At 50.9% G+C, this 57671-nt stretch carries 46 protein-coding genes (1 of these 46 running past the window's edge); 41 read left to right on the top strand and 5 right to left on the bottom strand.

Annotated elements, in window-relative coordinates:
* Positions 1-321 precede the first annotated feature (321 nt).
* Positions 322-3405: an efflux RND transporter permease subunit gene (locus tag ACQKE4_RS07775; RefSeq protein ID WP_427387685.1), complete on the bottom strand. Its 3084-nt coding sequence runs from the start codon at positions 3403-3405 to the stop codon at positions 322-324.
* A 5-nt stretch (positions 3406-3410) separates the two neighbouring features.
* Positions 3411-4547, bottom strand: a complete 1137-nt coding sequence (locus ACQKE4_RS07780; RefSeq protein WP_427387686.1) for an efflux RND transporter periplasmic adaptor subunit — start codon at positions 4545-4547, stop codon at positions 3411-3413.
* Between the two features lie 242 nt (positions 4548-4789).
* Here ACQKE4_RS07780 and ACQKE4_RS07785 point away from each other — a divergent pair, with 242 nt between their 5' ends.
* The 5 genes from ACQKE4_RS07785 to ACQKE4_RS07805 all read left to right on the top strand — a co-directional run bounded on the left by ACQKE4_RS07785 (position 4790) and on the right by ACQKE4_RS07805 (position 7557).
* The gene (locus ACQKE4_RS07785; RefSeq protein WP_427387775.1) at positions 4790-5764 is read left to right on the top strand and encodes a malate dehydrogenase; all 975 of its coding nucleotides are present in this window, start codon (positions 4790-4792) and stop codon (positions 5762-5764) included.
* A gap of 101 nt (positions 5765-5865) precedes the next feature.
* A complete protein-coding gene (locus tag ACQKE4_RS07790; protein WP_427387688.1) occupies positions 5866-6153 on the top strand; it encodes a DUF4160 domain-containing protein in 288 nt (95 codons plus the stop codon).
* On the top strand, positions 6134-6373 hold the full coding sequence (locus ACQKE4_RS07795) for a DUF2442 domain-containing protein (RefSeq protein WP_427387689.1): 240 nt from the start codon (positions 6134-6136) through the stop codon (positions 6371-6373). The genes ACQKE4_RS07790 and ACQKE4_RS07795 overlap by 20 nt, the downstream gene beginning before the upstream one ends.
* 592 nt (positions 6374-6965) lie before the next feature.
* On the top strand, positions 6966-7199 hold the full coding sequence (locus tag ACQKE4_RS07800) for a hypothetical protein (RefSeq protein ID WP_427387691.1): 234 nt from the start codon (positions 6966-6968) through the stop codon (positions 7197-7199).
* On the top strand, positions 7189-7557 hold the full coding sequence (locus ACQKE4_RS07805; protein WP_427387692.1) for a type II toxin-antitoxin system VapC family toxin: 369 nt from the start codon (positions 7189-7191) through the stop codon (positions 7555-7557). Before ACQKE4_RS07800 ends, ACQKE4_RS07805 begins: the two co-directional genes overlap by 11 nt.
* 2932 nt (positions 7558-10489) lie before the next feature.
* Here ACQKE4_RS07805 and ACQKE4_RS07810 read toward each other — a convergent pair.
* Entirely contained in the window at positions 10490-11146 is a 657-nt protein-coding gene (locus tag ACQKE4_RS07810) for an HAD family hydrolase (protein ID WP_427387693.1), read from the bottom strand.
* 185 nt (positions 11147-11331) lie between these two features.
* Here ACQKE4_RS07810 and rppH point away from each other — a divergent pair, with 185 nt between their 5' ends.
* Both rppH and ptsP read left to right on the top strand, forming a co-directional pair.
* Positions 11332-11823 (top strand): RNA pyrophosphohydrolase, encoded by a 492-nt coding sequence (gene rppH / locus ACQKE4_RS07815; protein WP_088701249.1) that lies wholly within the window; start codon positions 11332-11334, stop codon positions 11821-11823.
* 84 nt (positions 11824-11907) lie between these two features.
* On the top strand, positions 11908-14169 hold the full coding sequence (gene ptsP, locus ACQKE4_RS07820) for a phosphoenolpyruvate--protein phosphotransferase (RefSeq protein ID WP_427387776.1): 2262 nt from the start codon (positions 11908-11910) through the stop codon (positions 14167-14169).
* A gap of 25 nt (positions 14170-14194) precedes the next feature.
* On the opposite strand, the gene ACQKE4_RS07825 is transcribed toward ptsP, so the two are convergent.
* A complete protein-coding gene (locus ACQKE4_RS07825; RefSeq protein ID WP_427387695.1) occupies positions 14195-14968 on the bottom strand; it encodes an NRDE family protein in 774 nt (257 codons plus the stop codon).
* Between the two features lie 237 nt (positions 14969-15205).
* On the opposite strand from ACQKE4_RS07825, the gene ACQKE4_RS07830 reads away from it, so the two are divergent.
* The 6 genes from ACQKE4_RS07830 (at position 15206) to ACQKE4_RS07855 (ending at position 21526) form a co-directional block, all read left to right on the top strand.
* Entirely contained in the window at positions 15206-16393 is a 1188-nt protein-coding gene (locus tag ACQKE4_RS07830) for a response regulator (protein ID WP_427387696.1), read from the top strand.
* A 108-nt stretch (positions 16394-16501) separates the two neighbouring features.
* Positions 16502-17296 (top strand): prolipoprotein diacylglyceryl transferase, encoded by a 795-nt coding sequence (gene lgt, locus ACQKE4_RS07835; protein ID WP_427387697.1) that lies wholly within the window; start codon positions 16502-16504, stop codon positions 17294-17296.
* A gap of 606 nt (positions 17297-17902) precedes the next feature.
* Positions 17903-18709, top strand: coding sequence for a thymidylate synthase (locus ACQKE4_RS07840; protein WP_427387777.1), 807 nt, complete (start codon positions 17903-17905; stop codon positions 18707-18709).
* The gene (locus ACQKE4_RS07845; protein WP_427387698.1) at positions 18706-19245 is read left to right on the top strand and encodes a dihydrofolate reductase; all 540 of its coding nucleotides are present in this window, start codon (positions 18706-18708) and stop codon (positions 19243-19245) included. The genes ACQKE4_RS07840 and ACQKE4_RS07845 overlap by 4 nt, the downstream gene beginning before the upstream one ends.
* Positions 19246-19265: 20 nt before the next feature.
* Positions 19266-20162, top strand: coding sequence for a ProQ/FINO family protein (locus tag ACQKE4_RS07850; RefSeq protein ID WP_427387699.1), 897 nt, complete (start codon positions 19266-19268; stop codon positions 20160-20162).
* Between the two features lie 263 nt (positions 20163-20425).
* Complete coding sequence (locus tag ACQKE4_RS07855; RefSeq protein WP_427387700.1) at positions 20426-21526, top strand: porin; 1101 nt, start codon at positions 20426-20428, stop codon at positions 21524-21526.
* A 702-nt stretch (positions 21527-22228) separates the two neighbouring features.
* Here the strand turns inward: ACQKE4_RS07855 and ACQKE4_RS07860 are convergent.
* Entirely contained in the window at positions 22229-23677 is a 1449-nt protein-coding gene (locus tag ACQKE4_RS07860; RefSeq protein ID WP_427387701.1) for a phosphomannomutase, read from the bottom strand.
* Between the two features lie 560 nt (positions 23678-24237).
* Between ACQKE4_RS07860 and ACQKE4_RS07865 the strand changes: the two genes are divergently transcribed.
* The 28 genes from ACQKE4_RS07865 to ACQKE4_RS08000 all read left to right on the top strand — a co-directional run.
* The gene (locus ACQKE4_RS07865) at positions 24238-25650 is read left to right on the top strand and encodes a mannose-1-phosphate guanylyltransferase/mannose-6-phosphate isomerase (RefSeq protein WP_427387702.1); all 1413 of its coding nucleotides are present in this window, start codon (positions 24238-24240) and stop codon (positions 25648-25650) included.
* A 66-nt stretch (positions 25651-25716) separates the two neighbouring features.
* Entirely contained in the window at positions 25717-26838 is a 1122-nt protein-coding gene (locus ACQKE4_RS07870; RefSeq protein ID WP_427387703.1) for a glycosyltransferase family 4 protein, read from the top strand.
* 28 nt (positions 26839-26866) lie between these two features.
* The gene (locus ACQKE4_RS07875; RefSeq protein WP_427387778.1) at positions 26867-28111 is read left to right on the top strand and encodes an oligosaccharide flippase family protein; all 1245 of its coding nucleotides are present in this window, start codon (positions 26867-26869) and stop codon (positions 28109-28111) included.
* Positions 28104-29450, top strand: a complete 1347-nt coding sequence (locus ACQKE4_RS07880) for an O-antigen ligase family protein (RefSeq protein ID WP_427387704.1) — start codon at positions 28104-28106, stop codon at positions 29448-29450. Before ACQKE4_RS07875 ends, ACQKE4_RS07880 begins: the two co-directional genes overlap by 8 nt.
* Positions 29443-30441: a glycosyltransferase family 4 protein gene (locus ACQKE4_RS07885; protein ID WP_427387705.1), complete on the top strand. Its 999-nt coding sequence runs from the start codon at positions 29443-29445 to the stop codon at positions 30439-30441. The genes ACQKE4_RS07880 and ACQKE4_RS07885 overlap by 8 nt, the downstream gene beginning before the upstream one ends.
* 39 nt (positions 30442-30480) lie before the next feature.
* The gene (locus ACQKE4_RS07890; protein WP_427387706.1) at positions 30481-31605 is read left to right on the top strand and encodes a glycosyltransferase family 4 protein; all 1125 of its coding nucleotides are present in this window, start codon (positions 30481-30483) and stop codon (positions 31603-31605) included.
* Positions 31606-31686: 81 nt separating this feature from the next.
* Positions 31687-33084: an undecaprenyl-phosphate glucose phosphotransferase gene (locus tag ACQKE4_RS07895; RefSeq protein WP_427387707.1), complete on the top strand. Its 1398-nt coding sequence runs from the start codon at positions 31687-31689 to the stop codon at positions 33082-33084.
* Positions 33085-33096: 12 nt separating this feature from the next.
* On the top strand, positions 33097-34110 hold the full coding sequence (gene galE, locus ACQKE4_RS07900) for a UDP-glucose 4-epimerase GalE (RefSeq protein WP_427387708.1): 1014 nt from the start codon (positions 33097-33099) through the stop codon (positions 34108-34110).
* A gap of 43 nt (positions 34111-34153) precedes the next feature.
* A complete protein-coding gene (locus tag ACQKE4_RS07905) occupies positions 34154-35422 on the top strand; it encodes an O-antigen ligase family protein (RefSeq protein WP_427387709.1) in 1269 nt (422 codons plus the stop codon).
* 344 nt (positions 35423-35766) lie between these two features.
* Entirely contained in the window at positions 35767-36216 is a 450-nt protein-coding gene (locus ACQKE4_RS07910; protein WP_427387710.1) for a DVU3141 family protein, read from the top strand.
* Positions 36216-37922: a polysaccharide biosynthesis/export family protein gene (locus tag ACQKE4_RS07915; RefSeq protein WP_427387711.1), complete on the top strand. Its 1707-nt coding sequence runs from the start codon at positions 36216-36218 to the stop codon at positions 37920-37922. Before ACQKE4_RS07910 ends, ACQKE4_RS07915 begins: the two co-directional genes overlap by 1 nt.
* Before the next feature lie 193 nt (positions 37923-38115).
* Positions 38116-38931, top strand: coding sequence for an ABC transporter permease (locus ACQKE4_RS07920; protein ID WP_427387712.1), 816 nt, complete (start codon positions 38116-38118; stop codon positions 38929-38931).
* 3 nt (positions 38932-38934) lie between these two features.
* Complete coding sequence (locus tag ACQKE4_RS07925; protein ID WP_427387713.1) at positions 38935-40032, top strand: chain-length determining protein; 1098 nt, start codon at positions 38935-38937, stop codon at positions 40030-40032.
* Between the two features lie 169 nt (positions 40033-40201).
* Positions 40202-41131, top strand: a complete 930-nt coding sequence (locus ACQKE4_RS07930) for a hypothetical protein (RefSeq protein WP_427387714.1) — start codon at positions 40202-40204, stop codon at positions 41129-41131.
* A 430-nt stretch (positions 41132-41561) separates the two neighbouring features.
* Positions 41562-42680 (top strand): ISAs1 family transposase, encoded by a 1119-nt coding sequence (locus ACQKE4_RS07935; protein WP_427387779.1) that lies wholly within the window; start codon positions 41562-41564, stop codon positions 42678-42680.
* A 150-nt stretch (positions 42681-42830) separates the two neighbouring features.
* Positions 42831-44249, top strand: a complete 1419-nt coding sequence (locus ACQKE4_RS07940; protein WP_427387715.1) for an MBL fold metallo-hydrolase RNA specificity domain-containing protein — start codon at positions 42831-42833, stop codon at positions 44247-44249.
* A gap of 74 nt (positions 44250-44323) precedes the next feature.
* A complete protein-coding gene (locus ACQKE4_RS07945) occupies positions 44324-44674 on the top strand; it encodes a four helix bundle protein (RefSeq protein ID WP_027958929.1) in 351 nt (116 codons plus the stop codon).
* Positions 44675-44735: 61 nt separating this feature from the next.
* Complete coding sequence (locus ACQKE4_RS07950; protein WP_427387716.1) at positions 44736-45644, top strand: ABC transporter ATP-binding protein; 909 nt, start codon at positions 44736-44738, stop codon at positions 45642-45644.
* 38 nt (positions 45645-45682) lie between these two features.
* On the top strand, positions 45683-46909 hold the full coding sequence (locus ACQKE4_RS07955; RefSeq protein ID WP_427387717.1) for a dTDP-glucose 4,6-dehydratase: 1227 nt from the start codon (positions 45683-45685) through the stop codon (positions 46907-46909).
* The gene (gene rfbD / locus ACQKE4_RS07960) at positions 46906-47811 is read left to right on the top strand and encodes a dTDP-4-dehydrorhamnose reductase (protein ID WP_427387718.1); all 906 of its coding nucleotides are present in this window, start codon (positions 46906-46908) and stop codon (positions 47809-47811) included. The genes ACQKE4_RS07955 and rfbD overlap by 4 nt, the downstream gene beginning before the upstream one ends.
* A gap of 47 nt (positions 47812-47858) precedes the next feature.
* On the top strand, positions 47859-48767 hold the full coding sequence (gene rfbA / locus ACQKE4_RS07965) for a glucose-1-phosphate thymidylyltransferase RfbA (RefSeq protein ID WP_427387719.1): 909 nt from the start codon (positions 47859-47861) through the stop codon (positions 48765-48767).
* Between the two features lie 87 nt (positions 48768-48854).
* Positions 48855-49403, top strand: coding sequence for a dTDP-4-dehydrorhamnose 3,5-epimerase (gene rfbC / locus ACQKE4_RS07970; RefSeq protein ID WP_427387720.1), 549 nt, complete (start codon positions 48855-48857; stop codon positions 49401-49403).
* Between the two features lie 38 nt (positions 49404-49441).
* Positions 49442-51592 carry a hypothetical protein gene (locus tag ACQKE4_RS07975; RefSeq protein WP_427387721.1) on the top strand — a complete coding sequence of 717 codons (2151 nt, stop codon included), beginning with the start codon at positions 49442-49444 and terminating at the stop codon, positions 51590-51592.
* Positions 51589-53838 carry a hypothetical protein gene (locus ACQKE4_RS07980; protein ID WP_427387722.1) on the top strand — a complete coding sequence of 750 codons (2250 nt, stop codon included), beginning with the start codon at positions 51589-51591 and terminating at the stop codon, positions 53836-53838. The genes ACQKE4_RS07975 and ACQKE4_RS07980 overlap by 4 nt, the downstream gene beginning before the upstream one ends.
* A gap of 170 nt (positions 53839-54008) precedes the next feature.
* A complete protein-coding gene (locus ACQKE4_RS07985; RefSeq protein ID WP_427387723.1) occupies positions 54009-54299 on the top strand; it encodes a hypothetical protein in 291 nt (96 codons plus the stop codon).
* A 100-nt stretch (positions 54300-54399) separates the two neighbouring features.
* Complete coding sequence (gene wecB / locus ACQKE4_RS07990) at positions 54400-55518, top strand: non-hydrolyzing UDP-N-acetylglucosamine 2-epimerase (RefSeq protein ID WP_427387724.1); 1119 nt, start codon at positions 54400-54402, stop codon at positions 55516-55518.
* A gap of 99 nt (positions 55519-55617) precedes the next feature.
* Positions 55618-56898: a UDP-N-acetyl-D-mannosamine dehydrogenase gene (wecC, locus tag ACQKE4_RS07995; RefSeq protein ID WP_427387725.1), complete on the top strand. Its 1281-nt coding sequence runs from the start codon at positions 55618-55620 to the stop codon at positions 56896-56898.
* A 52-nt stretch (positions 56899-56950) separates the two neighbouring features.
* Positions 56951-57671, top strand: partial view of a glycosyltransferase gene (locus ACQKE4_RS08000; protein ID WP_427387726.1) — the beginning only. The gene runs 5141 nt beyond the window's last position; only the first 721 of its 5862 coding nucleotides appear in the window; the start codon lies at positions 56951-56953; its stop codon lies beyond the right edge, outside the window.

The following is a 57671-nucleotide window of genomic DNA, read 5'->3' on the forward strand; positions in this document are numbered from 1 at the left end:
CCGGCACCGCTCCGCGCTGCTCCCGCGGGTGCGCCTGAGGCTTACCACGCGCTACTAAATCACGCCTGCATATGGAAATGTGAACATATGAATTTCCGTAACCCGTGTAAGACGACGGATGCACATTAGATGAACGATACATGAACCGTAGCGCGTGGTAACGAATCTCGCGAGGTACGAGCGTATGAGGCACCCGCGGGAGGCGTCGGAACGACGCCCAACGGCACCGAACCAACCACGCCCGCATAAGCCAACCCCGGCACCGCTCTGCTCCCGCGGGTGCGCTGACGCTTACACCGCGCTAGGAAATCGATTCACCCCTCACCCCCTGCGCCTTAACTTACCCCCAATCACCAACATACAAGGCGTAAGCAGCAGAGTAAGTGCGGTGCCGAAGGTGAGGCCGCCTGCTATGGCGCTCGACATCTGTGTCCACCACTGGGCGGAGGGGGCGTTAAAGCCTAGCGCGGGCGAAAACAGATCAACGTTGATACCCAATACCATCGGCATCAGCCCCAGTACCGTGGTAATCGCGGTTAACAGTACCGGGCGCAGGCGCAAGCAGCCCGCTTCCAGGGCGGCTTCTCCTGGGGATAAACCATCTCGGCGGAGCTCATTATAGGTATCGATCAAAACGATATTGTTATTGACCACGATGCCCGCCAGAGCAATAACACCCATCCCCACCATCACAATGCCGAAAGCCTGGCCGGTAATTAGCAGGCCCATCAGCACCCCTGCGGTGGAGAACACAATCGCTGAAAGCACCAAGCCCGCCTGATAAAAGCTATTGAACTGGGTCACCAGAATCAACGCCATCAAACCGATGGCGATCAAAAACGCGCCGACTAAGAACTGCATCGACTCCTGCTGATCTTCCTGCTCACCAGCCACATTGACCATTAACCCATCAGGTAAGCTGCCGCTGCTAGCCTCAAGCAGGGCGCGCAAGCGCTCATCGGCTAAATAGCCAGGACTAAGGTCGGCCTGAATGGTAATCGCCCGACGGCCATCAATGCGGCTGAGTGTGCCCACCTTGGGCGCCGGTGTTAGGGTTACAAAGTGCGAGATAGGCACCTGGCCGCGCTGAGTATTGATCGTTAAACGCTCTAACTGATCCAGGGATCGCCAGTTTTGTGGCAGGCGAACGCGGATGTCCACCTCATCGCTCACTTCCGGCGGGCGGTAGCTGGCGACCTGAAGGCCGGTCGTTAGTAGCTGTACCGCGCTACCAATCGTGGTTATATCGGTACCCATACGGGCAGCGGCTTCTCGGTCGACATTAATCTGCCACTCCACCCCCGGCAGGCTGCGATCATCCTGAATATCCACAAAACCGCCTAGTTCGCGCATCAACTGGTTCAGTTGGTTAACCCCCGCATCGGCAACGGCTGGATCGGTAGCGCTAATTTCAAGCACGATCGGTTTGCCACCGCCAGGGCCCATCTCCTGCTCCTGAAACTCCAGCGTGATGCCGGGAATATCGTGGGCCCGCTCAGCCATATCGGCCAAAATAGCCCGGGCAGGGCGGCGCTCATGCCAATCGATAAACTGAAACTGCAGCATACCGATGACATCATTGCCCATCTGCTCGTTAGGCACGGCAAAGGAGCGCGCATACAGCGCTCTTACTTCACTCATGCCAGATAGCCTTGCTTCCACGCGCTGCACAATGGCATCGGTTTCGACCGCGGAGAAGTCGCCTCGGGCGCGTACCAACACCTGCGCGCTGTCGGGTTCGACGTTGGGGAAGAAATCAACACCGTGATTGAAACGCGCATAGCCGGTATACAGCAGTATCATCAACAGCACGGCGACCAGCAGCACCCAAGCAGGGTGCTTGAGCAGTCTGGCAAGCAAGTGACGATAGCCGCGACCGAATGACGTTGTGGCCGCTTCATGTTTAGCGTCCAGGTCAGCATTGTCAGCAGTCACTTCGCTACGTGTAAACAAGCGCCCCAGGGTGGGCAAAAACACCAGCGCCATGGCAAGCGACGCCAGCAGACACAGAATCACCGTCGCGGGCAGATACTTCATAAACTGACCCACCACGCCAGGCCAGAAAAGCAGGGGAATAAAGACCGCCAGGGTAGTAGCGGTTGAGGCAATTACTGGCCAGCTCATCCGTGAAGCAGCGTTAAGCCACGCTTCGTGGGGTGTTTGACCATCGCGCAAGTGGCGATCAGCAAGTTCGCTGACCACGATCGCACCATCAACCAGCATGCCTGCCACCAAAATCAGCGCGAAAAGCACCACAATATTGAGCGTAAAGCCAAACGCCCACACCAGCAGAATACCGGTCAAAAAGGCGCCTGGAATCGTTAGGCCGACGAGTAACGCCATGCGCCAGCCCATGACCGCAACGATCACAATCAGCACCAGAACGACAGCAGTCAAAACGTTGTTTAATAGCTCAGAGAGCATATTTTCGACAGTCGTCGACTCATCCAAAATGGTCGTAAAGCGCAACTGTTCAGGAAGCAAGTCATCCGCTTGCGCCAAGCGCTCCCGTACGGCAGCAATGGTGGCGATAATATTGGCCCCTGCGCGCTTGGAGATCTCCAGCACCACCGCTGGTTGGTCATCAATACGGGCAAAGCCCTCAGGTTCTTTATAGGTGGGATTAATCCATGCTACATCGCCAAAGGTGACCACTTGGTCATCCTCAACTTTCACCGGCATATTCATAACATCCTCAAGGGACTCAATAATACCGGGGACCTTCAAGGCTAAACGGCCTGCGCCAGTATCCAAACTGCCGGCGGCCACCAAGCGGTTGTTACGCGATACCTGATTAAACAGCGCGTCAAAATCGACGCCGTAGCTCTCCAACACCAGCGGGTCGACGACGATTTCCAGCATATCTTCGCGGTCACCGGCGATATCAACTTCTAATACATCCGCGATGCCTTCGATCTCTTCCTGCAGGCGCCGTGCAATGGTAATCCGTTCGCGGGTATCCAGCTCCCCCGAAAGCCCGATGGTCAGCACCGGAAATTCGGAGACATTGACCTCCATTACCCTAGGTTCATCGGCCTCAGAAGGCAGTTCGCTGCGGGCAATATCCACCCGGTCACGCACATCGGTTAGCGCCGTGTCTGGGTTAAACCCTGCATCGAACTCAAGGGTAATCGAACCATGACCCTCACTGGATTTGGCGGTGAATTTGCGTAACCCCTCGATACCACGAAGCTCTTGCTCCATGGGCCGAATCAGCAGCCGCTCGCCATCCTCGGGGCTTACGCCCTCCAATGAAAGTGAGACATAAATCATCGGAATCGTTACATCGGGGTTGGCTTCTTTAGGGATCATCTGCCAGGCAGCACTGCCCGCGAGTATCAACCCCACTAACAGCAGTAACGTTGTACGAGTGTGGGTTAACGCCGTACTAATCAATTGGCGCATTAACACTATCCTGTGCGGGCGGCTGGTCTGAAGACTGTACTGGAAGCGTGCGGTGAGGAGGGCTGTGCAGACGTCGTCTCTTCAGCGGTGACGGGGTCTACTGTTTGACCGACATCGACCATGCCCGCGCCTAAGGTAATCAAACGCAGTGGGTCGGGTAGGCCGGTCACATAAGCCCGCTGAATATCCGCACTGACCATCTCAACGGCGGTCTGCTGCACCTGATCGTTCTCATCCAGGTGTTTAACTGCCAGTTGACCCTCACTGTTCAAACTCAGCAACGCCGGTGAAAGCGTGTGTACCTGGCGTGGGGGCAGGGTAATCGTTAGCTCCGCACTGCCGCCCGCTAAGCGCTTACCCGCGGGGTTATCCAACGTGGCTTCAATATAAAAGCTACGGGTTGCTTCCTCGGCACGGTTACTAATGTGCGTCAATTCGCCCTCTAAATGGTCACCGTTGAGTAGCCGCGCCGTGACCGGTAAGCCAATGGACAAATCGCCCACCTGCTGTTGTGAGACCCAGGCGGCGCCTTTTAAGCGACGGTCGTCGACAAGCTGGCCCCACTCTTCGCCCGGCTGCAGTAAATCGCCCAGCTCAACCTGCACGCGGTTGAGCACGCCCTCAAACGGCGCGGTAGGACGGCTGTCATCTAATTGGTTCTGCAACTGCGCCACTTGAGCAGCACTGGCGCTCAAGGCACTCTGCAAGCGTAGTAGCTCCGGCTGTGAAATAAGCTGCCGCTCGCGTAGGTTGCGTGCCCCAGCATACTCGGCTTGGGCCACGGCCAGCTCATCCTGGGCCTGCTGCAGTCGCTCGGGGAGGGCGTCGTTATCCAGCACTAATAGCGTATCGCCCGCCTCAACGCGGCTGCCTTGGGCAATCGGCTTTTCAGTCACAAACCCCGCCACGTTGGCGCGTAAGGTGGTTTCACGCTCAGCGGTCAACTGACCTTGAATGATCTGCTGGGGAATAAACGGTGTGCTCTGCTGCACGACAATTTCAACCCGCGAGTCCGCCTCACTGTGGGGAGTGGCGTCCGGTGGTGTGGTTTGGAAACGTTGGAAATTACCAAAAGCGAGCCATATCACCAGTACCAGCACGAGTAGGCTAGCCAAGGCATAAGAGAAGGGAATTCTTCGCATGGGGGCGTCCATGTCCTTAGCAGTACAAGTTAACATTACACGAAAGGAGGGGCGTTAAAGCCGAAGACACCATAGCGCAACTCGCCCTTTTCAGCGAGCAGCAAGCTAGTGCGGGCCTGATGACTAGTCTCATGTCTGATTGAGTTTTTGTCCGACTGGGCATACCATCTTGGCGTCTTGAGTTCTGTTGAGCCACTCCTCAGGCGAGAACCATCCCTAGGCGAACCAATCAAGGAGCAATGATGAAAGATCCAGTACGTATTGCGATTACCGGCGGCGCCGGTCAGATCAGCTACTCTCTCATTTTCCGCATCGCCGCTGGCGACATGCTGGGACCGGATCAGCCTGTCATTCTCCAGCTGCTGGAAATTCCTCAGGCAATGGACGCCCTGAGCGGCGTGGTGATGGAAGTTAACGACTGTGCCTTCCCGCTGGTCCAAGACATCGTCGCCACCGACGACCCGAACGTCGCATTCAAAGACGTCGACTTCGCCCTGCTGGTAGGCGCACGTCCGCGCGGCCCAGGCATGGAACGTAAAGACCTGCTGGAAGCCAACGCAGCGATCTTCTCCGTACAAGGTAAAGCACTGAACGACCACGCCAGCCGTGACGTAAAAGTGCTGGTAGTCGGCAACCCAGCTAACACCAACGCGCTGATCGCTTCCTGCAACGCGCCGGATCTTGACGCAGGTCAGTTCACTGCCATGACGCGTCTGGACCACAACCGCGCCCTGACGCAGCTAGCACAGAAAACCGGCAAGCACGTCACTGATGTTGAAAACATGATCATCTGGGGCAACCACAGTGCCACCCAGTATCCTGATCTTGCCCAGTGCAAAGTTGACGGCAAAGCAGCGTTTGATCTGGTTGAGCGTGACTGGTACGAAAACGATTTCATCCCCACCGTGCAGCAGCGCGGCGCGGCGATCATCAAAGCACGTGGCGCGTCTTCCGCGGCTTCTGCTGCCTCTTCAGCCATCGACCACATGCACGACTGGGCGCTAGGTTCCAAAGGTATCGTCAGCATGGCGATCCCGTCTGACGGCAGCTACGGCATCGAAGAAGGCATCATCTACTCCTACCCAGTGCGTTGCCAGGGTGGCAAGTATGAAATCGTTCAAGGCTTCGAGCTTGACGAATTCAGCCAAGAGAAGATGAAAGCGACCGAGAAAGAACTGCGCGAAGAGCGTGCAGCCGTCGAGCACCTGCTCGGCTAAACGCGCCCACTGCCGCTTTTAGACAAGCGCCAGTAAACGCCAAACCCCGCAAGCCACGCTTGTGGGGTTTTTTGTTGGTGTATTAAGCGTGTGCTTTGCGAGTGACGGTACCGCTGAGGGTTGCTATGCTTCTAGCATCATGGGAAGAGGTAATTGAAGTGCCAACATTACTAAATGAAAAAGGCTTCAAGTTCTTTTTTTATGCTAATGAACACCCTCCACCCCATGTGCATGTGATGAAGTCAGATGGCTGGGCTAAAGTCGAGATTGAGTCTGAAGTCGTGGTTTATTCATCATTAAAGAAGCAGGAGCTCAAGGAGTGTCTTGAATTGATTAGCTTGCATAAACAGCAATTTTTGGAGACTTGGAATGACTGGTTTAGCAGGTAAAGAAGTCCATTTTGATGACCATTATCTCCATGTCGAGTTGAGCGATGGGCGACGTATTTCAACGCCAATGAACTGGTACCCCGAGCTTGAACAGGCCTCTGTTAAGGTGCTGCGGCATTACCGGTTTATTTGTGACGCCACAGGCATTGAGTGGCCAGATATTGATTACCATTTGAGCATTGCTGCAATGTTGGAAACCCGCACACAGAAAGTAGCTTAAGCGCGCAGAGTTGCCGAGTTGAGTGCAGTGCCATTGGGCGTCGTTCCGCCGCCTCCCGCGGGTGCCTCAAACGCTCGCTGAACTCGCGTTCTTCGTTACCACGCGCTACGGGTGCGTGCATTCACCGTTCTATGTGCCCCCACGATGAATCCATACCCCCTCGTTTTTAAATGGGTCACGAAAATCCATGTGTTCCCATTTCCACGTGCAGGCGTGATTTAGTAGCGCGTGGTAAGCGAAGCGCACCCGCGGGAGCATCGCGAAGCGGTGCCGGGGTTTGTGCATTCGGCGTTTGATGTACCGCCACGATGAATCCATGCCTCTCGTTTTTAGATAGGTTACGGAAATTCAAGTGTTCACCTTTCCACGTGCAGGCGTGATTTAGTAGCGCGTGGTAAGCGAAGCGCACCCGCGGAAGCACCGCGAAGCGGTGCCGGGGTTGGAAGTCGTAGCACTTGGCAAACGTTAATGCGCTGATGTAAGAACGCTTTATAATTTAAGATTATGTACCCAACTCATTTAGCGACTCGAATTTTCCGCAGAAAGCGTGTCAAATGAGTAGATCAGCAATTTCGGTGCAGGGGAGGCTACGATGCATGCGATTGAATTTGAGACAGATATTCAGAATGGGGTAGTTAAAATTCCGGATGAGTACGGGCATTTAAAGAACCGGCACGCCAGAATTGTTGTGCTTTATGAAAATACAGCAGAAGAATTGAGCGCTTCTGTTAAGCAAGTGGGTATTGATTTCGCGACTGTAAAGGCGCCATCTCTGGCCTCTCATGATGGAGTCGAATACCAAAGGAAGCAGCGGGATGAGTGGTAGTTATCTGCTTGATACCAATGTCTTCATTAATGCCATTGAGCGTCAATTGCGTCTACCTTCTGCTCATTACGCTTATTCTGTCATCACCGAGCTAGAACTTCTGGCTTTTCCCGGCTTACCCCCGGAGGAAGAGCAGGCTATTAAAGTGATATTGAGTCAGTTAACTCGAGTGGAGCTTAATCATCAGGTCAAAGCCGAGACCATCAAAATACGTCGCAGTACGCAGATGAAGCTTCCGGATAGTATTATCTCTGCCTCCGCATTTGTGGCAGCCGCTACGTTGGTTACTGATGACGTCAAGCTAGCAGTGAAACATGCTGGTAATGTGATCTCGCTTGATGCTCTTCTAAGCCGTTAAGCATTTTTTTACTTATATTCGTGCGTAAGTCCGGCTGTTTAAAAGCCTCAATTTCGAAGCGGTGTCGGGGTTGGTGCGGTGCCATTGGGCGTCGTTCCGCCGCCTCCCGCGGGTGCCTCAAACGCTCGCTGAACTCGTACGGGTGCGAGCATTCACCGTTTTATGTGCCTACACGATGAATCCATACCCCCTCGTTTTACATAGTTCACGAAAATCCATGTGTTCCCATTTCCATGTGAAGGCGTGATTTAGTAGCGCGTGGTAAGCGAAGCGCACCCGCGGGAGCATCGCGAAGCGGTGCCGGGGTTGGTGCATTCACCGTTCTATGTGCCCACGATGAATCCATACCCCCTCGTTTTTACATAGTTCACGAAAATCCATGTGTTCCCATTTCCATGTGAAGGCGTGATTTAGTAGCGCGTGGTAAGCGAAGCGCACCCGCGGGAGCATCGCGTAGCGGTGCCGGGGTGCGTGCATTCACCGTTCTATGTGCCCCCACGATGAATCCATACCCCCTCGTTTTTACATGGGTCACGAAAATCCATGTGTTCCCATTTCCATGTGAAGGCGTGATTTAGTAGCGCGTGGTAAGCGAAGCGCACCCGCGGAAGCAGCGCGTAGCGGTGCCGGGGTTGGTGCGGTGCCAATGGGCGTCGTTCCGCCGCCTCCCGCGGGTGCCTAAAACGCTCGCTGAACTCGCGTTCTTCGTTACCACGCGCTACGGGTGCGAGCATTCACCGTTTTATGTGCCTACACGATGAATCCATACCCCTCGTTTTTACATGGGTCACGGGAACCCATGTGTTCACCTTTCCACGTGCAGGCGTGATTTAGTAGCGCGTGGTAAGCGAAGCGCACCCGCGGAAGCAGCGCGAAGCGGTGCCGGGGTGCGTGCATTCACCGTTTTATGTACCTCCACGATGAATCCATACCCCCTCGTTTTTACATAGTTCACGAAAATCCATGTGTTCCCATTTCCATGTGAAGGCGTGATTTAGTAGCGCGTGGTAAGCGAAGCGCACCCGCAGCGGCGGCCCGGCGCGGAAGCAGCGCGTAGCGGTGCCGGGGTTGGTGCGGTGCCATTGGGCGTCGTTCCGCCGCCTCCCGCGGGTGCCTCAAACGCTCGCTGAACTCGCGTTCTTCGTTACCACGCGCTACGGGTTCGTGAATTCACTATTCTTTGTGCGGCCACAATGAATCCATGCCCCCCGTTTTTAGATAGTTTACGGAGATTCAAGTGTTCCCATTTCCATGTGAAGGCGTGATTTAGTAGCGCGTGGTAAGCGAAGCGCACCCGCAGCGGCGGCCCGGCGCGGGAGCATCGCGAAGCGGTGCCGGGGTTGGTGCGGTGCCATTGGGCGTCGTTCCGCCGCCTCCCGCGGGTGCCTCAAACGCTCGCTGAACTCGCGTTCTTCGTTACCACGCGCTACGGGTGCGTGCATTCACCGTTTTATGTGCCTACACGATGAATCCATACCCCCTCGTTTTTACATAGTTCACGAAAATCCATGTGTTCCCATTTCCATGTGAAGGCGTGATTTAGTAGCGCGTGGTAAGCGAAGCGCACCCGCGGGAGCATCGCGTAGCGGTGCCGGGGTGCGTGCATTCACCGTTCTATGTGCCCCCACGATGAATCCATACCCCCTCGTTTTTACATAGTTCACGAAAATCCATGTGTTCCCATTCCCATGTGAAGGCGTGATTTAGTAGCGCGTGGTAAGCGAAGCGCACCCGCGGGAGCATCGCGAAGCGGTGCCGGGGTTGGTGCGGTGCCATTGGGCGTCGTTCCGCCGCCTCCCGCGGGTGCCTCAAACGCTCGCTGAACTCGCGTTCTTCGTTACCACGCGCTACGGGTGCGTGCATTCACCGTTTTATGTGCCTACACAATGAATCCATACCCCTCGTTTTTACATGGGTCACGAAAATCCATGTGTTCCCATTTCCATGTGTAGGCGTGATTTAGTAGCGCGTGGTAAGCGAAGCGCACCCGCGGGAGCATCGCGAAGCGGTGCCGGGGTGCGTGCATTCACCGTTCTATGTGCCCCACGATGAATCCATACCCCCTCGTTTTTACATGGGTCACGAGAATCCATGTTAAGCGAAGCGCACCCGCGGGAGCATCGCGAAGCGGTGCCGGGGTTGGTGCGGTGCCATTGGGCGTCGTTCCGCCGCCTCCCGCGGGTGCCTCAAACGCTCGCTGAACTCGCGTTCTTCGTTACCACGCGCTACGGGTGCGTGCATTCACCGTTCTATGTGCCCCACAATGAATCCATACCCCCTCGTTTTTAGATAGGTTACGGAGATTCAAGTGTTCACATTTCCACGTGCAGGCGTGATTTAGTAGCGCGTGGTAAGCGAAGCGCACCCGCGGGAGCAGCGCGCAGCGGTGCCGGGGTGCGTGCATTCACCGTTCTATGTGCCCCACGATGAATCCATACCTCCTCGTTTTTACATGGGTGACGGGAATCCATGTGTTCACATTTCCACGTGCAGGCGTGATTTAGTAGCGCGTGGTAAGCGAAGCGCACCCGCAGCGGCGGCCCGGCGCGGAAGCATCGCGAAGCGGTGCCGGGGTGCGTGCATTCACCGTTCTATGTGCCCCCACGATGAATCCATGCTCCTCGTTTTTACATAGTTCACGAGAATCCATGTGTTCCCATTTCCATGTGAAGGCGTGATTTAGTAGCGCGTGGTAAGCGAAGCGCACCCGCGGGAGCATCGCGTAGCGGTGCCGGGGTGCGTGCATTCACCGTTCTATGTGCCCCCACGATGAATCCATACCCCCTCGTTTTTACATGGGTCACGAAAATCCATGTGTTCCCATTTCCATGTGAAGGCGTGATTTAGTAGCGCGTGGTAAGCGAAGCGCACCCGCGGGAGCAGCGCGCAGCGGTGCTGGGTTGGTGTGGGGCGGTTTCTTACACCTCACACCCTAATCTCTTAAACTCATAATCCGCCATTGGCGCTCTTCGGCGATTTTACGCAGGGTGTCATCGGGGTCTACCACAACGGGGTGGTCGACTTTTTCAAGCAGCGGCAGATCATTATGCGAGTCGCTGTAAAACCAGGCACCATCCATTGATAAATTCTGCTGCTCCAACCACTGATTCAAGCGGGTGACTTTACCTTCGCGGTAGCTGGGGATGCCGGAAACACGCCCGGTGTAGCGGCCATTTGCCACTTCAGGGTTTACCGCAATTAAATGATCTACGCCCAAACGCTCGGCAATCGGTGCGGTGATAAAGCGGTTAGTGGCGGTAATAATCAGCAGCGTATCGCCTTTGGTGCGATGGCGGGCTAGCAGCTCTTCCGCCTTGGGCAGAATATGTGGCTCAATTTTGCTGATCATAAATTGCTGATGCCACGCGGAAAGCTGTTCAGGCGGATTATCGGCCAGCGGCTTAAGCGCCACTTCCAAAAAGGCCGCCATATCCAGGGTGCCCGCATTGTAATCGGCCATGAAGCGCTCATTGGCTTCCCGGTAAGCAACCGGGTCTACCGCGCCCTGTTCGAGTAAAAACTCGCCCCAGGCATGATCGCTGTCGGTGGATAGCAACGTATTATCCAAATCGAAAATGGCCAGACTCACGGCGCTCCCCTTATGGTTAGTGTTGTTTATAAAGCGCCGGATTATCGCAGAGTCGCCCTGGCTTTCCCACCAACGACCAGGCCAAGACAAAGTAAGCATTCACCACTTAGCGTTATATTGTATTGATACGCTTGTCTCCCTTGTGGAAAAATGGGGACAACTGAAAATTTATGAAGGTGAAGTCCGTGATCGACGCTGACGGCTTTCGCCCCAATGTTGGCATCATCATTGCCAATAGCCAGGGGCAGCTGCTTTGGGCGCGTCGGGTAGGACAAAATGCGTGGCAATTTCCCCAGGGAGGCATCAATGCAAGCGAGACGCCACAACAAGCGCTTTTTCGTGAGCTTTACGAAGAGATCGGCCTAACCGCCGACGATGTTGATATTGTTGCCTGCACCCGGGGCTGGCTACGTTACCGTCTGCCACGACGTATGATTCGCACACATTCGCGTCCGGTCTGTATAGGCCAGAAGCAGAAGTGGTTTTTATTAAAAATCCGTTGCCAGGAAAGCCAGATTTGCATGACGGCAACGCCTACACCCGAATTTGATGGGTGGCGGTGGGTGAGCTACTGGTACCCGTTAGGGCAAGTAGTTCCTTTCAAACGAGAGGTATATCGGCGCGCGCTACGAGAGTTATCTCCCCGCGTTCAGCGCCTGGCACAGGATGAAGATTAGGGCGACCGCGCTGCTCGAAAGGGCAGTGCAGGTCTGCCAGGAAATTCCTCAGCGAGGCAAATAATAGTGAAAAGTAAAACGTCCATGCTTGAGGTGTTGCGCCGAGTTATTCAAGAAGTGAATGGCGCTCGCAACCTCGACGCCGCGCTGTCCACGATGGTTCGCCGAATTCGTAAGGCAATGCAGACCGATGTGTGCTCCTTCTATCTTTACGACAAAGAGATTGAGTCGCTGGTATTGATGGAAACCATTGGCCTACGCACGCAAGCGGTGGGTCGCGTTGTACTGCCATTAGGCGAAGGCTTGGTAGGCCTGGTAGCGAAACGCAGCGAGCCGTTAAATCTCGAAGATGCCCAGACCCACCCCCAGTTTCGTTATTTCGAAGCCACGGGGGAAGAGCGCTACTCAAGTTTCTTAGGCGTACCGATTATTCACCAGCGCCATATGCTTGGCGTGCTGGTGGTTCAGCAGGCCGAAAAGCGCCGCTACAATGATGAAGACGAAGCATTTCTGGTGACCATGGCCGCCCAACTGGCAGGCGTACTTGCCCACGCATTAGCGACCGGCAACTTAATGCGCCCAGCACTGGCCGGTGGCCAGGCAATGTTTAAAGGCGTGGCAGCATCGCCCGGTATGGCCATGGGTGAAGCAGTCGTCATTACCCCGCCTGCTGATCTTAATAGCGTGCCTGATCTGATCCCAAGCGATCAAGATTATGAAGTCGCACGCTTAAAAGAAGCCATTGGCAAAACCCGCAATGAAATTCGTGCTGCCGCCGAGCGCTTAGCAAGCCGTATTTCCGCTCAAGAGCTGGCGCTGTTTGATGTATATCAACAGATGCTGGGTGAAGCAGCGCTTGCCGATGAAGTCGAAAAACGCATTCGTGAAGGGCAGTGGGCACCCGGCGCACTGGCCGATGTAGTGCGCCGCCACGTGCAGTACCTAGAGCGGGTAGACGATAACTACCTGCGTGAGCGTGCTGCTGATATCCGTGACCTTGGCCGCCGAGTGCTTGCGCACCTGCAGGAAGATACGCCCTCAACGCCAGAAACCTACCCCGATAACGCCATTTTGGTGGGTGATGAAATCAGCGTAGCAATGCTGGGTGAAGTGCCCCGTGACAAGCTCAAAGGGCTGGTCTCGGTGCGTGGCTCTAGCACCTCGCATGTAGCCATTGTGGCTCGCGCCATGGGCATTCCAACGGTGCTGGGCATGGTGGATTTACCGCTGCCGCGCCTGGGGGGAGCGGCCGTGGTGCTGGATGGCCACCGAGGCCGCCTGTTTGTCCGCCCAGCCGCAGAGTTAAAAGCGCGCTACGCAAGTTTGATCGCCGAAGAGGAAGCGCTCAGCGAGCTGCTTGAGCACGAACAGGATTTACCCAGTGAAACACCCGACGGCCATACCATGCCGTTAATGGTTAACACTGGGTTGGCAGTAGATGCCACTGCGCTGCTGAAAAGCCGCATAGGTGGAGTAGGACTATACCGCACCGAAGTGCCGTTTATGATCACCGAACGCTTCCCCGGTGAAAAAGAGCAAACCAAGCTCTACCGCGACCAGTTGGAAGGCTTCGCACCGCTGCCGGTGGTCATGCGTACCCTCGATATCGGCGGCGACAAAGATCTACCCTATTTCCCTATCGAAGAGGCTAATCCGTTCCTTGGCTGGCGCGGTATGCGAGTAACGCTGGATCACCCAGAAGTGCTGATGGTGCAACTGCGCGCCATGCTTAAAGCCTCGATTGATCTGGATAACCTCTACGTACTGTTCCCGATGATCACCAACGTGGAAGAGGTGGATGAAGCGCTGCGTCTGCTGGATCGCGCCATTTTAGAGCTGGGCGAAGAGGGCATTATTGTCATTCGGCCCCAGGTCGGCGTAATGATTGAAGTCCCCGCCACCATCTACCAAATGGATGCGCTGGCCAAACGAGTCGATTTCTTCTCCGTGGGCAGCAATGACCTTACCCAGTATTTACTAGCGGTAGATCGCAACAACCCACGGGTGTCGAGTCTTTACGATGCGCTACACCCCGCCCTGCTCGGTGCCTTGTTGGAGCTATCTACCGACGCCAAGCGGCTTAATAAGCCGATTTCGCTGTGCGGAGAATTGGCTGGTGATCCTGCTGGCGCGCTGCTGCTAATGGCCATGGGCTTTACCAGCCTTTCGATGAATGCGCCCAGCCTGCCTAAGGTGCGCGCCGCCATTCGTCGTGTGCCGTTTAGTGATGCTACTCAACTGTTGCAAGAAGTGATGGCGCTGGATACGCCCGCCCTGGTGCATGCGCATTTAGATCAGCGCTTAGATGAGTGGCAGCTGTCGCACCTGATGCCGCCACGGGATTAGGCTTTACCTGTAAAGTGATGGGGTGTCATAACGGATGTTTAGGAATCGCTAGGGTGGTTTCGCTTTCAAAGCGCCCTAGCGGCCCGAAGCTCTGTTCCGTTATCTCAATGTTGCCCGCGTGATCCAGCGTTAACCACGAAGTGGCGCGGGTACCGTAGCGCTCGCCAACAATAAATGCCGCAGAGAGCTGGCGTTCCAATTCAAGCCCTACGCCGGTATTCGGCAGCTCATCAATATCGGCTTCGTGAGGGTTTTGCATCGCGCCTTTTACGTTGTTTGGCCACTCAAGCCGAAAACTCTGCTCAAGCGCATTGCGCACATGGACAAGCTTTGGCCATGGTGAATTGAGGTCTGCGTTAGACAAACCATGCACGCCGGGGGCTACTTCGCTAAGAGAGAGGCGCTCTCGGCCGCGGTGCAAATGCCAAAGCCGCTGGGGAGTTGCAACGAGTAGGTTAAACCCCGCATAACGCAGTGCATCGCCTTGGCTTAGCGCTATTAACCACGCTTCAATATCGTCGCACTGCAGGGCATTAGCCACCAAATGTCCCCGGCTAGGGGTACCAGATGGCAATATTAGCTGAGGGTCGCGTACATTGGTTAGCGCCGCGACAATGCCACCTCGCTTTACGGCCAGCCAAGAGCCGCCTGCCTCTAAATCACGTCCACCGGCAATCTCGGCGTTATCTTGCCAATGATTAAGCGAAGCAGTGGGGCGTGTATGGAATTCATCACGGTTACCCATTAGCCTTAGCGGTACGGGGGAGCCGGGTTGCCATGCAAACGTTATTAAACACATATAGCAAACTCACAGGCAGAAATAATTAAAAGCGTTCAACGGAAGAGCAGCATGACATTAACTAAATGTAGACGTACACTAATGTCAGTATCACGTTTGTAGCATAAATCACGCTACTCCATGGATGCGCGATGGTGTGTTTAGCAACATCAGCACGCACTGCTAAGTTTCAACTACGCTGAGTTTCAACTACGGTCACGTTATCACAGGCCTTTTGGCCACGAGGAAGGCGAGATCATGCAACGCTATCAAAGGGAACACTTCTGGAACGCCATTGTATGGCCTCTAGTGTGGCCTTTGCTGCTTTCACAAGCGGCATTGATACTACTGTGCCTGGCAGTGGCCGCCGCAATATGGTGGATGTCGCCGAGTTATGTCTCATGGAGCACCACGCTATGGTTAACGTTAGCGCTACTCATGGGCAGTAGTTTGAATGTTGGTGCCTTTCTTATGCTAATAAAAGCGCGTGCCCGTCGAAAAGACACCCGCTTTATGCAAGAGCTGACTGAGCTTGAACAGCATAGCCAAGCGCTATGTGAGACGGCTGTCAGGTCAATAGCAGACCACAAATGCTCTCCGCCAAAGGCTATAGATGAATCCCACCTGCCACTCCAACGTCTGGCCAGCGTCAACGCTGTGCTGGCAGGGCTAGAGCGTTGCATGCACTGCTCACAAGTGGCCAGCAACGTTTCTAGAAACACTCAGCAAGAGCATGAACAGTCATTGTTGGCAGACCTGCAGCGTCAGCAACGGCAGCTTAAGCAGTTAACGGCAGGCCGTGATCGCGCACGTGAAGAGTCACGTTTAAAGTCTAGTTATTTAACGCTGCTGCAGAGTGAAACCGACAACTTAGACGAATATTTAAATGCCATGGCTGACGACGATACCAGTGCTAAATGTCTTCATAATATCACCAGTGTGCGTGAGCGGTTGTCGGATATCCGCGCGCTGTTGTCCAGCCTTGTGCAGCAAAGCACAGAGGAAGAGAGTGAGCGGCAGCAGGAAGAAAATGCCGTATTACAACGGCATTTGCGGGTGCTAGTGGTAGATGATGGACCCGTTAATTTGATGCTGGCGCGCCAAATGCTTGAAACCCAAGGGCTTCAGGTAGAAGGCGTTAGCAGCGGCGAGCAAGCATTAGAACGTCAGCGCAATAGTGTGTTTGATTTAGTGTTTATGGATATTTTTATGCCCACACTAGATGGACTCGAAACCACTCGGCGGTGGCGTGAATACGAGCGAAGCCACGGTGGTAAAAAAAGCGTTCTAGTGGCGCTAACTGCTAATATAGACAATGCTGGGCGCGATGCCTGTCTGGCCTCGGGTATGGACGATCTACTGTCGAAACCCTATCAGCCCGAAACCCTTCTCAATATGATTGCTAGCTGGTTCCCCGGCACAATGGCAGTGTCACCGTCTCCCTAACGTTACCAGTGCGATAATAATGGTGGCTTTCTAGCGAGGCGTAATTATCATTGTGCGCTTATCATTCGCGTTAGTGCTTACTTCCTTTGGTTAGATTAGAGAGTGTAAATGATTAATTACCCGACGATTGACCCAGTGGCTATTTCCTTAGGGCCGCTGCAAGTCCATTGGTATGGCTTGATGTACGTAGTGGGTTTTGCCGCCGCCTGGTGGCTTGGCTGCAAGCGTGCATCACGCATTGGTCTTAATAATGACGATATCAGCGACTTGCTGTTCTACTGCGCGATAGGGGTAGTGGCCGGTGGCCGCTTGGGCTACGCGCTATTTTACGGGCTGGGGCAGTGGTCGGCCGACCCGTTATGGGTATTCCGCGTATGGGATGGCGGTATGAGCTTTCACGGCGGGCTAATCGGTGTGGTGCTTGCCGCCTGGATATTTGCCCGGCGTAAACAGCTGGCCTTCCTAACGCTCACCGACTTTATTGCCCCTGTGGTCACTATCGGGTTAGGTGCAGGGCGCATTGGTAACTTCATCAACCATGAGTTGCCAGGCCGCGTTACCTCCCTCCCTTGGGGCATGCCATTTCCGGGTATGGGGCCTGAACCTCGTCATCCATCAGCGCTTTATGAAGCCTTTCTAGAAGGCGCTGTCCTGTTCGTTATTTTATGGTGGGTATCCGCCAAGCCAACCGCGCGGGGCTTAGTTTCCGGGCTATTTTTAGTCGGTTACGGCGTCTTCCGCTTCTTGGTCGAATTTGTCCGCATGCCAGATGCCCATATTGGCTATCTCGCCTTCGGCTGGTTCACCATGGGCATGCTACTCACACTACCCATGATCGCCCTAGGCCTGTTTATCATCGCCTGGTCCCGCTCACAGCCGGTGGATGTAAAAGTAGCAAGCTAAGACCATTTCGTAGCGCGTGGTAAGCGAAGCGCACCCGCAGCGGCGGCCCGGCGCGGAAGCAGCGCGCAGCGGTGCCGGGGTTGATGCGTTGCCGGTATCGGTAAATGTGCCACTGGGCGTCGTTCCGCCGCCTCCCGCGGGTGCCTCATACGCTCGTACCTCGCGAGATTCGTTACCACGCGCTACGGTATGTGCACAAAGCTGGATCGATAGGCTTTCGTAGCGCGTGGTAAGCGAAGCGCACCCGCAGCGGCGGCCCGGCGCGGAAGCAGCGCGCAGCGGTGCCGGGGTTGATGCGTTGCCGGTATCGGTAAATGTGCCACCGGGCGCCGTTCCGACGCCTCCCGCGGATGCCTTATACGCTCGTACCTCGCGAGATTCGTTACCACGCGCTACGGTATGTGCACAAAACTGGATCGATAGGCTTTCGTAGCGCGTGGTAAGCGAAGCGCACCCGCAGCGGCGGCCCGGCGCGGAAGCAGCGCGAAGCGGTGCCGGGGTTGTCGAATTGCACTGACTGGGCAGCACCGCTAGACCGAGCCGCTATGGCAGCCTAGAATAAACCGCTATACCGCCTGTTAATTTGGAATTTCTGTGACTGCCACAATGCCCGCGCTTGAGCAACCCTATTTAGATTTGATGCAAACCGTCTTGGATCATGGCGTTGACCGCCATGACCGTACTGGCGTTGGCACGCGCTCCGTATTTGGCCATCAAATGCGCTTTGATTTGTCCCGGGGTTTTCCACTGCTGACAACCAAAAAGCTCCACCTGCGCTCTATCATCCATGAGCTGCTATGGTTTCTGAAAGGCGATACCAATATTGGTTACCTGAAAGAGAATGGCGTACGCATTTGGGACGACTGGGCAGACGAAAATGGTGACCTGGGGCCTGTCTATGGCTACCAGTGGCGCAGTTGGCCCGACCCCAAAGGCGGAAGCGTTGACCAAATTGCCAAAGTGCTGCAACAAATCCGTACCAATCCGCAGTCGCGTCGTTTAATTGTCTCAGCATGGAACCCGGCCCAGGTAGATGAAATGCAACTGCCGCCGTGCCACTGCCTGTTCCAGTTCTACGTTGCTAATGGAAAGCTCTCGTGCCAGTTGTATCAACGCAGCGCTGATATCTTCCTGGGTGTACCGTTTAATATCGCCAGCTACGCCTTGCTGCTCACCATGGTGGCCCAGGTCACTGGTCTAAAACCCGGTGAATTTATTCACACCTTGGGTGATGCTCACCTGTACAGTAACCACATAGAGCAAGCCAAGGAGCAACTAACGCGCACGCCCAATGCTGCGCCACAGTTAGTGCTTAATCCTGAAATAGATGACTTGTTCGCGTTTCGCTTCGAAGATATTCATATTGATGCCTACGACGCCCATCCGCATATTAAAGCTGAGGTCGCGGTATGAGCCAGCAACACGATTCGTTTGACTCCTTAGTGCCGGTGGCAATGATTGTTGCCATGGCAAAAAACCGAGTAATCGGTGTTGAAGGCAAGCTACCCTGGTACTTGCCTGAAGATTTAAAGTTCTTCAAGCGTATTACCCAAGCAAAACCACTGGTAATGGGGCGTAAAACGTTTACCTCGATTGGCAAAGCGCTGCCAAACAGGCTAAACGTAGTGGTGACTCGCAACGCAGAGTTTTCACATGAAAGCGTACGTTTATGCCATGATTTACCAGCAGCACTGGCCCTGGCAGACCAACATGCCACCATAGAAGCCGCAGAAGAGATTATGGTAATGGGCGGCGGTGAGATATACCGTCAGGCGTTACCCTTTGCCCAGCGTCTATACATAACAGAAGTGGATATCGAAGTAGAAGGCGACGCCACGTTTCCTGAAATCGATCACCAAGCGTGGCGCGAAGTGCAGCGAGTAGCAGGGCAGCCAGCCGAAGGGCAGCCAAACTACGATTTCGTAGTCTACGAGCGCACCGCCGACTGAAAAGGTCAAAGGAGAAGGCTATGGCCGCCAGCTTAATGAATATGTTAGATAATTTAGAAGCGCGTCTTGAACGCACACAAGCTGAGCTGCAAGCCCTGCGCGAAGAAAATCAGCGGCTAAAACAGCAGTTGGGAGATCAAGCCGCCCCGCTTGCTGACACCGAGAGTGAAGGCTCACGTGCAAGCGAGCTCGAAAGTGCTCGTGAAAGCACTGATGAAAATAAGCCTAACAATGAAATAGAAAGCCCAGCGGTTGAAGAAGCTCCTGCGGCTGAAGAAGCCCTGGCTATTGAAAAAACGGCCCCGGTAGAAGCAGCTTCGCCGGCGCAAACGCCAGAACCTGAAGTGCCGGATAAAGCCGAAGTAACGCCAGAGATTAAGGCGAAAGAGCCCCCGCCTGCAGTAGCAAAATTACCTTCACCCAATGCGTTGCTAAACACTTGGTATGAACGCTACCCAAAAGCGTTCTTTAAGGGCCATACTAAGCCCCTGAAGATAGGAATTCATCAAGACCTTGCTGAGCGAGAAGAGTGGCCAAATAAGTTGATTCGTAGAGCGCTAGCCAACTACGTGAATCTGCCTCGCTACATCAAAGCAGTACGAGCAGGGGCAGAAAGAGTTGATTTGGATGGCCTTCCCGCAGGAAAGGTTGATAAAGATGCTGCATCTCATGCAGCAGAAAAGCGTAGTGATCAACAAGTGGCTGGTCAGTCAGTACAACAGCCAGCTCAAAATGCCTCAGCCACAAAAAAAACGGAACATCATAAGCAGCGTAAAGCGCAGGTGATGGCTAATATGGCCAACAAACCCCGCCCTGAAGGGGTGAAACAACCTGAGCCGGAAAAGCGTGAACCACGCAAGCAACTAAGCATGGAAGATAAATTAATTGGTCTACAGCAGAAATTTAAAGGCCGCTGAGACCCAGTGATAGCGCATGGGTTCCATAAAAAAGCGCAAATAGTAAAGAAACACTGTTTTTTTCTATTGCGTTCAATGGAATCCCAGTATAGAGTTTGTCTTGCGAGCATTGGACTATAACAAGGCTTAGTTGAGGACATGCCGCATACCACCGGGAAAAACCGGCGGATGGCAGAAGAGCATGGCCCGCAAAAGCCACCTGCTGACTTACTAAAGTCGAGCAGCAACGATCGAAACAGTATACGAGTTAAGGAACTTACATCATGAAAAAGACACTTTTAGCGACTGCTATCATCGGCGCCCTGGGTGCCTCTGCCGCAGCGCAAGCAGCAACCGTTTATGACCAAGACGGCACCAGGCTTGACGTCTATGGCCGTATCGCCATGGGTGTTGCTGGTGGCGGCCCCGAGTACAACAATGCCGGCGAGAAAATCGATGATGGCGCTGAATTCGTAGACGTTTTCTCACGTCTTGGCCTGCGCATGAGCCATGAAGTTTCTCGCGACCTGACTGCTTTCGGTCGTCTCGAGTGGCGCTTCCGTGCTGATGAATCTGGTAACCGCAACGGTAACGACTTTGATGCTTTCTCTGAAACGCGCCAAGCATACCTGGGTTTGCAGAGCGATCAGTTCGGTACCTTCCAAGCGGGTAACTTCGACAGCTTCTACAACCAGTTCGTTTCACTGCCGTTCGATTGGGAAATTGACCGTGGTTTAGAATTCGCTGGCCACCCGAAACAGTCACGTGGTGACTCTATCGGTTACTACACGCCTGAGCTGCAGGGCTTCACTGCATTCTTGCAACTCAAGCATTACAGCGAGCGTGGTTTGCTCGAAGGCGAAGATCGTTTAAATGCAGATGGTGAAGTTGTTGGTACAAGCGAAGAAGGCAGCGTACTCGCCCCGCAAGGTGGTGTTCGTTACGCACAAGGCCCGATCACCATTGGTTTAGGCTTTGTTGACGACGTTAAGCGTGGCGGCGGTAACGGCGAAATGCTGTACGGCCTGATCGGTTCTTACGACATCACTGACCAGTTTACTGCACGTCTGGGCTATGAAACTCGTGACAATAACAGCAGTTACACGCCGGGTGTTACTGACGAAAACGGCTACGACAAAATTGGTGTAGGCGGTACTTACACTACTGGCCCTTGGGCGTTCGCAGCTGACTACTACAATGTAGAGCGTGATGGTATGGACAACAGTAATGCATGGGTGCTGGGCTCTTACTACAAAGTTTCCAGCAGCTTTGACGTTTTCCTTGAGGTGAACGACGGCGATGCACCGAGCGTTGATCGTGATACCACTCTTGGTGACCTGACTGACGACGTATACTGGCTGACAGGCGCTCGTTACCACTTCTAAGCCTGGTTTAAATACCACGCTTCAAGTGTAATTGCCTAGCAGAACCAAACGAACCGGCCCCGAAAGGGGTCGGTTTTTTTATGCGACGATGTTCAGCCGATTAGAATGGCGCTTTACCGTTGATGAACGCAATAATACCGCTCAAGCACTACAGCGAGCGTGGGCTTACAACGATTGAGCAACGTATCGAGGGTGATTTAGTAGCCACCCAAGGGGGCGTGCGTTACAAGCAAGGCCCTTTTAAAGTGGGCTTGGGTGCGGTAGAAACGTTGTACGCGGCGGTGGTAATGGTGAGATGCAATCGGCGCATACGACATAACCGATCAGTTCACGGCACGCCTCGGCACAGAGACTCAAGATAACAACGAGACCTATGGGGCGGTTTTGACACCATAGGATTGGGCGGCACTTATGCCACAGGCCCTTGGGTCTTCAACGCGGATGTCTACAACGTTAACCGGGACAATCAAAGCGACAGCAACGCCTGGGTAGCAGGGACCTACTAAAAGGTTTCTAGTGCTTTTGATGTGTTTGTAGAGCTTGCCAAAGGCGATGAGGCGAGCATACGACACGAAAGCTCAGCGGATAGAATGTATTGGCTGGCAGGAGCTAGATATCATTTATAGTAATATATTTAAAGTAAATTGGAGTGAGTTGGTAAGAAAACTGGCCTTAATAAGGCCAGTTTTTGTATAACAATCGCTACTCAAAATCGGAATGGTTCAATTTTATAAGCTGGTCTAAGCAGTGCTTCCTTAAGCTACTAGCAGCTTCTTGTGAGCTTGATTCACAGTAGCAGCGAAACTCGGGTGCATTACCCGAAGGGCGTACATGTACAATATCACCGTTTTGCAGAATGGCACGTAAACCATCCGTTGTATCGATCTCAAGAATAGACGCTGGCAAAGATAACGCCTCTTCCATCATTAGAGGGGTGCATTGCCAGTTGGCTATTAACGCTTTGCTGCGTTCGATAGGGAAGTTTTGCACTCGATCACTTTCAGTGTAGCGGCGAGGTAGACCTGCAATTAGAGTAGAAATTGCTACGCCTTGCCTTGCTGCAGCAACCATCACTGACAAAGCCGGAAGGAGTGCATCGCGTGTGGGAAGAGCGGATAGATGGCGATTATCCGAATGAAGTTCACTCTCTAGTAAAAAGCCGCCATTTGCTTCGAATCCAGCCACTCTGGAGTATTGTTCAGCTAACTTGGCCATGCCAGATAACACAAATGGGGAGCCAATTCGGGTTCTTTCAACATGCGTAAAAGCCTGGCAAAGCTCGATAGCCGTATTACAGCTAATAGGAACAGCAAGTGCTTCAATGCCTAATGTTTGTGCGCATAAAAGACCTAAAATATCACCGCGTTGCCAAGTACCACTCTCATCGGCTAACAGTGGCCGATCTCCATCACCATCTGTCGAAAGAAGAGTATTTAAACAATGCTCGCGTGCCCAGCTCTGTCCTAATACCTGGTCCTCTTCGCTGACAGCTTCAGTGTCGACAGGCACAAAGCTCTCACTTCGCCCTAATGTTACAACCTCAGCCCCAAGGGCTGATAAAATTTGGACATTAAGATCGCGGCCTGCGGCAGAATGCTGATACAACCCTACTTTCCAACCAGCGAGCGGTGAGCCAGAAAACCAGCATGTAAAGCGTTCTAAGTAGCGCTGGTTAGCTGCATCGGAAGCAGGTGGAAGAACATTATCTGTGATAGAGGGTAAGGGCGTTTCTGCATTTAATATGTCGTGCTCATTGGCTTTAGTTATTTCGCCATCTGGGCGATAAAACTTGATACCGTTGCGATCAAAGGGGATATGACTACCCGTAATCATTATAGCGGGAACGTGATTTGCCATGGCCTGTAAAGCGAGAGCAGGAGTAGGGAGAACACCATAGTAATCAATCTTTAGCCCAGTGGCACTGGCTGCATTAGCGCAAGCGGCTGCCATTTTAGGGCTGCTAGGTCGTCGATCAATGCCAATGGCAATACGATCAAATGTAAAAGTTGATTGCATCGTAGAAATGAAAGCGATGGTGAAAGCCGCGCAGACTTCATCACTGAATTGCTCAATGAGGCCGCGTGCTCCGCTGGTTCCAAATGAAATGCCGCTTTCTGCAATGATAGAAGAAACCAACTTATGGGTCGTCAAAGCCTTCTCCACGTGATTAAGGGGGATAAGTCCAATATATAGAATAATTTTGGCATTAATATTCGGTTGAAAACAGTCAGTGATCATACAAAGTCAGGTTATATTTTTACCTGCTCGCTGAATCTGCGTTGAATCTACAACTCAGGTCGTATAGGATTTGCAACGACATGGAGCTTAGTTGATGTCGTTGACAACGTAAAAGGAAAGTCATCGAAATGCCTACTTGTGCAAGGAATGCTACTGCAATGTGCCTACCCGATCTAGATGCTTCTACCTATTCTCTTGTTTTGAGAGATCCCGAGAAAATGTGATCTGTTGTTGAATAGCAAGAGATATAGCACTTGCTTATCTTCCCTTTTTTTAAAAAAGATTAGTAAGTGTTAAAAAAATAACGCTTTTCCTTGATATACGTGCTGTTTAGAAAACGGTATTTTTTTGCAGACTAGTCAACACTATACGAAGTAATGCCACATTCCACGATAAATATCAGTATAACAGGCTGGCACTGACTAGTAGGCTAGCGACTAAGATAGACGGTGAAGACAATGTTAGAGAATACCATGAAAATAACTCCGATCATTTTGGCAGGTGGTAGTGGTACGCGACTTTGGCCGCTTTCGCGACGTCTACATCCCAAGCAGTTTCTTGCTTTAACAAGCCAGCATTCAATGCTGCAAGAGACATTGAGTCGTCTAGAGGGCTTGCACTGCGAAGCTCCTATTATTATCTGCAATGAAGAACACCGTTTCTTGGTCGCAGAGCAGTTGCGTGATATTGGTGTGCAGGACGCAGATATTTTATTAGAACCCGAAGGTCGAAACACGGCTCCAGCTATTGCATTGGGTGCATTACAAGCTGAAAAGCGAGCCCCAGGCCAAAAGTCACTACTCCTGATATTGGCTGCAGACCATGTAATAGAAAATATAGATGCGCTACATAATGCCATTATACAAGCTGCCGCTCTGGCAAGTGCTGGCTCATTGGTCACCTTTGGGATCGTGCCTACGTGTGCTGAAACAGGATATGGCTATATTCAGAGTGGAGAAAAGTTGGGTGAGCATGGGCATCGCGTAGAACAGTTTGTTGAAAAACCTGATAAAGAAACTGCTGAACAATATATCGCGTCTGGAGATTACCTCTGGAATAGCGGTATGTTCCTTATGCGCTCTGATACGTATCTGGAAGCTCTAAAACGCCAGGCGCCTTCTATTCAAAATGCCTGTGAGCAGGCGATGGCAGGTGCCCAGGAAGACCTAGACTTTGTACGTATTGATAAGCAGCCGTTTTTATCCAGTCCAAATGACTCGATTGATTATGCTGTAATGGAGAAAGAGTCACAAGTAGCCGTAGTTCCGCTGGATGCAGGTTGGAGTGATGTAGGGTCGTGGTCTGCGCTATGGGAAGTAAGTGAAAAAGACGGTTCTAATAATGTGAGAAACGGCGACGTTTTATTAGAACATACTCAGAATTGTCTAGTGCATTCTAGTCATCGCTTAGTGGCTACAGTAGGCGTTGAGGACCTGATCATTGTAGAAACCAAAGATGCTGTTTTGGTGGCCAGTAAGCGAGAAGATCAACGTGTAAAACAGATCGTTGAGCATTTGAAGCAGAATAACCGTAGTGAACTAAGTGCCCACCGTGAAGTTTATCGGCCGTGGGGTAAGTACGACTCTGTTGATATGTCCACACGGTATCAGGTTAAACGAATTACTGTTAACCCAGGACAAAAACTGTCAATACAAATGCATCATCACCGGGCAGAGCACTGGATTGTGGTTTCGGGTACTGCGCGTGTTGGTATTAACGATGAAGAAGTGTTGCTCAGTGAGAACCAGTCTGTCTATATACCCCTTGGCGCAAAGCATTTTCTGGAAAATCCAGGAAAGATTCCATTAGAGGTTATTGAAGTGCAGTCAGGTGCTTATTTAGGCGAAGATGACATTGTTCGGTTCGAAGATGTGTATGGGCGCTAGTCGGTGAAAGATAGTTATTAGAAAGCAACTCAGGTGGAAGGTGTTTTTAGTTTCAGGTGCAACACGATGAGCTATATTCCAGAAAAAGAAGAGGGTCTTCAGGTTGGCATTGATGCACGGGTCCTTGATGGCAATATGACTGGTGTGGGTCGGTATGTTTCCGAGATTTGTAAATGCTTGGATAGATTAATGCCAATTGCCACGTTTGTCTTATTTTCTAATCGCCCCATTAAATGGGAGGCACCAAGTGCGCGCTGGATTAAGAAAGTTGATTCCAGGTGGTCGACCGTGTCTTCTTTAGTATGGTTAAAATTTTTCTCAGCAAAATTTATTGAAAAAACGCCCATCGACGTTTTTTGGGGCGGTGCTCACTTTTTGCCTGGAATAAAAGTACCGTGTGTACTAACGGTGCATGATTTTGTGCATATCTATGCGCCTGAAACAATGCCGCTAAAATTTCTTTGGGGACATAAGCTTTTTATGTCTCACGATATCAAAAAAGCTAAGAGTGTTATTTGTGTATCGGAAGGTACACTGTCTAGGCTAAAGCAGGCGGTAGGCTATTTACCTAGCTGTGAAATAGCATCGCCCGCCGTCTCAAATCTGTTTCAGAGAGTAACTCAGCAAGAAATACAAGCGTTAAAGCTTAAATATTCATTAGGGGATAAGTTCCTCTTAATGGTGGCGACCGCAGAGCCAAGGAAAAATATCGAGAAAACAGTTAAAGTTTTCAATGAATTAAAACAATCAGGAAAAATGAAAGATATCACGCTGATATTAGTCGGTAGTGCGGGTTGGAAGAATAAAAAAATCAAGGAGCGTATTGACGCTAGTGAGGGGGTGTATGCAGTAGGGTATGTGCCTGATAAAGAGCTACCTGCTTTCTATAGCGCGGCGGATAGTTTTCTCTTTTTTTCTTCTTATGAGGGTTTTGGCATGCCGGTACGGGAAGCCTTAAGTTGCCAAACCTCTGTGTTAGCTGCAGATATACCTGAGATACGTGAAGCGGGTGGGCAATATGCCAGTTACTTTAAGCCTAATGAAGAAGGTATTAAAAATGCCCTTTATATGTATATGGAAAAAAATATTAATAACATTGAAATCCGACCCTGCTACCCCAGTTGGAAAAATACAGCCAGAGTTTATGCTACCCATTTTGAAAGAGCTGCTTTAATGGTTAATATTTAATATGAGATTTTTAGCGATTAAGCGAGCAATGTCCCATCGATTGTTTCGAAATTCATTTGCGCTATTTATTTTACAAATTGTGAATTACCTCGCGCCACTTCTAGTATTACCTTATCTAAGTCGTACGTTAAGTGTTGAAGAGTTTGGCGTAGTGGCAATTACATTGGCAGCTATTCAATTATCTCAAATTATCACAGACTATGGTTTTACTTATTATGCACCATACAAAATATCTACTAACCGTGAAAATTCCGGTGTAATATCAGAGCTAATTTCAAGAATTTTTAGTGCTAAGATAGTATTGGTATTGCTTGTTATTGGTGCGGCGCTAGTCTTTTTATCAATGTCATCTGACTTTAATTCATATCTTGTCTATTTCTTGTTTGCAAGTTTAGCTGTTGTGGCTCAAGCATATCAGCCTATTTGGTTTTTTCAGGGCATTGAAAAAATGAAGAAGGTTACGATTTATACTACAACTGCCAAAATGTCCTACGTCGTCCTGGTTTATTTATTTATTAATCGAGAAGGGGATGGAGCATATGTCATCTTGGCATGGAGTGCTGCGCAAGCATTGGGTACTTATATAGCCATTCGTGAAATGCGAAAAGAAGGGTGTCGTCTTCAATGGCGAATTAAAGGTGTCATAACCGTGTTGTTACAAGCGCAGGGTTTTTTTTGGGCGCGCCTTTCAGCGTCAATGTATTCATCTTCAAATTCATTAATTGTTGGCTGGCTTTTTGGGCCCACGCAGTCTGCCTATTATAATGTATCTGAACAAATTTTTAAGGTTTGTATATTTGCTCCCGTTCCTATTAACCAAGCGATATACCCCTATATGGCTAGGGAAAAAAACTGGCGTGTTTTCTTTGGTGTTTTATTCGGCGTGTCAATATGTATGCTTCTTGGAAGTACCTTTGTCTATGTGTTTGCCTCGGATATAATCAGGATATTATTTGGTGAGCAGTACGCAGCAGCCACTGATGTTGTTCGGATATTAATGATTGCTGTTGTTTTGAATTATTTCTCAGCTAATCTGGGCTATCCTCTATTTGCTGCACTAGGACGAGCTAATCTGGCTAATGGACCTATCATACTATGTGCTATTTTATACTTGATTTATATAGGTTGGCTTTATCTGACCGGGCGGGGTGATAGCTCTTGGATTGCCTGGGGCGTTGTCGGGGTCGAAATAGTCATGTTTATATCTAATATCTTATTAGCTTTAATGCTTGTTTTGCAAAACAAGCGCAAGGCAGGAAGTTATCATGAATAATGTCAGATATAACCCAAATCGTTTTTTGTGGGGCGGGTTGGTATTGTTTGTAGCCGTCGCAAATGATTTGATAGCGATTTCTATAGGCTTTGAGTTAAAGCTGGGTTTTATAATGCTAGTTTTTTTTGCCTTGATCATTTGGCTAACCATCATTGCCTCAGTATCTCCTACTTATTATTTTGATAAAAACGACGTCCCTATATTGATTTGGGCATTACTTGCCGTTGTACTATGTGTAATAAACGGTGGTATTCGCAATTATGTGTATACAGCGGCCCTGCTTGTTTATCTGGGCATGGTGTTAGGAGCAAAAGCACCTTGGCTGGGAATGTTAAAGTTTCGAGTTTTCGATCTTTACCTTTTGTCGGGTATTATTATTTCTGCCATAGGAATAGGACAGTTTTTAATAGCTTTACTCGGCTTGGGCGATATGTTTTTTGTTCAGCAGTGGTGGTATGAAGGGGCGATCGCCCGTGTTAATGGATTAATGTACGAGCCATCTTATTATGCATTGGTTGTTTTTCCATATTTTTTATTATCTTTTTTTCTGCTTAATGATGAAAGATTGAATAGTAAACGTAATCATATTACCCATTGTTTATTTTACTGTTCTGCATTTTCACTTATCCTTAGTTCTTCAAGGCTTGCACTTGTAGCAGTCATGTTAGCCATGCCAAGTGTCGCAATTTACAGGTTTATTGTATTGCCTTCAACGAGACGATACTGGAAAGGAGATATCTGTCGTTTTATCGGTTTTATTTGTGTTACCGTTCTATTTTTTATAATAGTAAGTTTTTCTGTTGACTATCTGGCAAAACGGCCGGTGACGCAAAATACCCCCCAGGTTGAAACGCATATACGTCAAAGTGTGATGAATGGTACTGGGATAGGGGGAACTGCAGATCATTCTGTTAGTATACGACGTCAAGACATGCTGGATACAGTAGAATTAGCCAGCCAGCACCTTTGGGTAGGCGTGGGTATGGGCAACGTAGCGAAGGGTATTGCATACAATAAGGGTATCAGTAATCCTACAAGTGAAGATATAAGAGCTAATGAGGGTCTGGTTCCAATACTTGAAATTACTGCAGCAACAGGAGTAGTTGGGATCGCTCTCTTTTTAGGTTGGCTATTATGGACGACTGTGCCTCATTTATTAAAAAAGCCCATGACTGAAAGTGAGCTGTTAAAAACCGGTATGTGTATAGCTGTGTTAGGTCAATTTCTATTAATGCAGGGTAATCAGAACATACTACGTATGTATTTCTGGGTAACATTATTTATTTTAATGATTTTTAACTATGCAGAAAAAAAGAAATTGAGAGTGAAAAATGAATAAATTGGTTTGTGTCGCAGATCAACGCTGGATTGGGCCACATGGTATTGGCCGGTTTGCAACCGAAGTATTATCGCGCCTGGAATACACGCCTCTCGCGGCTGCGGGAAACCCAGCCGCTCCTCTGGATGGTATTAAAAGCGGAATGGCGTTGAGGCTTAAGCATAAATCAGCCGGTTGCTTCTTTACGCCTGGCTACAATCCACCACTAGCAGCAAATATGCCAGTTTTTATGACGCTGCACGATCTTATTCACTTGGATGTAGAGCAAGAAAGCTCTTACTTGAAGCGTGCTTATTACCAAAAATTAATCCTGCCTGCTGTTAAGAAGGCAGCCTGTGTATTTACAGTATCGACTTACTCAAAGAACCGAATCGTGGAATGGGCGGGGATCGATCCTGATAAGGTCGTCGCGGTAGGGAATGGAGTGGACCCTATCTTTACAGAAAACCAACGGGCACATACCCTTGATGAGCCATATTTTCTCTATGTGGGAAACCAAAAACCGCATAAGAATACAGAATTTATGATAAGAGCCTTCGCCAAAAGTGGCGTGCGGAATAATTTCTTACTAGTACTGAGCGGTCAGTTCTCAGATGCCGTCAGTACGCTTGTCGATCAATTGGGTATAACTGATCGAGTGAAAGCGGTAGGCTTTATCGAGGAGAGTGACTTGCCCGCTTGGTATCGTGGTGCTAGCGCACTTATCATGCCTTCGCTTTATGAAGGGTTTGGTCTGCCGGTGATCGAAGCGATGGCTTCTAATACGCTTGTTCTCAGCAGCAACCGTACCTCTTTACCTGAGGTGGCCGGGGATGCAGCTTATTATTTTGATCCTACCAATGAGCAACAGCTCATTGAGGCATTCAATTTTGCCTCTAACCTAGAAAACGGTAAAGCGTTGCGTGCACATGGCATTATGCAGGCCCAAAAATATAAATGGGATGACGTTGCTAATAAAATCAAAAGCAGCCTTAGCGCTTTTACAAGTTAAGTAAACAGCTTGAACGGATGTGGCAGATCGAGGGAGAGTATGAAAGTTGCGATAGTTAGTGACTGGCTAGTGTCTTATGCCGGTTCTGAGAAGGTTGAAGAAGCTATCTTAGAGCTGTTTGCCGATGCGGACATTTACACCAATATTTACAATGCTGAAGCATTTAAAGATACTGGTTTTGAAAACCGCAACATAACGCAATCCTTTATTGCCAAGTTGCCTGGTGCGAAGAGGCACTATCAAAAATATTTGGCGCTGATGCCTTATGCCGTAGAGCAGCTTGACCTTTCGCGCTACGACTTAATTATTTCAAGCTCACACGCGGTTGCCAAAGGGGTAATCACTGGGCCTGATCAACTGCATATTTGTTACTGCCATACACCCATACGCTACGCATGGGATTTTCAGCATCAATACCTGGCTGATTCAGGTATGGCAAAAGGCTTAAAAAGCAACGTGGCTCGCTATCTGCTTCACCGCTTAAGGCTTTGGGACTATCGGACATCAAATGGAGTGGATCACTTCATTGCCAATTCCCGTTACATTGCTCGGCGAATTAATAAGGTATACCGCCGTAAAGCAAGCGTTATATATCCCAATGTGGATGTAGACAACTTCAATCTGCATGAGCAGAAAGAGGATTTTTACCTGGCGGCTTCTCGCTTGGTCCCCTATAAGCGAATCAGCCTGATTGTTGAAGCATTCACTAAAATGCCGGATAAAAAGCTAGTCGTGATAGGAACCGGCGAACAAGCGGAAAAAATTAAACAAATGCTGACGCCTAATATTACTTTCCTAGGTTATCAGCCTACCGAGACATTGAAATCTTATATGCAGCGTGCTAGGGCGTTTATTTTTGCAGCTGAAGAAGATTTTGGAATTATGCCTATTGAGGCGCAGGCTTGCGGTACGCCCGTAATCGCTTATGGCCGAGGGGGAGCGCTAGAGACCGTTCGTAACGGAGAAACTGGCATTCATTTTTTTGAGCAAACCAGTGCTGCCATACAGCAAAGCGTTGAGCAATTTGAGTTCAAAGGTATTACCTTCGACGCTCAAGCCATTCGTCATCACGCAGAACAGTTTTCTGAAATGCGATTTAGGCAGGAAATGAGTGCTTTTGTATATACTAAGTGGAACGAATTTATTGTGCAGAGAGGCTTTTGATTGCCCCTTTGGCAATAGCTGTTTGAACGATAGACATTTTATTAAGAAATAGGCAAATTAATTGACCAGCTTGGAATATACATGTCCTTATTAAATCAGCGGCCTCTACGCCGTAATTACGACTGGCTGTCATCCGTTATATTTCGCAGTGTGGATCTTTTTTCTGTACTGCTTGCGGGTTGGCTAGCCTATGTACTTCGTTTCGATACATGGACTATTGTTGAAGAGCGTTATAATTGGGCCATTTTGTTCGGCGGCCTGTTACAGATATGGCTATTTCCTAACTGTGGGCTTTATCGCTCTTGGCGAGGGCATTTGTGGACAGTCTTTTCCACACGACTGATCGGTATTTACCTATTGTGGTGCGTCAGCATCATGATCATCATGTTTGTTTTTCAGCTGTTCGACTTTTCTCGCTTATGGTTTTTTGGATGGGTAGCGTTAGCGACAACATTCTCACTTTTGTTGCGCTGGGCCGCCTATCCATTTGTAAAACGATTACGAGCTCAGGGCAAAAATCGTCGTAGTGTATTGCTGATAGGCGATGCTGCGTCTTGCCGTAATGCTTACTATTCGTTACGCCGAGACCCAGGACAGGGTTTTTACATCACCCGTGTACTGGTGGTCGATTACCGTTTACCCAAACGTTTAACAAAATATAAAGGTGTCGTTGAAAACTACGACGCCAGTAAGCGAGTTCACGTAGAAGAGCAGGAAGTATGGATATGCTTACCGCTTTCCAGAGGCTATGAAGCGCAAGAAATCATCAATTCGCTGGATACGGTGACCGCTAATATACGTCTGCTGCCCAATATGTCGGATTTACGATTGATCAATCACAGCACCGATAATATCGCTGGCATGCATTTGATTAATGTTAGCTGCTCGCCAATGACAGGGTGGAGTCGTTTCAAAAAGCGCTGCTTAGACGTCACCCTGTCTTCCATCATTTTATTGATGATTTTGCCGTTGCTATTCATTGTGGCCATTGGCGTTAAGCTAAGTTCTCCCGGTCCCATTTTCTATCGACAGGAGCGAGTTAGCTGGAACGGAACCCCTTTTTGGATGCTGAAATTCCGTTCAATGCCTGCTGATTCGGAAAAAGGTGGTGTGCAATGGGGAAATGCGAAAGGTAAAAAGGTAACACGTTTTGGAAGGTTTATTCGGCGAACGAGTCTTGATGAACTGCCACAGTTTATTAATGTGTTAAAAGGCGATATGTCCATCGTGGGCCCAAGACCTGAAAGAACCGTATTTGTAAAACAGTTTCAGCACGAAATACCAGGCTATATGCAGAAGCACCTAGTTAAAGCGGGTATAACAGGATGGGCACAGATCAACGGCTGGCGTGGTGATACGAGCTTGGAAAAGCGTATTGAATTTGACCTTTGGTACATCGACAATTGGTCAGTATGGCTTGATTTACGTATCGTACTGCTAACAATTTTTAAAGGCTTTGTGAATAAAAATGCTTATTGATAAGATAATTATATGATTTTGTTGACAGGTGGCACGGGCTATATTGGTTCTCATATTGCTGTAGAGCTGCTTCAGGCTGGCCATGATGTGGCTATTTTGGACAACTTTTCTAACAGCGACGAGACGGTGATTGAACGCATCGAGAGTATCACTGAGCGTGAGGTTATTTTATATCGCGGAGATGTTCGTGATACGTTGCTACTGACCTCTATTTTCCAATCGCATGACATCGAATCTGTTATTCATTGTGCTGGGTTGAAGGCGGTGGGTGAGAGCGTAAAGGATCCATTAGCATATTATGATGTTAATGTTTATGGCAGTGTTACGCTATGCTATGCTATGCAGCAAGCGGGTGTTAAGCAGCTTTTGTTCAGCTCTTCAGCGACGATTTATGGGGTCAATGCTCAACCTCCTTATACAGAAACAATGGCCAGAGGGGAGTCGAGTAGCCCCTATGGTACGTCGAAAGGTATGGTGGAAAAATTACTTGAGGATCTAAGCGACAGCGACCCCCAATGGTCGATTGCGGTGTTGCGCTATTTTAACCCTATTGGTGCACACCCTTCTGGCTTGATAGGTGAACTACCTCAAGGCACTCCTAATAATTTAATGCCCTACATAAGCCAAGTCGCTGCCGGTCTGTTGCCAGAGCTATTAATTTACGGAAACGACTATCCAACGAAAGATGGCACCTGTGTGCGTGACTACCTGCATGTAACAGATTTAGCCGTTGGCCATAGAATGGCGGTAGCTGCGCTTAAAAAGCCAGGAGTCAACTACTTCAATTTAGGAACCGGAAGTGGTATTTCTGTAAACGAAATGGTCGAAGCGTTTGTATCTGCTACTGGGATGAACGTGCCTTATCGCTTTGCCCCTAGGCGAGAAGGCGATTTAGGAGCTTTTTGGGCATGTTCTAAAAAAGCTGAGCGTGAATTAGAGTGGCGGGCGGAAAAGACGCTTGAGGATATGATGGTCGATACGTGGCGTTGGCAACAGTTCTCTACTAAGACCAAGCGTAGTCATTAGCTTTATTCAGTTGTGATGGCAGCGTATTAACAGGAAATTTGATTTGAAGCTTTCTATGAATTCACGCTTTTTAAATGTGCCAAGCGATTTTCCTCGATTGTACACCAGTCTTGCCGTTTTCCTCTTTGGGGCCTGTTCACTGATAATTCCCAGTGGTTATTCACTTGGGGCAGTGCTACTGCTACTGGGTGGTCTTGGTTTGCTGATCACCTTGCGCGTACCGCGGCTAACTAGAAATGACGCTTGGATAGTGGCTTCGCTGGTTGCTTACGCTGCGGTTACATTTGCGGAAGTCTGGTGGGACGGGCAAGGAAGTAGAGGGCTAGATAAGCCTAGCCGTTTTATTCTTGCGGTTCCTGCGCTTTGGTGGGTACTTCGTTTTCCTCCCAAATTAACTTTTTTATGGAGCGGCCTAACCGTTGGTGCAATTGCTGCGGGCACTTGGGCCGGATGGCAGAAGTTATTCGAGGGAGTAGAGCGCGCTCAGGGTTACACGCATGTTATCCAGTTTGGCAATTTAAGCATGCTATTGGGGGTGCTTTGCCTGGCGGGGCTTGGGTGGGCCGCAGTTCAGCGTCATCGCCGCGGATGGGTATGTTTATTACTTATAGGGGCAGGGGCAGGTATTCTTGGATCACTGTTCTCAGGAAGTCGTGGTGGTTGGGTAGGCTTTCCGATTGTATTGCTGGTTTTATACCGCGCATACGGCAGAAACTTAGCTACAAGTTTAAAAGTGTTAGCGTTATCCACCGTGTTAGTAGGGGCATTGATTGTGTATGCCGTTCCTCAAATCGGTGTACAAGGACGTGTTCACCAAGCATTTACTGATGTAAATCTCTATATCTCAGGTGAAAATCGTACTTCATCTGTGGGCGCGCGCTTTGAAATGTGGCGTGGCGCAGCATATCTCATTCAAGAAAAGCCGCTGTTAGGCTGGGGATATAATGGCTACAAACAGGAAATGGGATCGTTAGCAGAACAGGGCATCATACATCCTGATATAGCTCAATATGGGCACGCGCATAATGAGTTCATTGATGCTTTTGCTAAGCGGGGTCTGTTGGGGCTAGCTGCGCTGTTTGCGCTATATTTAATTCCTTTGCGGTTGTTTTCTAAAGGTCTTTCCGCAGAATGCCTATCAACGCGAGCATTAGCCACTGCGGGTGTATTATTGCCTGTGACTTATATAGATTTTGGCCTGTCACAAGTGTTCCTCACCCACAACAGTGGGGTCATGATGTATGCTTTTCTGTTGGCCATTTTGTGGGGAATACACTCCGCTCTACACCGACAAAACACACCGCATAGTTAAAGTGACGGCAGGGCGAATGATGCCTTTGTTGAACCTATAGCGGCGCTGCTGCTCTTAATAGAACCGATCATTGAAAAATGATCGGTTTTTTGTTTTATAAGATGCATTTTTTAAGTATAGTGAGCACCCTTAGAAATAGAGAGTGGGTGTAGAGGCTGAGACGTTAATCCCCTACAATGGCCGCTTGGTGCAATGTGCCTTTACTACAGCCCCGCGTACTGGGTAGCCTTTTATAAAGGTGCTTATTTAGCGCACCACCTCTTTCACCGCGCAGAAGAGTAGGGCAAGGGAATACGCCCGTAACGATCCCTGGGCGGTAGCGTGCCTTTTTTTTGGAAATCAATATGCCAATATCTCAACGTTCATTTGTGTCGCCAGCTCGCATGCTGCTGGCCGCACTTAGTGTGGCTGTTATCAGCGGCTGTGCCACCAATTACCCTTCTGGCAGCACCCAGCAAGAAGCGCGCTACGTGCTGAATACCGATGCCGCCAAGCTATTAAATGATGAAAGCCTCAATAGCTTTCTTTCAGAAGCACCGGCCAGCGGCATTCTTAATCTGGCGCGCAGCCCATGGGGCGACAACGTCGAGATCGTTGCTGACGAATCTTATCTGGCCGCCAGCGGCCGGGAATGCCGCAAGTTAAGAGTGGTCGCGGCAGGCGGGGGCAGTGCACGCACCGCACTGGTATGTGAAACGCCCAACGGCTGGGTTAATCAACGTGTCGTTACTGAAGCAACTAACCAAGCAGTGACACAACAAGCAGCTACACAAGCAGTCGAAGGGCGCTATTAATGTTAAAGCACACCCTAGCAGTCGTTTCCATCACCCTAATCGGCGCGCTGGCCAGCAGCACTAGCTGGGCGCAATCGTTAAGCCTTTCTGACAGTATTCTGCCTTCGCAAGGTGGCCAGCAGGGCGCAGCCCAGCAGCAAGAAGAAGTAAATGATACCCCGCGCGCCGACTGGCGCAGCGGCACCTACGGCCCCGTAACGCTGCCATTGCAAGACCCGGATACCTTGCCACCCTTCGGTGCCAACCTGTTTAGCGGTGGCTTCCGGGGTGCCATGGGCGATGGCTTAAACCCGAATTACCGCATCAAACCCGGCGATCAGGTTACCGTGCGCGCCTGGGGCGCGTTTGAGTTTGATCGTGTGCTTCCGGTTGATGCCCAAGGCAACATCTTTATTCCCGGCTCTGGCCCGTTAAATGTAGAAGGGCAAAGCAGCAGCGAAGTCGACGGCAGCGTACGTAGTGCGATTACCTCGGTCTACCCGGACAACGTAGAGGTCTACACCAACCTGCAAGGCGTTCAACCCGTTGCCGTGTACGTGACCGGCTATGTGGAAAACCCCGGCCGTTATGCAGGTACGCCCAACGACTCACTGCTCTATTTCCTCGACCAGTCCGGCGGCATCGACCAAGACCTGGGTAGCTACCGGCAAATTCGCGTGGTGCGCGATGACCGCACCGTGGCCACCGTGGATCTATATGACTTCCTGATTAACGGCACCATAGCCCGCCCGCAGTTCCAAGATGGCGACACCATCGTCGTGGAAGAGCGCGGCCCGGCCATTGCGGTAGGTGGCGATGTACACCGTGAACACCGCTACGAGCTAATTGGTAATCAGCTTAGCGGCGCAGAAATTGTTGCCCTTGCCCGGTTAAGAAGTGGCGTTTCCCACGTGCTGCTGCGCGGCGACCGTGAAGGCGGCCCCATTGCGCAATACTTCCCCATTGATATGTTCTACGGCCAAACCATTCGCAGTGGCGACGAAGTACAGTTCAGCGCCGACCAGCGCAGCGAAACGATTGTGGTACAGCTAGAAGGTAGCTACTACGGCCCCTCGCGCTTTGCACTGCCACGCAATGCCCGCCTAAGCGAATTGCTGGACGCTATTCCCGTACCCGAAAACATGACTGCTGTAGAAAGCATTTCACTGCAGCGTGAAAGCGTACGCCAGCAGCAGGCCCAAGCACTGGAAGATAGCCTACGCCGCTTGGAAACCACCTACCTGGGTGCCAGTTCACGCACCGACCAGGAAGCGCAAATCCGCCTGCAAGAAGCTGAGCTGATTGAGCGCTTTATTGAACGCGCAAGAGACCTGGAGCCCAGTGGCCGGTTAGTGGTTGCCAACAGCAACGGTATTTCCGATATCCGCCTACAAGATGGCGATGTGGTGACCATTCCGGAAATCAGCGATTCCATCCTGATCAGTGGTGAAATTCTGGTGCCTCAAGCCGTGGTATACCGCCCAGGCATGAGCGTGATTGACTACGTAGAAGGCGCAGGTGGCTTTACCGAGCGCGCCGATGAAGACCAAATCCTGCTGGTTCGCCAGAACGGCGCTGTAGAGCATGCCAAAAACTCACCGCTACGCCCAGGCGATGAAATACTAGTGATGCCCGCCGCGCCCACGCACAACCTACAGTTGGCCTCCACGCTCACGCAAATCCTGTTCCAGATCGCCGTGACTACGCGAGTAGCGCTTGATCTTTAATAGCTTGTGAATAGTGAGTTGTTAATGGTGAATAGTGGATAGTTAATGGTGAGTTGTGAAATATGAGGAAGTGAGGGGTAACAATTCACCACTCACCACTCACCACTCACCACTCACCACTCACCACTCACCACTCACCGAAAAGCGGAGCGATGCAGGAACACTCTTTGTTTATCTCTAAAGAATTATCCCTATGGAAAACATAAATGCCCAGCCCCAGCCAAGGCGCGCGCGCACATCGTGGCAGGTCACGCGCAGCGTGTGGTACGCCATGTTTATGCGTGAAGCCATCTCGCGCACCATGGCAGACCGCATGGGTTGGTTCTGGATGCTTTTTGAACCAGTAGCTTTTATTGCGATTATGGTAGGTATTCGCAGTTTTATACGTGGTGATAGGCTGGTTGTGAATGCTGAATTTATACCCTGGATGATTGCGGGGTTAATGGGTTTCTTCTTAGTACGTGAAGGTATGATGCGTGGCATGGGCGCCATTGATGGCAACCAAGCCCTTTTTGCCTATCGTCAGGTTCAGCCAGTAGACCCTGTATTGGTGCGCAACTTTTTGGAAGGCATGCTGCGTAGCTTCGTCTTCCTAATTTTCATTGCTGGTGGGTTAATGCTGGGTATTGATTTTTATCCTGATAATGCCATCCGCGTTATTGGTGCATGGCTGTCTTTGTGGTGTTTAGGCATTGGTCTAGGCTTGGTAACGTCTGTTGCAGCAACATTGGTACCAGAGGTAGGTAAGGTCATCCGTATGCTTTCATTACCGCTTATGATTTTATCAGGCGTGATCTTTCCGCTAAACACATTACCGCATTGGTTGCTTGAGTATCTTATGCTAAATCCGATTCCTCATGGCTTGGAGACACTGCGTGTGGGTTTTTTCGAAAATTATCAAGTGATTCATGGGACCAGTATGCTCTATTTTTGGCTATTTACACTTACCCTCATCGCCCTGGGGCTGCTGATGCACCTGCGCTTTATTGATCGTTTGAAGGCAAAATAATCCATGCAACGTTCGTTACGCCGTTTTGTAAAAAAGTCGCCGCAGTGGGCAGTGGCCGTCGCCGCGATTTTAATCGTTTCGTTTTACTGGTTTGTGTGGGCAGAAGAGCGCTATGTATCACGGGCAACCGTAGTATTGGAAAGTCCTCAGGTAGCATCACCTGAATTCAGCCTATCCTCTTTAATGGGAGGTGGCGCTGGCAATACTGCAGACCTACTGCTGTTACGTGAGCACTTACTTTCAGTAGATATGCTGCGCCGCCTGGACCAAGACTTAAACATTCGCGCGCACTACACCGAAAACGGTGATATTTTCGCTAAACTGCGCGACCACGATGCCCCGATTGAAGACCTGCACAACTACTACTTACGCCGGGTAGAGGTAGAGCTGGATGAGTACGCAGGGGTACTCAATATTTCAGTGCAGGGCTATACGCCAGAATTTGCCCATCAAATGACCACACTGCTGCTTGAAGCAGGTGAAAACCATATGAACGAAATGGGGCACCGCCTAGCGGATGAGCAAGTGCGCTTTTTAGAGCAGCAAATGGTTCGCCTAGACGAGCGTTTCAAAGAAACCCGCGCCGCGCTATTGGAGTATCAAAATGAGTTTGGTCTGGTATCACCGACAGATACCGTCGCCAGCATTAACCAAGTCGTTGCCACGTTAGAAGCAGACCTAGCCCGTTTCCAGGCCCAGCGCAGCGCACTTTCCAGCTTCCAAAGCACCCAGTCTGCTGAACTACGTCAAGTAGAGCGCAATATTACCGCCTTACGTGAACAAATCATTGAACAGCGTGACCGCATAGCGCAAGCATCCGGTGGCTCATTAAATAGCGTTTCAGCGCAGTATGAAACGCTAGAGCTGCAGGCCCAGTTCGCCCAAGAAACCTACTCCAGCGCCCTGGCAGCACTGGAAAACACCCGCTTAGAAGCCGCCCGCCAGCTCAAGCAGGTAAGCGTACTGCAAAGCCCGCTATTCCCGGAATACCCAACCGAACCCAACCGGCTCTACAACAGCAGCGTATTCGCCATCATCACCATCTTCCTAGCCTTCATCCTCAGCATGCTGATCATGATCATCAAAGATCACAGAGACTAAATGCTTGGTGAAGGGTGAAGGGTGAAGGGTGAAGGGTGAAGGTGAAGCGTGAGGATTTTCGTAGCGCGTGGTAACGAGAAAGCGAGTTCAGCGAGCGTATCGAGGCACCCGCGGGAGGCGTCGGCACGACGCCCAGATGACACCATTGAATTAAGTAGAAGGGAAAACGATGGCTAATCGAAAAAGCCACGATCAAAACTTCAAAAACTTGATCTTGGATTATCCTCATGAAGCACTTGCATTCTTTGCTGCAGAAGAAGCCGAAGATCTTACTCCGAGCGTCAAGATTACACCGATACGCCAAGAGCAGCTAAAAGAACGCTTAGGTGATCGATTTCACGAGCTAGATGTACCTTTATTAGTAGAGTGGCCCGATGGCAGGCGCGAAGCACTGCTGTTTACACTCGAAGAAGAAACAGACCCAAACAGATTTTCTATTCATCGGCTTGCCCATTACACTCTGCATTTAAGTGAGTTATTCGAAACAGAGCGTGTTGTACCCGTAGTTATTTTTTTACACTCAAATCAAAATATTGCAGAAAGTCTGCATATCAAAAGTGAGCGGCACAGCTACTTGCAGTTCAGCTACTTACACACTGAGCTCAGCCGCCTACCTGCAAAACAATTTTTTGGCAGCCAAAACATCGTCGCGAGATTAAATCTGCCAAACATGAACTGGGCAGATAAAGATAAGATCGAAGTTTATGCCAGCGCGATTCAAGGGCTCTTTGCACTAGAATCTAGTGTAGAAAAGCAACTTAAATACATTGATTTTGTCGATATTTATAGCGAACTAAACGAAGATGAAAGAAAAGCCTACCAAAGGCGCTATCCGCAGGAGGAAAGCAAAATGGCTGGTTTAGCAGAAAGACTCCGTAATGAAGGCATGCAACAAGGTATGCAACAAGGTATGCAACAAGGCATGCAGCAAGGACTTCATGAAGGTATTGAAGGTGCTCTACGCCTTCAACTTAAACTGAAATTTGGTGAACTACCAGAATGGGTGGAAGTAAAGCTACAACAGGCATCAGATAGCCAACTCACCCATTGGCTGACTCGGATTCTTAGTTGTGACAACCTCAGCGAGCTTCTCGAATAGGCGCCGGAACGACGCTCAACGCCACGATACCCAACTCCGGCACTGGGCTGCCGCTGCGAGCATACCCATGACGCTATGGAAGCACAAACCGTAGCGCGTGGTAACGAGAAAGCGAGTTCAGCGAGCGTTTTGAGGCACCCGCGGGAGGCGTCGGAACGACGCCCAGCGGCACGTAATTCAACCTCGGCACCGCTCCGCGCTGCTTCCGCGGGTGCGCTTCGCTTACCACGCGCTACTCGATCACGCATGCACATAACTTTGTGGAAGCACAACCCGTAGCGCGTGGTAACGAGTCTGCGAGGAACGAGCAACGAGGCACCCGCGGGAGGCAGGGAAAATGCATGAAAACCCGCGCCATGATGCGGCTTTCAGCGCTTTACGAGGTTAGTCTGATGTGGTCATCTAAGTGTTTTCCTTTTGGATAACATCTATGTCAGCGCCGTCTCTGTTTCAGCATTTGTCTGTTATTCCCGACTTCAGGCAATCCTGGAAAGTGCAACATCAGCTTTCGGATATCCTGTTTTTAGTGGTATGTGCAGTGATTTGTGGCTCAGAGGGCTGGGACGAAATCGAGGATTTTGGCCACTCAAAACTTGATTTTCTCAGACAATATGGTGATTTTGGCGGCGGCATTCCCAGTCACGATACGTTGGCGCGTGTCATGGCACTGATCAACGCAGAACAGCTTCAGACAGCCTTTGCCGAATGGATGAAAGCCTGCCACGACGTAACTCAGGGTGCAGTGGTGGCTATTGACGGTAAAACACTGCGGGGCTCTTATTGCCGAGGAAAGCAGAAAGGCGCGATCCACATGGTGAGTGCTTTCAGCGCGGCTAATGGCGTCGTATTAGGGCAAGTGAAAACGGCACAGAAATCCAATGAGATCACCGCGATACCCGAGCTACTCAAGCTTCTAAATTTACAAGGCTGTCTGGTGACAATTGACGCGATGGGGTGCCAGAAAAAAGTAGCGGCAAAAGTGCTCCACAAAGGAGCTGATTACCTGCTTGCTGTCAAAGATAATCAGCCTAAATTGATGCAAGCCTTCGAGCAGGCGTTTCCAATGAGTGAGCTGATTGGCTTTGAAGGTGATGCTTATGTGACCGATGAGAAAAATAGGGGGCGTCAGGAAACGCGTTATCACTTTGCCAGTGAGTTCACTCAAGAATTTCAAGATCTTAGTTATGAGTGGCCGGGGTTGAAAACAGTGGGTGTGGTGATGTCATTTCGTACTGAAGTCGGTCGTGCACCAGAAGAGCCAACGTTGCGCTACTACATCAGTTCAGCAGAATTGAGTGCTAAAAAATTGGCTGAAGCGGCTCGTCAACATTGGTTCGTGGAAAATAAGTTGCACTGGTCACTGGATGTCGCTTTACGAGAAGATGCTTGCAAAGTCCATCGAGGCTATGCGGCTGAGAACCTTGCCAGGGTTCGTCACATTGCTTTGAATTACCTCAAGGGCGAGACAAGTTTTAAAGGTGGCATACGCCGAAAGCAGAAAAAGGCAGCACTGGATGAAAGCTATTTAGCGACGATATTGGCTGGATGAAATCTTTCATGCGTTTGCCCTGAGCTCCGCGAGCGTTTTGAGGCACCCGCGGGAGGCGTCGGAACGACGCCCAATGGCACCTAGCCCTAAACCGGCACTACTTCAACCTCGCACCATTCACCATTCACCATTCACCACGCACGGCTTCAAATGCTCGAAATAATCCACCACGGCGGCGCCACTGGCGTTACCGGCAGCTGCCACCAACTGATTCTAAATAAAAACGAATCCCTACTGGTAGATTGCGGCCTCTTCCAAGGCGAAGACGCCACAGAAGATACCTTCGAGCAGCTACAAATAGAGTTCGATATCAGCACCGTAAAAGCCCTGATCATCACCCATGTACACATCGACCATGTAGGCAGGCTGCCTTACCTGCTGGCCGCAGGCTTCACCGGGCCTATCATCTGCTCGATCCCCTCGGCCAAACTGCTACCGCTGGTCATTGAAGACGCGCTAAAAATCGGCTTCACCCGCAACGCCCAACTGATCAAGCGCTTTCAAGCGCAGCTCGAAAAGCAAATCGTTAGCGTGCCCTACGGCAAATGGCATGGCGTAGTAAGCGATCACACTGTTGTAGATGAAGGCGGTAAAGGAACCACACGGGTAAAACTCAAACGGGCAGGGCACATTCTGGGTTCCAGCTACGTCGAAGTGAGTTACCAAGACTCAGATACCGGCGAAAAAGAGCGCACCGTATTCTCCGGTGACTTAGGCGCCCCTTACGCACCGCTGCTGCCTGCACCTAAATCGCCCTACGGCTGCGACCAGCTGGTACTCGAAAGCACCTATGGCAACCGCACCCACCCAGACCGACGCCAGCGCCGCTCAACCTTAAAAGCAGCCATAGAGCAAGCACTCGCTAACGGTGGCACGGTGATGGTGCCTGCCTTCAGCATTGGCCGAACGCAAGAACTGCTCTACGAACTTGAAACCATTATTCATCAAGCGCGCTCGCCACAATGGAAGTCGCTCGAAGTCATCGTCGATTCACCGCTGGCCGCACGCTTTACCCAGCTATACCGCGAGCTAAAACCCTACTGGGATAAAGAAGCCCAACGCCGCCTACGCAGTGGCCGCCACCCGCTCAACTTTGCCAATCTCTACACGGTGGATAGCCACGCCGAGCATGAACAAACCGTAGAGTACTTGGCTAAAACGGGTAGACCGGCAGTAGTGATTGCCGCCAGCGGCATGTGCGCAGGCGGGCGCATTATGAACTACCTCAAAGCCATGCTCGGCGACGAACGCCACCAAGTACTGTTTGTGGGCTACCAAGGCGCAGGCACACCAGGGCGGGATATTCAGCAATACGGCCCACAAGGCGGCTGGGTAAACATCGACGGCGAGCGGTACGACATCAAAGCAGGGGTTAGCAGCATCAGCGGCTACTCCGCCCACGCCGACCAAAAAGACCTGCTTAACTTCGTCAAACGCATGCACCGCTGGCCCCACACCATCCGCCTAGTACACGGCGAACAAACCGCCCGCGCAGCACTCAAAAACGAACTTGAAAGCCTCTATCATCGCAAAGGAAAACAAGTGAGGGTAGTGAATGGTGAGTGGTGAGTGGTGAGTAGTGAGTAGTGAGTAGTGAGTAGTGAGTAGTGAATGGTTATTGGTGAGCGGTGGCGGGAGGTTGAATGAGAAAGCATCAAGAACTGAGAATCTGGCAAGAAACAATGGACTTGGTGGAAACTATTTATGCCCAAACCGCTGCGTTTCCAAATCATGAACTTTATGGCCTAACCAACCAAATGCGCCGGTGTGCTGTTTCGGTACCGAGCAATATTGCAGAAGGCGCAGCTAGAGGAAGTACTCAAGAGTTCATTCGGTTTTTGCATATATCTCAAGGCTCTCTCAGCGAACTAGAAACGCAATTACTTATCGCCCAACGTCTCAACTATTTACAAGATATTTCAGGAATTTTGGCATCAATTAATCAGGCATCTGCTCAGCTAGGTGGTCTCATCAAACATTTAAAGAATCGGTGAAATCAATGCGCCACATGAACTTCCTATTCACCATTCACTACTCACAATTCACAAACCAAAAATGATTGAAATCCGTAACCTCTACAAGCGCTACCACAACCACCACGGCAGCGATTGGGTACTCAAGGACATCAACCTAACGATCCCCACCGGGGTGAGCGTGGGCTTGATCGGTGCCAACGGCGCGGGTAAATCCACGCTGTTGCGCTTAATCGCCGGCATGGATTCCCCAGAGCGGGGCGAAGTCATCCGCCATAGCCGGGTTTCCTGGCCAGTGGGGCTTTCAGGCGGTATGCAGGGCAACATGACCGGGCGGCAGAACGTTAAATTCGTTGCTCGCGTGCAAGGCAGTAGGCCGGAAGAGGTAAAGCGCGTTATCCAGTTTGTAGAAGACTTTGCCGAAATCGGCAGCTCATTCGATGAGCCGATTCGCACCTATTCATCCGGTATGAAATCGCGCATCTCCTTTGGCCTTTCGCTAGCCTTCGACTTTGATGTGTATATTTCCGATGAAGCCACCGCCGTAGGCGACCGGGCCTTCAAAGCCAAAGCTAAAGATCTGTTTAACTCCAAAATCGGCCAAGCCTCGCTGATAATGGTGTCCCACTCAGAAGGCATCTTAAAAGACCTCTGCCAAGCGGGGCTGTATCTGAAAAATGGAAAAGGCCATTGGTACGATGACATCAACGAAGCTATTGCCGCTTACCACGCAGACTCAGATGCCAAGAAAAACGGCACTGCCTTACCTTCTGATATACCTGGTGCTCGCCGCCATCTTCAAGAGTGTCACTCAACATTAAAAGGTGCTCAGGAAGCATTGGCTGACTTTCAAGAGCAGGATGCCCCACAGCAAGATATCGCCGCCGCCAAAAGCGAAGTTCAAAAGGCAGGCAAAGCAGCGCGTAAAGCCCGCGAGCACCTTGAAGCCCTTCAAGAACAGCGGCGTGAAGAAAAACGCAAATCAGCCTGATTATTGTATTTACATCACTACCACCCATTAAGAAACATATGAACACCAAGACGTTTTTAATTACCGGCGGTGCTGGCTTTATCGGCTCAGCAGTTGTACGCGAGCTTATTCAAAACTCAGCCCACCGTGTAGTGAATGTAGATAAACTTACTTATGCAGGTAATTTAGAATCGCTCGCGAGTGTTGAGGGCAACGAACGTTACACCTTCGTGCAGGCGGATATTTGCGATGCACACGCAATGCAGCAGCTGTTTAAACAACATCAGCCCGATGTAGTGATGCACCTTGCAGCAGAGAGCCATGTAGACCGCTCTATCGACGGCCCGGCTGAGTTTATCCAAACAAACGTGGTAGGTACCGCCGTATTGTTAGAAGCCGCTCGTGGCTACTGGAAAGCGCTCCAACATCAAAATTCGGCCAAAGCAGATGCCTTTCGCTTCCACCATATCTCCACTGATGAAGTGTATGGCGATTTGGGGGCGCCGGAGGCGCTTGTGAATGGTGAATCGAAAACCGTGAATAGTGAATTGAAACGGGCCAGCAGTGACCACTCACCACTCACCACTCACCACTCACTCTTTACTGAAGAAACCCCCTACGCCCCCAGCTCGCCATATTCGGCCAGCAAAGCCAGTTCGGACCATTTAGTGCGTGCTTGGCAGCGCACCTATGGCCTACCCACACTGGTAACCAACTGCTCGAACAACTATGGCCCCTTCCACTTCCCGGAAAAACTGATTCCGCTGATGATCCTCAATGCCCTAGCAGGCAAGCCGCTGCCCGTATACGGCGATGGCCAGCAAATCCGCGATTGGCTCTATGTAGAAGACCACGCCCGCGCGCTCATCAAAGTCGCCACCGAAGGCCAAGTAGGCGAAACCTACAACATCGGCGGCCATAATGAGAAGACCAACCTGGAAGTGGTCGAAGCGATCTGTAAAATCCTGGACGAACTGGTGCCCATAAAGACCGATGAGGACACCCAAGATTTATCGCCCACCACTCACCACTCACGATTAACCACTCACCATTCACCATTCACTACTTACAAACAACTCATCACCTTCGTCACCGACCGCCCCGGCCATGATGTGCGCTACGCCATCGATGCCAGCAAAATGGAACGCGAGCTAGGCTGGGTGCCGCAAGAAACCTTCGAAACCGGCCTACGCAAGACCGTGCAGTGGTACCTTGCCAACGAAACCTGGTGGAAACGCGTACAAGACGGCAGCTACCAAGGCCAGCGGCTAGGTAGTATTTCATGAATATCTTCATCACCGGTGGTAATGGCCAAGTAGGCTTTGAACTCCAGCGCCAGTTTGCCCCTTTCGGCACTATCTTGGCCCCGACACGCCAAGAGCTCGATTTAACCAACGCCGAAGCCGTAGATGCTTACCTTGCCAAACATCAGCCTGGCTTAATACTCAACGCCGCCGCCTACACAACAGTAGACAAAGCCGAAAGCGAGCCACAGCAGGCCAAACGCCTAAATGCCGAGCTACCCGCGCAGCTAGCGGAATATGCAGCGAAGCAGGGCATCCCCCTGGTGCACTACTCAACAGACTACGTTTACCCAGGCAACGGCGAAACACCCTGGCAAGAAGATAGCCCCACTGGCCCATTAAGCGTTTACGGCCAAACCAAGCTGGAAGGGGACAACGCCATCGCTGAAAGCGGCGCCAACTACCTCATCTTCCGCACCAGCTGGGTATACGCCGCGCGCGGCCATAACTTCATGAAAACCATGTTGCGGCTTGGGCGCGAGCGCGATGCGCTCAACATTGTGGATGACCAAATAGGCGCGCCCACCCCCGCACGCCTAATCGCCCAAGTAACGGCACTGGCTTTTACTCCTCATGCTTCACACTTCACCCCTCACGTAATATCCGGCGTTTACCACCTTGCGCCACGGGGTGAAACCAGCTGGCACGGCTTTGCCTGTGAGGTTTTCAAGCAAGCGGGCAAGCAAGCGGGTAAATTAGATGAAGAGCTGACTATTCAGGCAGGGCGTGTAAGCGGAATACCCACTAGCGATTACCCTACGCCCGCTCAGCGCCCGCTTAATTCGCGTATGGCGCTCAACAAACTGGAAAATGCACTAGGCATCATCATGCCTACTTGGCAAAGCCAGCTGGCCCTAACACTGCAGGAGTATTGTGAGGAGTAAGATGTCACACCCCAAACATTACACCTCATAAAATCAGGATTTCAGGAATGAATACCTCACCCCTCACCCCTCACGCCTCACAAAGAAAAGGCATTATTCTGGCGGGTGGTTCTGGTACACGTTTGCACCCCATAACCCGGGGGGTGTCAAAGCAGTTGTTGCCTGTTTATGACAAGCCGATGATTTATTATTCGATCTCGGTGCTGATGCTGGCAGGCATACGTGAAATTTTAATTATTTCTACGCCAGAAGACCTGCCCCAATATAAAAACCTTCTTGGCAGTGGCGAAGACTTCGGCCTGCAATTTGAATACGCCGAGCAGCCATCGCCCGATGGCCTGGCGCAAGCCTTTATCATTGGCGAAGCATTCATCGAAAAGAGCCCGGTTTGTCTTGTGTTGGGCGATAACATCTTTCACGGCCAGCACTTTTCAGACCAGCTTAAACGAGCCAGTACGCAGCCTAACGGCGCCACAGTGTTTGGCTACCTGGTAAAAGACCCTGAACGCTTTGGCGTTGTAGAGTTCGATGAGGCGGGCAAAGCAATCTCGATAGAAGAAAAGCCTAAAAAACCCAAGTCTGCCTATGCCGTTACCGGCCTTTATTTTTACGATAATGACGTAGTAGACATCGCTAAAGCGGTTGAACCCTCTGAGCGCGGCGAGCTTGAAATTACCAGCATCAATAACGCGTATCTTAAGCGGGGTGACCTAAACGTCGAACGCCTGGGGCGTGGTTTTGCCTGGCTGGACACAGGCACCCACGATAGCCTGTTGGAAGCGAGTCAGTACGTACAAACCATTGAGCATCGCCAAGGCCTCAAAATCGCCTGCCTGGAAGAGATCGCTTGGCAAAACGGCTGGATCAGCGATGAGCGCTTGGTAGAACTTGCCAAGCCGCTGGCTAAAACCCAATACGGCCAATACCTGCAACGTCTTTTAAGAAGTAAAAAGTGAGTAGTGAGGGGTGAGTAGTAAGCCCATGGCTATCATCACTCGACTCCCACAATTCACCACTCACTATTCACCATTGACGGTTTAGCCATGCACTACGAAAAACTCGCCATACCAGATGTCGTTCTTCTTACCCCTAACGTTTTCGGCGATGAACGGGGTTTCTTTATGGAAACCTTTCGCCAAAATGAATTTGAAGCCCACTGCGGCAACTATCAGTTTGTGCAAGATAACCATAGCCAATCGGCTCAGGGCATTTTGCGCGGCTTGCATTACCAGTTGCATCAACCCCAGGGAAAACTCGTGCGGGTCACTCGTGGTGAAGTGTTCGATGTGGCCGTCGATATGCGCAAAAGCTCGCCCACATTCGGCCAATGGGTAGGTGCTATGCTCAGCGAAGAGAACAAGCAAATGCTGTGGGTACCACCGGGGTTTGCTCATGGTTTTTACGTGACAAGTGAAAAAGCAGAATTCCAGTATAAGTGTACGGACTACTACGCCCCAGGGGATGAAGTATCGCTACGCTGGGATGACCCCGCCATAGGGATTAAATGGCCGCTGGCAAATAGTCGGCTGCCTGCGTTGTCATCCAAAGATCAGCATGGCGTAAATTTTTCAGACGCCCCACGTTTTGATTAAAATTAATGACCATAGAAGTAAATGGAGTTACCCATATCATGTCTTTAGCCGTGTACGTAGGAATAAACAAATTTAAGGCGGAATCAAATGCCGACGTGCGCGAACAAAGCGCGATAGAAATAACGTTAAGTGATATCGCGAAAGGGCAGCCTCATACTGACAAAACCAGTAACGCTGAAAACCAATTTCTAGTGATTGATACACTTAATGAAGAAGCGCTAGCGTCACTTAAAAATTGGCTGAAAAAAGATACGAAGAATGAGTGCGTTATCGCTTGGCCGCAGCCTGATGCCTGGCTGGCAGCTAGCTTGGCAAATGGGGTGGCAGGTGAAGAAGCGCTAAATGATTGGTTGGCACAAGCCAAGCGTTTGCTGGCACTTTTTCGCACAGCCCGCCGCCAAGTAACGTTGGTTGGCTACCTGCCTGGCTGTGAATTAAAGGCCGTTAAAGCCCCCCTATTAGGCCGCTGTGATAACGCGATTTATCAGCTAGCAGCAGCCTATATGAGCAGTCAATCTCAATCCTTAAGAGATACCCTCGCTTATCTGGTAGCCAGCAGCCAAGAGTGTCCGGTTGAGGAAAACGGTGAGACGGAAGTAACTCAAGCGGCACTGGGTGAGTATCATGCGCGGCAAGCAGAAAGTGAGCAAGGACGACGCACTGGGCGTGCGCTACAAGAGGCAGACGCCTCCCAAGAGCGTCAACAACAGCATATTGCCCGACTGAAAGGTGAACTTAGCAGGGCTCGGGATGAGCACACTCTGTTGCTACAACAGCTTCAAAACATTCAGCAGGTTGTGGCTGAACGAACCAATGAGCTTCAAGTTCAGCGCGAAATAGCCAAGCAGGATGAGGAACGCTTGCAAGAGCGGGAGCAGCAGCTTCAGGTGCTGAAGCAAGAAAATGAAGCTCTCGAGCAGGCTCGGGATGCTCAGCGTGAAAAGCAAGACGTTGCTCAGCAAAATGCCCAATCTCTGAAGCAAGAGAACAAAGCTCTCAAGCAGGCTTTCGATTCTCAACAGAAAGAAAAGCAGGATGAGCACACTCTGTTGCTACAACAGCTTCAAAACGCTCAGCAGGTTGTAACTGAACGAACCAATGAGCTTCAAGTTCAGGGCGAAATAGCCAAGCAGGACGAGGAACGCTTGCAAGAGCGGGAGCAGCAGCTTCAGGTGCTGAAACAAGAACACGAAGCGCTCAAACAGGCTTTTGATTCCCAGCAGAAAGAAAAGCAGGATGAGCACGCTCTGTTGCTACAACAGCTTCAAAACACTCAGCAGGTTGTAGCTGAACGAACCAATGAGCTTCAAGTTCAGCGCGAAATAGCCAAGCAGGGTGAGGAACGCTTGCAAGAGCGGGAGCAGCAGCTTCAGGTGCTGAAGCAAGAAAATGAAGCGCTCAACCAGGCTTTCGATTCCCAGCAGAAAGAAAAGCAGGATGAGGAACGCTTGCAAGAGCGGGAGCAGCAGCTTCAGGTGCTGAAACAAGAAAACGAAGCGCTCAACCAGGCTTTCGATTCTCAGCAGAAAGAAAAAGAGGCCAGCCAGCAAGCGCTGAATACAGTTCAGAATGAAAGTGCGCAACTGCTGAGTACCCTGCAGCAGACTCAGCAGGCATACGAATCACTGTATATAGAACAGCAAACACTGCCTGAACAGCTATCCACGAACCAACAAGAGCTGGTGAAAAGCGCTTCAGATCAAGCATATCTCCGTCAGCAGCTGGAAAAGCACCAATCAGAGCTTAATACATTGCGCACGGAAAGTGAGCAGCGTATACATCGGCTGGAACGCTTGGTGCAGTGGTTACGAGTCCATGCACAGCGCCATGCTATAGCGGCATATCGCTCAAGCCGCGGCTACAAGAAGGCACTACCTAAACAGATAGCTGCGCTAGAAGCCAGTTCACTGTTCGATGCTGACTGGTACTGCGCACAATACCCCGATGTGGCTCAGGCCAATATCCAGCCTGCCGAGCATTTCATCAAGTTTGGCGCCATTGATGGACGCCACCCAGGGCCACTGTTTAGTACGGAGTTTTATCTTACCCATTATGAAGACGTTGCTGCCTCTGGTCAGCATCCACTACTGCATTACCTTCACTATGGGAAAGAGGAAAATCGCGAGATACATCCACCTCACTACCAATTGTCAGCACTTCAAACAATAGCGAAGGGGGCTAATGCATGAGCCAGAATGTTGACTTGCTAGTACATATTGGTCCGCTCCGTGAAGAGAGCGAAACGCTGCTAAAGCATGTGAACCTCGTCACACTATTGGCCCCTCTTTCCCCAATGCCAGAGCGGCAGCAGGCGTTAGCGCAAACCCTGTCTACGCTGCACGTTGCGGAACAACCCGTGACTCCCCCTGGTGGAGAGGCTGTTTGCTATGTCTATACGCTGAAAGACTTCAACAGCTTGGCCCCTGTTAGTGAGTTAACTAGCCTATATCCAGGGCTGGGCAAGGCTCGCCACCAATCAGTAGACACCCAAACGTTGCCGCAGGCGTTAAAGCAGGCTGGCTTGAGCCAGGCAACGCTCACACATTTGATTATTGAGCAGCCGGAAATTGCCCTAAGCTTGCTCCAAGCGTTTGAGCATTCAGGTTTACTGGGCCAATTAACCCAACTGTGGGTACGCACTAGCCCACTGCGCCTGTACGAAGGGATGGCAACTAGCGTTGAACTAACCCAATGGTGCGAACAGCAAGGGTTTGAAGTGGTTGCTCAAGATGCTGAAGAGGACCCGGATTTTTTCCTTCTTGGGTTTGCACGCAACCCGCTTCATCACAAGCTAAAAGACACCCTTGTGAGGTTGGCCGAACGTGAAGCCCAGCTTAGCCAGCTAAGTGCAGAACGAGACACCCTGCAAAATGTGCTTGATGAAACTGAGCAAAACAGCAAGCAAAACGCACAGCAAACCCAGCAACAGCTGGAAGAAAAAGCGGCCCAACTGAAAGAAAAAGATACTCAGTTGCTAGAGCGCGCTAGTCAGCTTGAACAGCTGACTCAAGAGTGCGACACACTAAAGGAAACACTCGAAGAAACAGAACAGCACAGTAAGCAGCGTGACCAACAAGCTCAGCAGCAGCTGGAAGAAAAAGACGCCCAATTGGCCGAGCGCGATATTCAGCTAAGCCAACTTACTGAAGAGCGCGACGCACTGAAGAAACAGCTAAGTCAAGCGGCCAAGGCGAGCCAGCAGCATCAAAAAGAGCACCAGGAAAGTGAGCAAAGACTTAAAGATGTAACACAGAGCTATGAAGATGTAGAACAGCAGTTACAAAGTGCCGAGCAAGCCGGGCAGCAAGCACAGAAAAAGCTGGAAGAAACTCACGCGTGGTTTATGGCCCGCAAGCAGCAAGCAGAAGAGGGCGCCGAGCAAATTAAGACACTGCAAGCGCAGCTAACAACGCAGCAGGCTCAAATGGAAAGCCTTCAAGAAAAATTAACGCTTAGTGAAGAAGAGAGCGAGAATTACCAGCGCTACTTTGCCAATCGCAAAAAGCAGCATGAAGAAGCTGAAGATAAGCTAGCGGATACCCAACAGCAGCTAGCTGAAAAAGACACCATCATCAGCCAGCTCAACGAACAGCTAGCGACGTTAAAGCAAAGTAACGAACGGTTTGGACAGTTAGAAAGTAAGTTGGAATCACTGTTTGGCGAGCAGCGCAGCTACATTCAACAAACGACCAGCGCGCTTGGCCAGCATGTTACCCGAAGCGCACGCCAGCAGCGTGATGAACAAGCGCTGACCCACTATCTGCAATATGGGCAGCGCCCTGTGAGTACCCCGCTTGCGCCCGGTTACGCGATGGCGCTGCTAGAATACTATGATACCCAGCATCATGATGTGGTGGTGATCTTCGGTGGTACGCACACGACAGAGTTACTTGCCCAGAGCATTATCAATGCTCGGGCAGAGCAACCACGGCTAATGGGGCAAAACGGCCAGCCGCAAGAGGCGCATAATGAGGTGACACTTTCTCATGATGACTTACCGCAAACCATCGTGAGCATTCATCACCAGAAAACGGTCAGTAATGAGTTGAAAGCGAGCCTAAACAACAAGCGCCTTAGTCACGCGGTGAATGTGGTTTACGCCCCGTGGGGGGAGTGCCAAGCCAATGACCAAACAGCACTGTTTTACGCAGCAGACAGCACGTTACAGCGCCTTAATCAATGGTTGCCAGAAGATGCCCGCGTATTGGTCATTGTAGGAGAAACGCTACCTGAAGCAGGTCACAGTCGAGAAGTGGCCTTGCCGCTACTACTGAAGCAGCTACCCACGCAGCGACTGGATGTCGTCTTGGAAGGCAGTGACTACCCGCAGGAAAGCGAGCTAACCACCCGCTGGGGTGCGCTGCTAGAAACCCGCCAACGCCCAGCTCAATGGCTAACACTACCCGATACTCACAGCCTCAGAGTGGAAGGTTAGACATAGAAGAGCGTACAAGTGAGAGGCCAAGTCTCAAGATTAGCGTTAACGGCGATAAAAGAGACAAAGCGAAGGGACTCCAAGCAGTAGTCTCACTACTCACTATTCACCACTCACTATTCACCACTCACTATTCACCACTCACTATTCACTACTCACGAGCCAATTTTATGGAAAAAGACCTCGTTAAACGCGCACATAATGCCTTCAACCAAGGCGATTACCAAAACGCGATAAGCTTGTATCAACAGGCGGCCTACCACTATGGCCAACAACTATTTGATATTAATATTCAAATTTGTGAACAACGGTTACAGCAACCGAATCAAGTGTTCAAAAGTGCACCCAAAAGCGCCGACGCAATGCCTGTTGCTCAGCAACTAGCAGAAACTCAGGAACTATTGGAGCACTACTATCGGCGTTGCCAGGAATTGGAATACCGCCTGCAAGATGCTGGTTAAGGTGAAAAGTAGGATAATTGGCGAGAAAACACGCTATAAGGCTATCAAGGCACTAGACCCAGATTGCACATTGGATCGATAATTGAATGGAAGGCAAGGAATGAAAGTACTCACTGTATTCGGTACACGCCCAGAAGCCATTAAAATGGCGCCGCTTGCATTGCAGCTAATCATGGATGAGCGTTTTGAAGCCCGTGTATGTGTGACTGCCCAGCATCGTGAAATGCTGGATCAGGTGCTCGCGTTATTCGAACTTACCCCAGACTATGACCTGGATATTATGAAGCCAGGGCAGGATCTCAACGACGTTACCTGCGGTATTCTCCAAGGGCTTAAAGCGGTCCTGGAAGACTTTAAACCCGATATCGTGCTTGTGCATGGCGACACCGCGACGACGTTTGCCACCACCCTAGCGTGTTACTACCAGCAGATCCCCGTCGGACATGTTGAAGCAGGCCTACGTACCGGCAACCTGTACTCCCCTTGGCCGGAAGAAGGTAACCGCAAGCTTACTGGTGCGCTGGCGGCAGTTCATTTTGCTCCTACGGCTACCTCGCAGCAAAACTTACTGAATGAAGGCATTGACCCCGCCACCATTCACGTAACCGGCAATACCGTGATTGATGCGCTGCTAGAAGTGGCTCATAAGCTTGACACACACCAGGCGCTAGCCGCTGAACAGGCCAAGCGATTCCCAATGCTGGATGAAAGCAAGCGCCTGATTCTAGTGACTGGCCACCGCCGTGAAAGCTTTGGCGGTGGGTTTGAACGCATCTGCCAAGCCCTGGCGGATACCGCCGAGCGCCATCCGGATACCCAGATCCTCTACCCAGTACACCTCAACCCTAACGTCCGGGAGCCGGTTAATCGCCTGTTAGCCAAGGTAGATAACGTTCACCTGATTGAGCCGCAGGACTATCTGCCGTTTGTTTACCTGATGAATCGCGCTCACATTATCCTCACAGATTCTGGCGGCATTCAGGAAGAAGCGCCCTCGTTAGGCAAGCCTGTGTTGGTTATGCGTGATACTACCGAGCGCCCCGAAGCCGTTGAAGCAGGCACTGTTAAACTGGTGGGCACCGATGTGGCGACTATTACCAGCGAGCTAACCCGGCTGTTAACCGATAACGACGCCTACACCGCTATGAGTTATGCCCACAACCCCTACGGTGACGGCAAAGCCTGCGAACGCATCCGCGACGCCCTCGCGGCGCGATAAGCGGTAAAAGAAAAGAGTGAGGGGAAACCCCATATCAGCGCCAAGTGCGCTTACCCCTCACAGCGAAGCGCTCACTATTTACTATTCACGGATCAATTTATGAAATTCGACACTATCTCCATGATTGGCCTGGGCTACATTGGCTTACCTACTGCTGCTGTTTTTGCTTCCCGCAAGCAGAACGTTATCGGTGTTGATGTAAATCAACATGCCGTTGACACCATCAACAATGGCGAAATCCACATTGTTGAACCAGAACTGGACATGATTGTTCACGCAGCAGTAAAAGAAGGTTACCTGCGCGCGACCACCGCGCCAGAACCTGCCGATGCCTTTCTGGTTGCCGTGCCCACGCCGTTTCATACCGATGAAAATGGCCAAAACCACAAGGCAGATTTAAGCTATATTGAAGCCGCCAGCAAAGCCGTGGCTAAGGTGCTTAAGCCCGGTAACCTGGTGGTATTGGAATCTACCAGCCCGGTAGGCGCTACTGAACAGATGGCCGCCTGGTTAGCGGAAGCTCGCCCAGACCTGACGTTCCCCCAAACTCATGGCGAAGCTTCCGATATTCGCATTGCCCACTGCCCCGAGCGCGTGCTACCTGGCCATGTCATTCGTGAGTTAGTCGAAAACGACCGCGTGATTGGCGGTATGACACCCAAGTGTGCGGAAGTCGCCTGCTCGCTTTACAAAATTGTAGTAGAAGGCGAGTGCGTTGCAACGACCGCACGCACCGCTGAAATGGCCAAGCTCACTGAAAACAGCTTCCGCGATGTAAATATTGCCTTTGCCAATGAGCTTTCCACCATCTGCCATGAGCTAGATATTAATGTGTGGGAACTGATTACCCTGGCCAACCGCCATCCGCGTGTCAATATTTTGACCCCAGGCGCTGGCGTAGGTGGTCACTGCATTGCCGTAGACCCCTGGTTTATTGTAGATGCCTGCCCAGAGCAAGCCAAGATTGTGCGTGCCGCCCGTGAAGTTAACGACGCCAAGCCCCAATGGGTATTAGGCCGGGTGAAAGAGGCGTTAGAGGCTTACCACCAGCAAAACCCCAAAGCACGTCGTAGCGACCTAACCGTAGCCTGCCTGGGTGTGGCGTTTAAACCGGATATCGACGACCTGCGCGAAAGCCCCGCCCTAGGCATTGCAGAGCAAGTTGCCGCCCTTGGCTGCCGTTTACAAGTGGTAGAACCCAATATCACTAAACTGCCGGAAAAGCTACAGGGTGAAAACACTACCCTAGCCACTTTGGAAGAAGCGCTCACCCAGGCAGATGTGATGTGTGTGCTGGTAAAACACAAAGGCTTTATTCAGAACGTAGAAAAGGTGCGTGCTAAAGAAAGTGTGATCGACGCAGTAGGGCTTTTAGGGTAAACGTCCTCACACGTCACTCAGTCATTCTCCATTTACCACGCACCGGAACATTATGGACGATCTGCTCAACCACGCTCAACGCTTAGCCAGTCAAACATCAACGCCCATTGCTCAACCTATTGAAGGGCGTATTGCCTATGTGGTGAGCCATGGCCAAAGTTATGCCAGTAATGGTTATGCCATTCGCACGCAGGGTATTGCCAAAGCGCTGAATGATCACGGCTTGGAAGCCTTGTGTTTTGTACGCCCAGGCCGCCCATGGGAACTTCAACAAGCACCCATGCAAATTGAACCAGAAACAACGCTTGAAGGCGTACGCTATATTCATACCCGCTGGCTAAAGGGCGAAGTACCACAGGGGGACGCCGCTCACATGGCTGCCAGCGTAAAGCGCTTGGTTACCCTGTTCCGTATTTACCGCCCCAGCGCGGTACTGGCAGCGTCTAACTGGATAAGTGGTTTACCGGCCTGGGTAGCAGCCAAACAGCTTGGCCTGCCGTTTTACAGTGAAGTGCGTGGCTTCTGGGAGCTCTCCCGCGAAGGCCGCGAGCCGGGCTACGCCAATACCCCGGAGTTCAAGGCCGAGGCCGAGCGTGACGCCTTCGTCGCCCGTCAGGCCGAGCGAGTCTTCACCCTGGGCCAGCCCATGCAGACGGAGCTGGCCAGGCGCGATGTGGATCCGGCACGCATTGCGCTGGTGCCCAACGCAGTAAGCGAGCTGCCGGAGCGCAAGCCGGCCGACCCAGCCCTTAAGCAGAAGCTGGGCATCGCCG

It is taken from the genome of Halomonas sp. NPDC076908, from assembly GCF_050269715.1.
Taxonomy (GTDB): Bacteria; Pseudomonadota; Gammaproteobacteria; order Pseudomonadales; family Halomonadaceae; genus Vreelandella.

Bases quoted from the DNA above. Each gene is read 5' to 3' on its own strand.
- lgt (WP_427387697.1), top strand. From the start codon at position 16,502: ATGATTAATTACCCGACGATTGACCCAGTGGCTATTTCCTTAGGGCCG.
- rfbD (WP_427387718.1), top strand. From the start codon at position 46,906: ATGAATATCTTCATCACCGGTGGTAATGGCCAAGTAGGCTTTGAACTC.
- ACQKE4_RS07840 (WP_427387777.1), top strand. From the start codon at position 17,903: ATGCCCGCGCTTGAGCAACCCTATTTAGATTTGATGCAAACCGTCTTG.
- ACQKE4_RS07915 (WP_427387711.1), top strand. From the start codon at position 36,216: ATGTTAAAGCACACCCTAGCAGTCGTTTCCATCACCCTAATCGGCGCG.
- ACQKE4_RS07940 (WP_427387715.1), top strand. From the start codon at position 42,831: ATGCTCGAAATAATCCACCACGGCGGCGCCACTGGCGTTACCGGCAGC.
- ACQKE4_RS07930 (WP_427387714.1), top strand. From the start codon at position 40,202: ATGGCTAATCGAAAAAGCCACGATCAAAACTTCAAAAACTTGATCTTG.
- ACQKE4_RS07795 (WP_427387689.1), top strand. From the start codon at position 6,134: ATGACTGGTTTAGCAGGTAAAGAAGTCCATTTTGATGACCATTATCTC.
- ptsP (WP_427387776.1), top strand. From the start codon at position 11,908: ATGCTTGAGGTGTTGCGCCGAGTTATTCAAGAAGTGAATGGCGCTCGC.
- wecC (WP_427387725.1), top strand. From the start codon at position 55,618: ATGAAATTCGACACTATCTCCATGATTGGCCTGGGCTACATTGGCTTA.
- ACQKE4_RS07975 (WP_427387721.1), top strand. From the start codon at position 49,442: ATGTCTTTAGCCGTGTACGTAGGAATAAACAAATTTAAGGCGGAATCA.
- ACQKE4_RS07950 (WP_427387716.1), top strand. From the start codon at position 44,736: ATGATTGAAATCCGTAACCTCTACAAGCGCTACCACAACCACCACGGC.
- ACQKE4_RS07850 (WP_427387699.1), top strand. From the start codon at position 19,266: ATGGCCGCCAGCTTAATGAATATGTTAGATAATTTAGAAGCGCGTCTT.
- rfbA (WP_427387719.1), top strand. From the start codon at position 47,859: ATGAATACCTCACCCCTCACCCCTCACGCCTCACAAAGAAAAGGCATT.
- ACQKE4_RS07880 (WP_427387704.1), top strand. From the start codon at position 28,104: ATGAATAATGTCAGATATAACCCAAATCGTTTTTTGTGGGGCGGGTTG.
- ACQKE4_RS07980 (WP_427387722.1), top strand. From the start codon at position 51,589: ATGAGCCAGAATGTTGACTTGCTAGTACATATTGGTCCGCTCCGTGAA.
- ACQKE4_RS07925 (WP_427387713.1), top strand. From the start codon at position 38,935: ATGCAACGTTCGTTACGCCGTTTTGTAAAAAAGTCGCCGCAGTGGGCA.
- ACQKE4_RS07830 (WP_427387696.1), top strand. From the start codon at position 15,206: ATGCAACGCTATCAAAGGGAACACTTCTGGAACGCCATTGTATGGCCT.
- ACQKE4_RS07805 (WP_427387692.1), top strand. From the start codon at position 7,189: ATGAGTGGTAGTTATCTGCTTGATACCAATGTCTTCATTAATGCCATT.
- ACQKE4_RS07895 (WP_427387707.1), top strand. From the start codon at position 31,687: ATGTCCTTATTAAATCAGCGGCCTCTACGCCGTAATTACGACTGGCTG.
- ACQKE4_RS07870 (WP_427387703.1), top strand. From the start codon at position 25,717: ATGAGCTATATTCCAGAAAAAGAAGAGGGTCTTCAGGTTGGCATTGAT.
- ACQKE4_RS07910 (WP_427387710.1), top strand. From the start codon at position 35,767: ATGCCAATATCTCAACGTTCATTTGTGTCGCCAGCTCGCATGCTGCTG.
- ACQKE4_RS07985 (WP_427387723.1), top strand. From the start codon at position 54,009: ATGGAAAAAGACCTCGTTAAACGCGCACATAATGCCTTCAACCAAGGC.
- ACQKE4_RS07890 (WP_427387706.1), top strand. From the start codon at position 30,481: ATGAAAGTTGCGATAGTTAGTGACTGGCTAGTGTCTTATGCCGGTTCT.
- galE (WP_427387708.1), top strand. From the start codon at position 33,097: ATGATTTTGTTGACAGGTGGCACGGGCTATATTGGTTCTCATATTGCT.
- ACQKE4_RS07855 (WP_427387700.1), top strand. From the start codon at position 20,426: ATGAAAAAGACACTTTTAGCGACTGCTATCATCGGCGCCCTGGGTGCC.
- ACQKE4_RS07935 (WP_427387779.1), top strand. From the start codon at position 41,562: ATGTCAGCGCCGTCTCTGTTTCAGCATTTGTCTGTTATTCCCGACTTC.
- ACQKE4_RS07845 (WP_427387698.1), top strand. From the start codon at position 18,706: ATGAGCCAGCAACACGATTCGTTTGACTCCTTAGTGCCGGTGGCAATG.
- ACQKE4_RS07775 (WP_427387685.1), bottom strand. From the start codon at position 3,405: ATGCGCCAATTGATTAGTACGGCGTTAACCCACACTCGTACAACGTTA.
- ACQKE4_RS07885 (WP_427387705.1), top strand. From the start codon at position 29,443: ATGAATAAATTGGTTTGTGTCGCAGATCAACGCTGGATTGGGCCACAT.
- ACQKE4_RS07825 (WP_427387695.1), bottom strand. From the start codon at position 14,968: ATGTGTTTAATAACGTTTGCATGGCAACCCGGCTCCCCCGTACCGCTA.
- ACQKE4_RS07780 (WP_427387686.1), bottom strand. From the start codon at position 4,547: ATGCGAAGAATTCCCTTCTCTTATGCCTTGGCTAGCCTACTCGTGCTG.
- ACQKE4_RS07945 (WP_027958929.1), top strand. From the start codon at position 44,324: ATGAGAAAGCATCAAGAACTGAGAATCTGGCAAGAAACAATGGACTTG.
- ACQKE4_RS07955 (WP_427387717.1), top strand. From the start codon at position 45,683: ATGAACACCAAGACGTTTTTAATTACCGGCGGTGCTGGCTTTATCGGC.
- ACQKE4_RS07785 (WP_427387775.1), top strand. From the start codon at position 4,790: ATGAAAGATCCAGTACGTATTGCGATTACCGGCGGCGCCGGTCAGATC.
- rfbC (WP_427387720.1), top strand. From the start codon at position 48,855: ATGCACTACGAAAAACTCGCCATACCAGATGTCGTTCTTCTTACCCCT.
- wecB (WP_427387724.1), top strand. From the start codon at position 54,400: ATGAAAGTACTCACTGTATTCGGTACACGCCCAGAAGCCATTAAAATG.
- ACQKE4_RS07865 (WP_427387702.1), top strand. From the start codon at position 24,238: ATGAAAATAACTCCGATCATTTTGGCAGGTGGTAGTGGTACGCGACTT.
- ACQKE4_RS07875 (WP_427387778.1), top strand. From the start codon at position 26,867: ATGTCCCATCGATTGTTTCGAAATTCATTTGCGCTATTTATTTTACAA.
- ACQKE4_RS07920 (WP_427387712.1), top strand. From the start codon at position 38,116: ATGGAAAACATAAATGCCCAGCCCCAGCCAAGGCGCGCGCGCACATCG.
- ACQKE4_RS07800 (WP_427387691.1), top strand. From the start codon at position 6,966: ATGCATGCGATTGAATTTGAGACAGATATTCAGAATGGGGTAGTTAAA.